This is a genomic window from Alcanivorax sp. (assembly GCF_002726155.1).
In the GTDB taxonomy this organism is placed as follows: Bacteria; Pseudomonadota; Gammaproteobacteria; order Pseudomonadales; family Alcanivoracaceae; genus Alcanivorax.
The window spans coordinates 1-57,671 of record NZ_PBSH01000018.1 but is presented as its reverse complement, the minus strand read 5'-3'; the positions used below and the strand labels follow the sequence as shown (position 1 = coordinate 57,671).

The window sequence follows — 57,671 nt, the reverse complement described above, 5'->3', positions numbered from 1 at the left end:
AGCGTCCCGTCACTGTTGAAAGTCAGGTTGGCAGTGCCACCAAACCGTTCCAGATTAGCGCCACCGCCATCATCAAGCTCAATGATACCGCCTGAGAAATAAAGCAGGTACGTGGAACCACTCACGATATCGGCCAGATCCGTCACCTCACCGTTTGCGGCTTCAAGATCAACAATACGCTGATGATTATCGTTGATGGCAGTGATTAAGGCCTGGAAGTTGGCATCCACCCCAGCCGCTGTTGCGGCCTGACCGGATTGTGGTGCGGTATAACCCGCCACTTCAGAAGCCATCGCGTTGGCGCTCAGCACAACAGCGGTGAGGCCTGTCAGGATTACTTTTTTCATGTCTCTTACCCTCTAAGGTTATGTCCTTTAACCAATGGCCTCACTGCCAGTTGGCTTGATCCCAGTTAAATTGATTCCAGACGGCGGCGGTGGGGCCGGATCCGTCTTCTACAAAACTCACACTCACAGCACAGTCTTCAGTGATTTCACCGGTGGTGTAGGTATTACCCACAAGCGTGCCGCCACAACCGGAGATCGTATTCACTTCAAAACCTTCATCCGGCGTCACGGTCAGCTCACGAGTCTCGCCATGAATAATGTTTTCCAGGTTCTGCCCGACGATCATGCCGTTTTCGCCCTGCACCGTAGCCGTAACGGTGTACGTCTTCTGGGCAAAGCTGGCAGTCACTGAACAAGCTGCGGTGATCGTTGCGGTTGTGAACGTGTTGCCGTCCAGGGTTCCGCCACAACCATCTACACCGGTGAGCTCATAGCCATCATCCGCGGACACGGTAAAGACCTGGGTCTGCCCGTGATCAACCATGGGATTGGCTGGGGAGAAGGAACCATTGGGAGCAATCGTAGTGATCGGGTACTGAATGGGTTCGAATGCCACTGCAACCGTACAGGCACCAGTGATAGCGGCCGTGGTGAAAGTGGCGCCATCCTGGGTGCCGCCACAGCCACTGGCCACGCTAACCTGATGCCCTTCATCCGGGCTCAGCGAAAACGCGGTTGTGCCGCCATGTTCGACCACCACCGTGCCCGGGGACACCGTACCGTTACCGGTCACCGCCGTATTCACGGTATAGCTCAACAGACTGAAGCTGGCATCCACCTGACAGGCCGACGTGACCGGCCCTACCGTGTATTCACCAGGCAACGCAGACGCAGCCACCTCACAGGCATCCCCTGTCACCGAATCCACCTGGAACCCGAAAGCCGGCGTGACCGTGAGAGTGCCATTCTGGCCATGCGTCACCGTCAGGCTTTGCGGATCGAAACTGCCGGTGCCGGCCGCCACATTGGTGGTTACCGCATATTCCCGGAGCGCAAACGCCGGCGTGATGGTGCACGCGCCGACAATCGCTCCCGTGGTGTAGGTCGTGCCTGCCAGTGAACCGTCACAGCCTTCCACACTGACAACGTCATAACCCTCATCCACCGCGATTTCGAACTGGGTGGTATCACCGTGATCCACTACCGCCGCATCCGGCATCACCTGGCCACCGGTTACGCTGGCGGTGCTGACGGTGTACTCATTGATGGAAAAGGTAACCGACAGATCGCACGCACTTTCAAGCGCACTGGTGGTAAACGACAGGCCATCCAGCGAGCCGGCACAACCGGTTACTTCATCGATGCTGTAACCGGTATCCGGTGTCACCGTGAAGTTCGCACTGGCCCCGCCCAGCAACGATACTGACGTGGGCGACACGCTACCGTTGGCACCCGCGCTGGCGGTTACCTCGAAGCTGGTTACGCCAAGTTCTTCGTTATCCTCGGCGTAGTCATTAATCGCGTCAGCCAGGTCCGCACTGCTGGTGGGCGGCAGGGTGCCGGCATTGTCACCGATGGTGATCGCACCACCGTTTTTCTTGCCGTCAACGACGCCATCCGACGCATCGTCGATCAGGGCAATCACCGTTTCAAACGGGTCCGTTGTGCCGCTCAGATTGTTGGCCTGGGTGGACAAGCCCCCCAGCACGGCAGCGTACTGTTTTGCCGCCGCATCATCGCCACTGGTAGCCGGCACGGTGGTCAGCGGATCAAAGGACACGCCCAGCACATCATCCAGCACATCGCGACCAGCGTTTACGCCGTCTTCCAGCGATGCGCCAGCATTGGCAGCAAGATGCTCACGGGCGGAGCGCACCAACAGTTCGCTCAATGGCGTAACCGCAGCGGTTTGTGCGCCCTCAGGCAGGAAAGAATTAAGATTACCGGCCGTGACGTCAGTACCGGTTGCTTCATCCGTGTAGGTGCCGCCGCTGGATTCGATCAGCAGCGGTCGCGGCACAGAATCCGGCACCTGAACGGACCAGGAGCCATCCGCTTCGGTAACGATTGGGCCCGCTACCGCGTCGCCGGTTTTGTTACCGGCCGCGTCCATGGCGTAAAGGTAAAGCGTTGCGCCTCCGACAGGGCCCTTGGTTACCGCACCGGCTACGGTGGATTTGGGTGCCGCTGGCGCCGATCCTCCTCCGCCACTGCTACCACCACCTCCGCCGCAACCGGCAATGGCCACCGCCACTGCCAGACCGGCCATTCTGAATGTTCCCTTCATGTGTGATATCTCCGATCACCCCAGTTTTTTGGTAGAACACCAAACTAAACCGAAGCCACAAGAGCGCACATCACCCATATAGGGTATGAAAATAAAAAATAATGCCGAACCGAAATAACGAAACTATTCACAACACAACCACCGTCCCGCTCCTCACTCGCCAAGCCTGAGCGGTACATAAATATGCGGTGGCGATCTCAGCAACGCCCGCTTAGCCGCAAGCCATCAATACCTTCGCAAGCGTATGGGCAAAAATACCTGGCTGCTCCATTTGCGGAAAATGCCAGGTGCCCGGCTGTAACCACTCGGTCACATGGGGCGCGCAACGCGCGCGTGCGGCATCCCCCACAAGGTCACCGTTGATTGCATGAATCGGGCATTGGATATCCGAAAAAGCTGCCTCCGGGGACCAGCGCAACAGGTCAGACCACAGTGGCAATATGGCCTCCTGCCGCGCCGCAGCCATATCACTCTCCAGACTCTGCCTGGCCTGCCCACTCAAATCTGGCCCCGCATTGTTGGCAACCAGGTTGGCAATGCCGGACGCAAAGTCTTCTTGAAAAGGGGTTTCAATCTGGCGTGCAGTGTCCTCGTCAAGATCCCCGTAGGGAATAACAAACGTATCCACCAACACCACGGCTTTTACCGGCTTTAGCCGGGCCGCTTCCAGCACGACAGCACCGCCCATGGAATGCCCCACCAATACCGGATTGTCGATGCCGTCCAACGCCGCCACCAACGCCCGTGCCTGCGCCGTCACCGTCCAGGCCGGCAGGGTAACGTCGCGCGCGTCACCATGGCCGGGCAGGTCCACGGCAATCAATCGCGTTCCATCCGGTGCCGAATCCAGCAGTGGCTGCCAGTGCTTGCGGTTGCAGGTCCAGCCATGCACCAGCACCACAGGCTGCGTGCCGTTACCGGCTTCGGTGACCGGCAAAGCCTGTCCATTGTCGATTGTCAGGGTGGATTCCACCGGTTTCTCCTGTTCACGAAATTGTGATCGAGTTTGTTTACATTCAATTTTAAGCCGAAATCGGATAAGTTAGAGGTTCATAAGGGGAACAACAACTCATGACTCAGCCAATCTTGGATGGATTGCTGGGCAACGAGCGCGGGGACTTGCTCGACACCCTGTATGAGGCGCCACAGGCTCCTGATGCTTGGCCGCGTTTTCTTGCGCAAGCCGTCAGCGCGACCCGGTCACGCTCTGCCCGTATGCTGGTGCTTGATCGCCGGGCACAGACTGTGCTGTCCAGCATCAAGCACAACATTGATGACAGTGATCACCAGGCCTATGTGGATCACTACGTGAACGCCTGCCCGTGGCGCCCGGAATTGAAGGACAAACTTCCCGGCCAGCTGTACTCCACCTTTCTCGATTTTTCCTGTCGGCAAAAGGCCTTCTACGACACCGAATTCTACAACGACTGGGCCCGCACCCAGGACATCCACCACGGCGTGTGCGGCACCGTCTGGCAGGATGAAGACCATACCGTGCAACTGTTGATTCAACGCACCCGGGAGCAGGGCCACTACACCCGGGAAGAAACCGAGCAGATCAATGACCTGGTCATGCATGTGCGCCGTGCCGTGCGACTGCAGACCCAATTCAGCGCGCTCAAGCACCAGCAGCAGGCCCTGGAGCAGGCGCTGGACATTCAGGCACAGCCCTTTGCCCTGCTCGATGCGCAAGGCACGCTGGTGTATATCAGCCAGGAGGCGGAGCAACTGGTGACCTCGCACCCTCACATGGCGCTGGAAAAGCACAAACTGACCTTCCTGGATTCCCGACGACAGTGCGCGCTTTTGCAACAACTGACCCAGGTCACTCACCCCAATCCGGCCCTGCGTGGCAGCGGCGAGGTCATTGCCATTCCACTCAATAGCCACCTGACAACCCGCTGCCTGGTGTCCCCCATGCATCCCCATGCAGCCCCCAGCGGCTTCAATACGCATCCCACCCCCCTGGCCATTGTCTATTTCCAGGACCCTTTGGGCGATATCGATATCGACCTGGACAGCCTGATGCAGCTGTTTGATCTGTCAGAAGCCGAAGCCCGGGTCGCCGCAGGCATTGCCCAGGGCCAGTCGCCACAACAGATTGCCGACAGCCATTTCCTGTCGGTGCATACCGTGCGTACCCAGCTCAAAAGCACCTTCCAGAAAACCGGCACCATGCGTCAGTCCGAGCTTGCCAAGTTAATGCTTACTTCTCCTGCCGCCCGGCGCTGGCGCCGCCCCCCTGTGAACCTGAGCTGCTCCGCATAGCCTGGCGGGCCACCTTCAAAAACAGATCAAACTGATACGCAAAGCGCCAGTCGGCCCGGTGTAAATCCGCCAACGAGTACCAGCCGATATCACTGACCTCCATCCGGGCAGCCGCCGGTAACGACAGGGGCACCTCCTCCAGCAAAGGCCCGGCGGGCATGCAACGATAGAGATGGAAACCGTTCTTCATCACCTGCAAACGCTCCCCCACCACAACCTGCAGCCCCGTTTCTTCCAGAGTCTCCCGGTGCGCCGTGCATTGGGCCAGCTCTCCCGGCTCCAGGGTTCCACCGGGCAGCCCCAGCTTGCCGCCCCAGCGATGAGTAATCAGTAATACTTGTTGATCGCGGACGATCAGGCAGCCGGCATTGGCCCGCCGGTCATCTTCTTGCCCGGGCACACGAGGGCAATCCGCCAGCACCTGCAGGGGCAGCCAGATCAGGAAAAAGATTATCAGGGCGCGGGAATTCATCATGGATACAGCCTGCCCCGTCACGATGACGGTGTCATGGCATTTTGGCGCAGAAGAGAAGAACGAGCAGCACCACAATCCTCCTTCTTCCTTCCTTTCGCCTTCCTTCTGCAGACTTCAGCTGATCAGCGGCAGGCGATGTTCCCGGGTGGCCGCCACAACCTCATCCGGGATGACGATTTCCGTGGCCAGGGGCAGGTGATCCGACAGCAGGCAGTCGGTAAGCACACGGGTGTGCCGACTTTCCAGATCCGGCGACAGCAGGATGTGATCGATATGCCGGTCCGGCGCCCAACTTGGATAGGTGTTGAGGTTATCCGCCTGCACGGTCTGCAAACCCAGGGCCGCCAGCGGCGAATTATCCAGATGTGCCAGGCGGCAATTGAAATCACCCATCATCACCACGTACTTGTAGTCCGCCAACAAGCGGGCCAGGTAGGACAACTGGGTATTGCGCACCTTCTCACCCAGCGCCAGATGCGCCACGACCACAACCAATGGCTGGATCGGGTGGCCGTACTTGATCACGATGGCACCGCGACCGGGCAACCCGGGCAAGCGGTGGTCGGTGATTTCAAACGGTTGGTGTCGGCTGAGAAAGCCATTACTGAACTGGCCAAGGCGGCCAAGATTGCGATTCAACTGCTGATGCCAGAAGGGAAAATCGGCCATGGAGGCCAGGTGGACCAGCTGGTTCATGTTACGCGAACGCAGACTGCCGCCATCTACTTCCTGCAGACCCACCACATCAAAGTGGCTCAGCACCTCGGCGATCTGCTCGATGGTTTCCACACTGCGCGGATGCGCCACCAGATGTTTCCAGCTACCGGTGATGTAATCCCCGAATTTCTGGCTGCCGATGCCCGCCTGGATATTGAAGCTCATCAGCTTCACGGTATCCGGAGGCAGCAATACTTCCCGGGTCTGGCGGGTCTTTCTTACCCCTTGCCTGGCGAAGGAAAAGCCCGCAGGGCGGGCTTTCCAGTCACGATAGGCAAGTCTTGCGCGATCAAGCAGCATTCATCAGCCGCCTTTCTTTTCCTTGTTCGCCAAGTACTCGATCACGGCGAACAGCTCTTTATCGCTCTTTAGGTTCTGGCGCAGCACCAGGTATTTGCCGTTCACCACGAAGTTCGGCACCCCGGGGATCTGGTACGCCTTGGTCAGTGCGTCGGCCTGACGAATCTTGGTGGACACACCGAAGGAACCGTACAGCTTGTTGAACTTCTCAGGCGCCACATCGTATTTGCGGAAGAAATTGGCCAGTGCTGGCTCATTGAACAGCGGCTCACGGTGCTTGTGGATCGCATCGAACAGCGGACCGTGGATTTCATCGACCAGGCCCAGGGCTTCTTCTACATAATAGGCGCGGGCCAGCGGCTCAGCATTACGCAAAAACAGCACCGGCGTGCGCACGTAGTCGATGTAATCCGGTTTGGTTTTCAGCCACTCGTCAACGGAGGGCTCCAGGGAATAGCAATGCGGGCAGGCATAGGAAAAGAATTCCCGCACTTCCACCTTGCTGGGGTCATCCACAGAACCCGGCACGTCCAGAATCTTGTAGTGGGTATCAACCGCAAAACGGGTGTGGTCTTCAGCGGCAGCAACTCCGGTCGCCAGCCCCAGGCTCAGCAGCAAAGCCGTCACAATGCGAAACATGCATCCTCTCCTTTCTTGTTGGTTTGCGCCCACTGTGACAACCGGGGCGGCATTTTTCTCCCTGGTGAGTGCAATCGGCACTCAATCAGAGCCATATCTTTTCATGTTGGCCATAAAAAAGGCAGCCCGCAGGCTGCCTTTTCTACAAACCGTAACCGAACCGCCTTATTTGGACAGCCCGGAAATGAAGCTTGCTACGGCCTTGATCTGGGTATCGGTCATTTTCGCCGCCACCGTCTGCATCATGCCCGGCGCATCATTATCCGAGTCATTGGTGCGCTTGATGATGCCGTCGCCCAGATCGTTACGGCCTGCCGCACGGAAAGCCTTCAGCTGATCTTCCAGGTATTGGGCGTTCTGGCCGGCCAGATGCGGATACTTGGCCGCGTCAATGCCCTGGCCTGCGGGGCCATGGCAACCGGAACAGGCCGGAATGCCGTTGGCCATGTCGCCACCACGGTAGAGCTTTTCACCCTGCTCCACCCAGTCAGCGCTGGCCTGCCCGGCTTCCGGTGTCAGGCTGGCGTAGAAGGCCGCCACGTCCTGCATATCCTGCTCACTCATGCCGGCCACCTGGCCTTGCATGACGGCGTTTTCACGGGTGCCGGACTTGAAATTTTCCAGCTGCTTAACCAGGTACTCTTCCCCCTGGCCAGCCAGTTTCGGGTACGTCCCGGTAAGGGTCTTGTTACCATCCTGACCGTGACACGCGGCGCAGGGGGCGGCTTTTGCTTTGCCTGCCTCAGCATCACCGGCCGCCATGGCCTGGGTGGCTGCCACGGCAGCAGCCATCAGCACGAACAGTTTGAAAAACTTCATGGCCTATCCTTCAGTACAGCGTCTTATTTGCTTTTGGACATGTACTCAATCAGAGCACGGTATTCTTCGTCGCTACAGTCGTTGCACATGCCTTTTGGCGGCATGGCGTTGAACCCTTCCTTGACGTGTTTCACCAGCGTATCCATACCTTTATCCAGGTGTGGCTTCCAGGCGGCTTCATCATGGGAAATCGGCGCTCCAGCTGCACCGGAGGCATGACAGAATGTACAGCTGCTGTTGTAACGTTCCTCTACAGTCGCTGCACTGGCAGCCCCCGTAACCAGAACCATTGCAAGACCTGCTACAAAACCCTTCATACGCTACCTCTGCTATGCTGGCGTCGCCGCTGGCGAAGTCCGTTTGCCGCTACCGGCAAACCGTTGTAGAACGTCGGCCGCCCTCAACATACCGCTAAATACGCCGTTAAGGGGCAAGCGGCCGGGATTATATACCAGTCCGGTGGGCGCCGTCATATTCCATGTGAAGGGTAGGGGTATAGTCCGGTCAAGTCACGCCCACACCAGCAAAACACGGCAATAAAAGGCGAAAGTGCCCATACTCTGCGCACTCATTTGCTCCACCGCACAGCTATGCATTGCCAGCCGCATGCCAGGCAGCAAGAATAGCCCCCTGACGTGACCCAAAGGCACTTTGCTATGCCCCTGCACCCCATGGAAAAAATGCTCCACCAGGCTCTGTTCCTGCAGAGCGCCCAGCGCCTGGACCAATGCCCACCCGATGAAGGGCTGGAAGTGGCGTTTGCCGGGCGTTCCAACGCCGGCAAATCCAGCGCCATCAACCGCCTCACCAGCCAGCGCACCCTGGCGCGGACCTCCAAGACCCCGGGGCGCACCCAACTATTGAACTTCTTCCAGTTGGACGAGGAACGCCGCCTGGTGGATCTGCCCGGCTATGGCTACGCCAAAGTCGCCAAGAGCACGCGCAATGAGTGGCAACAGCACCTGGACCATTACCTGTCTGAACGTCAGGCGCTGGTGGGGCTGGTGCTGATGATGGACATCCGCCACCCGCTCAAGGACTTCGACCTGCTGATGCTGGAATGGTCGGCCCAGGCCAACATGCCCATTCATATCCTCATGACCAAGGCAGACAAACTGAAATTCGGCGCCGCCAAGTCCACCCTGCTGCAAGTGAAAAAACAGCTCAAGGACCACCCGGCACCGCTATCCCTGCAGCTGTTCTCGGCCACCAATGGCACCGGCTGTGACGAAGCCTGGGACAAACTGGGGGAATGGCTGGAAGTATAGAGAGACGCTGCACGCGGCACGCTTCATGCAACAGGCAGAACAACGCCGCGCGTGTTGCGTGGGGCGTGCTGGCATGTTGCGGAGGATAAAAAAATCCCTGGCAGCAATCTTGGGGGAAGGGAACGACTGTGCTGCCAGGGAGGCTTGCCACCCTGGCCTCTTTGGGGGAAAAGACCAGGGTTATACAGCGACGGATCGGTGAGGGTACTGGGGGATCGGGGGTTCCAATCCGTCGCTATGTAGTGAGAGTGCGCTTTTTCCGAAAAAGTTCCAGCCCCTGAAAGTATTTTTCTTCCCAGCTGTCGATCTGCGTCACAAAACTGGCGCATTACGGCATATGCCGCTCGGGCCCCAGGCAGGCAAGGCCATACCCCTACGCGAATAAAACACCTATCTCGCTGATCACTAACAGGTAATTGGCCGGGGATATAAAACTGGCACAGCGTTTGCTTACTCTTTAACCAGCAGGCCCAATAACCTGCAGCCGGCAGAAATGTCAGGCAAAAAAAAATCCCTGGCAGCAATCTTGGGGGAAGGGAACGACTGTGCTGCCAGGGAGGCTTGCCGCCCTGATTTCGGGGGAGAAACCAGGGACTCCAAAAAACTACGGATCAGCGAGGGTACTGGGGGATCGGGGGTGCCAATCCGTAGCTATCAATAGGACCGCCGCTTTTTTCGGAAAGTTCCAGGCGGTTTTATCTTTTACAAATTTTACCTTCCAGCCCAACAGCCCTCCTACTGCTTCCACGGCTCTCCCCGTGTGCCTTTCATCCGCTTCAGCTGCCTGTGCATGGCCGCCTTGGCCAGCATGTGTGCCGACACTGGGGCGGTGATGAACAGGAACAGTGTAATCAGCACTTCATGCAGCTGCAGCCCACGCTCCTGCCAGGAAAAAAACAGTAGCGACGCCACAATGGTGCCGCCCACGCCCAGGGTGGTGGCCTTGGTCGGGCCGTGCAGCCGGGTATAGAAATCTGGCAGCCGGGCCAATCCAATGGATCCCACCAACGCAAACACCCCGCCAATAATCACACTGGCTGACACCAGCCACTCAATCAGAGAATCCATTAACACCTCGCTTGCAGGCCACACGCATCACGCAACAACGCGGCCGCCTCAACCAATCCATCACGCATTTTCCCCGCGCGGAAACGTCCAACCATTCCGCGTGAAACACCAAAACATCCAGACCTGACACCCCTTCCCGCGTTGTTGCGTGAAGCGTGCAGCCTGTTGCGTCTACTCAATAATATCCCCGCGGGTGACGTATTTCGCCACCGCCACGGTGCTGACGAAACCGATCAGGGCGATCAGCATGGCGGCTTCAAAATAAAGTTTGCTGTCCACCTGGATACCGTACACCACGATCAGCGCGATGCTGTTGATGTACATGGTATCCAGTGCCAGCACCCGGTCAGGCAGCGACGGGCCGATAATCAGCCGGTACAGGTTCAGTACCCAGGCCAGGGTAATCAGCGCCAGGGCAATGGAAAGGGCCGTCTCTAGCATTCGAAAATCTCCTTCAACGGCCGCTCGTAGCGCTGCTTGATCTCCGCCACCAACGCCGCCGCATCATCCACATCCAAGCCGTGCACCAGCAAGGTTCGACGATCCGGGCTCACGTCCGCCGACACGGTACCCGGGGTCAGCGAAATGGTGCTGGCCAGCAGGGCAATGGCAAAATCGTCTTCCAGCTCCAGCGGCAGCTCCACGAAACCCGGCCGAATGGAACGCAGCGGCCCCAGCACCTTGATTGCCACGGACACGTTGGCTACCACGATGTCGTACAGCACCACCATCACGAAACCGAGCAACCGCGGCAGATTACGAATGCGCGGCACATTCGGCCAGAACGGCCGCGTTCCCAGCGGCAACAACACCGCCAGAATCGCGCCCAGCACGGCATGGCCCGCGGTGAAACCGCTGAGCAACATCCAGGCAAACCACAGAATCAGGCTCAGGCTGGGATACGGCAGCACCCGATACATCAGCTTCATGCGTCACCTCCCAGCACCGCAAACAAATACAGGTCCGGATCACGCAACTGGTCGGCCACCGCCGTCGTCAACTGCAACAACGGCTCCGCATACACCGTCATCAACGGACTCAACACCAGCAACCACAGCACCGCTACCAGATGCCGGCGCGCCGGACGCAGGCCGCTGCCTTCCCCGGTGGTACGCCAGAACAACGTGGAACCCGCCCGGCTCAGGGCGATCAGACCACACAGACCGGCCACCAGCAGCAACACCCAATAGGCCGGGTCTGGCACACTGCGCAACAATGCCACTTTGCCCACGAAGCCAGACAACGGTGGCAACCCCACCACGGCAATAGCCGCTGCGAAGAACAGTACCGACAACCGCCCGCCATTAAGAATCGCCGGACCAATTTGCAAATCATCGGCCACCTCGCCACGCCCCCGAGCGATCAGGTCCGTCAGCAGGAACAAGCCGCCGCAAATCAGGGTGGAATGCAGCAGGTAATACAGGGCCGGCCCCAATGCCTCCAGCTGACCGAAAGCCAGCGCCGCTACCAACGTGCCCACGGACATCACCACCAGATAAGACACCAACGTACCCAGCCGTTTCGCACCCAGCACGCCGATACAGGCCAGCGCCAGGGTCACCAGCGCCAGCCACCACAGCGCCGATTGCCCCAGCCCCGCAAAGGGGCCATCGGCAAACGCCAGCGCATACACCCGCACCATGGCGTAGAACCCCACCTTGGTCATGATCGCGAACAGGGCTGCAACGGCGGCCGTCGCCCCGGCATAGGCCGCCGGCAACCAGAAATACAGCGGGAACAGGGCCGCCTTGAGACCGAACACCACCCACAACATCAACACCGCGATGCGCAACAGCGTGGCGTCCGTTCCCGTCAGCGCCTGCGCTTTCACCGCGAAATCGGCCATGTTCAGCGTGCCGGTGGTGCCGTAGATCAAACCCAGGGCGATCAGGAACAGCGCCGAGCCCACCAGGTTGAGCACCACATAATGCAGCCCCGCTTTCACCCGCTCCGGTCCACGACCGTGCAGTGCCAGCCCATAGGAGGCAATCAGCAAGACCTCGAAGAACACAAACAGGTTGAACAGGTCGCCAGTCAGAAAGGCACCGTTGACCCCCATCAGCTGGAATTGAAACAGGGCATGGAAATTGGCGCCCCTGCGGTCATCGCCGCAGCAGGCATAGAGCAGGGCCGGGAAGGCCAGCACCGCCGTCAGCAGCAGCATCAGCGCGCTGAATTTATCCAGCACCAACACGATACCGAACGGCGCCTGCCAGTTCCCCAGCGCATAGACGGTAATCTCCCCACCCCAGGCCTGATCGCCCAGAAAAAGGGCTGTCGCCAGCATCGCCGCACAGGACAACAAGCCGGTGATGCGCCGCAACCGATGGCGCTCACGCACCTCCAGCAGCAACAGCATTCCCGCCAGGGCAGGAATCAGAACCGGCGCAATAATCCAGTGATTCATGAACGGCCTCCGTCATCCGGTTTACCGTCCACATGGTCGTTATGCAGCTCACCCTGGCTACGCAACGCCAGCACCACCAGAAACGCCGTCATGGCAAAGCCGATCACGATGGCCGTGAGCACCAGCGCCTGGGGCAGAGGATCCGTGGGGTCCGGGCTCATGCCCACCACCGCCACCTGATTCATCTTCAACCCACCCATGGCGAACAGAAACACATTCACGCCGTAACTCAGCAGCGTCAGGCCCATGACCACCGGGAAGGTCCGCGCACGCAGGCACAGGTACACACCCGACGCCACCAGCACACCAATGATGATTGCTACCAGCAGTTCCATCAGGCTTCCTCCCTCTTGTCATCCAGCAACGACAGCTTGCCCAGATTGGCCAGCATCAGCAGCGTTGAACCCACCACGGTGAGGAACACCCCGGTGTCGAACAGCATGGCCGTGGCCAGCTCGAACTTGCCGATCACCGGCAGCGACACATAGGTAAACGAACTGGTCAGGAACGGGTAGCCAAAGACCCAGCTACCCACGCCGGTGAGCCCGGCCAGCAATACCCCCAGCGCCACCACCGGGTGATAATCCCCGGGCATGCGGCTATGCACCCAGCCCACCCCGGACGCCACGTACTGCAGCACCAGCGCCACCGAGGTAATCAGCCCGGCCACAAAACCGCCACCGGGCAGGTTGTGGCCGCGCAGGAAGATATACACCGCAATCAGCAGTGCCAGCGGCAGCAGCGGCCGGGAGATCGTTACCAGCACCAGCGGGTGGGCGTCTTTTGCCCAGGGCCGCCCCAGCGAATCGTACTTGGCCGACGCCAGATTCAGATCCTTGAGCAGGGCATAAATGCCCATGGCAGCAATCCCCAGCACGGTGATTTCCCCGAAGGTATCGAAGCCGCGGAAGTCCACCAGAATCACGTTGACCACATTGGTGCCGCCGCCGCCGGACTTGCTGTTATCCATAAAGAACTGGCTGATGGTAGTGGTATCACCGGTCATCACCAGGAACGCCATCACCGCCACACCGGCGCCAACCACAAGCGCCAGCAGCACATCGCGCACCACCCGCACCGATGACGACTCCACCTTGGTGCGCACCGGCAGGAAGTACATGGCCAGCATCAGCAGCAGCATGGTCACCACTTCAACCGACAGCTGGGTCAGCGCCAGGTCCGGCGCCGAGAAACGCACAAACAACAGCGACACCATCAGCCCCACCACACTCAGCGACATGATCGAGGTCATCCGGTGGCGATGCAGGATGGTGGTCAGGAAAGCGGCCGCCACCAGCATGGCAGTACACAGAACCGCCACCCCGTCCATGGGTAACATGCCCACATCCAGGCTCAATGCCGGCAAGTGCCACATCTGGGTGAGCAGAATCACCGCCACCAGCGTCACCCCCCAGGCCACATAACTCTGCAACGAGCCATTCTGCAGCCGCCCGGTAATGGCACTGGCCAGCCGCCCCAGTTGCTGGATACGCCCTTCAAACACCAGCTTGGCATCCAGCTCCGGCAACCGCGCCCACAGGTCGAACAAACGGCGGCGTTGAGAGTAAACAAAGATGCCACCGAACAGGGCAATAAAGCTCATCACTAGCGGCAGGTTAAAGCCGTGCCAGATCGCCAGGTGATACTCCGGCAGCTCGCCCCCCAGGGTAGCGGTAGCCGCCACCGCCAGCAGCCCGGCCACAGTGATCGCCGGGAACACACCTACCGCCACACACAGCGCCACCAAAATTTCCACCGGCACTTTCATATAACGCGGCGGCTCATGGGGCGGGTATTTGGGCAGATTGATAGGCTCGCCATTGAAGAACACGTCGTGAATAAAACGCGCGGAATAAGCCACCGAGAACACCCCACCCAGGGTCGCCCCCAGCGGCAACAACCAGCTCATCGCGCCCAACTGCTCGGACTGCAGGGTCTCGGTAAAGAACATCTCCTTGGACAGGAACCCGTTCAGCAACGGCACCCCGGCCATGGCCGCCGAGGCCACCATGGCTAGCACCGCCGTATACGGCATGTACTTCCACAGGCCGTTGATACGGCGCATGTCGCGGGTGCCGGTTTCGTGATCAATGATCCCCGCCGCCATAAACAGGCTGGCCTTGAAGGTGGCGTGGTTGATGATATGGAACACCGCCGCCACCGCGGCCAGCTGGCTATTCAGGCCGAACAACAAGGTAATCAGGCCCAGATGGCTGATGGTGGAATAGGCCAGCAGGCCTTTCAGGTCGTGCTGGAACAGCGCCACCGCCGCGCCCCACAGCAGCGTCGCCATGCCTGCCAGGGTGACAATCTCGAACCACAGGTCGGTGCCCGCCAGCGCCGGGTACAAACGCGCCAACAGAAACACCCCGGCTTTCACCATGGTGGCCGAGTGCAGATAGGCGCTCACTGGGGTGGGCGCCGCCATGGCATGGGGCAGCCAGAAATGGAACGGGAACTGGGCACTCTTGGTAAACGCCCCCAGCAACACCAGACACAGAATCAGCGGGTACAACTCGCTGCCACGAATCAGGTCGCCGCTGGCCAGCACCTCGGTGAGCGAGAACGAACCCACCACATCGCCAATCAACAGCACCCCGGCCAACAGCGCCAGGCCGCCCATGCCGGTCACCGTCATGGCCATGCGCGCACCCTTGCGCGCCCCGGTCTGGTGGCCCCAGAAACCGATCAGCAGGAAGGAGCTCAGGCTGGTCAGCTCCCAAAACACCACCAGCAACAGCAGGTTATCGCTGGTCACCACCCCCAGCATGGCGCCCATAAAGAGCAACAGGTACGCATAAAAGCGCCCGGCCTTTTCCTTGGCGGACAGATAATAGCGGGCGTAGAGAATCACCAGCAGGCCGATCCCCAGCACCAGCAAGGCAAACAGCAGCGCCAGTCCGTCCAGGCGGAACGCCAGCGACAGGTCCAGCGACGGGATCCAGGTCAGGGTGCTGTGCAGGGTCTCTCCGGCAAACACCTTTCTGGCCGGGTCGAAAAGCAGCGCCAGTGCCAGCGCCGGCAGTGCCGCCGCCCCACAGGCCAGCAAGGTGCGGTTCCCCGTTACGCGCTCCACCAACGGCGGCAGGAACGCGCCCAGAAAGGGCAACATCACCACAAAGGCAAGATTCATAGTCAATCCGTTGTCATTGTCACAAGGGCGGCAACCCGCCCGTTAGCTTGAACAGGGTGAACTAGAAAGACAATAACAGCGGCGGATCAGGAAAATACGGACGGCGCCCCCGGCGTGGGCACTGGGACAGAATGATGCGGCAAGGCTGTACCAGAAAAGGCGTCATGGCATCCGTATCGAAAGAAAGGAGGTCGGCAGTATGCCATGGAGAAGCGGTGACAAACCAGACGCGAGTAACGAGTTTCGAGTTGCGAAAACATGAGCAACAAGCACCTGTAGGAGCACCTCTTGAGGTGCGAACCAAGCGCCCGCGGGACGACACTCTTGTCGTCCACTCGCACAGGCAATACACCACCGTCGGCCAGCATCACCCTTCCCCACCGGTTTACGTTGCTCCTCGCCGGGTTCGCACCTCAAGAGGTGCTCCTACAGCTAACTCCACGACCTGTCGTGATCCTCCATTTCCGCTACACTCTCCCTACCATTCAGTCAGCAGAAGCCGAGCCCCATGTCCGCAGCCGAAAAACCCATCATCCTCGTCGATGGTTCTTCCTACTTGTATCGCGCCTTTCACGCCCTGCCGCCGCTCACCACCTCCAGCGGCCAGCCCACCGGGGCGGTGCGCGGCGTAGCGGCCATGCTGCGCAAGCTGATCAAGGACTACGACCCGCAATACATGGCGGTGATCTTCGACGCCAAGGGCAAAACCTTCCGCGACGAGCTGTTCGAGCAATACAAATCCAACCGCCCGCCCATGCCCGACGATCTGCGCGAACAGGTACAGCCCCTGCACGACCTGATCCGCGCCATGGGCCTGCCGCTGATTATCGAAGACGGCGTGGAAGCGGACGACGTGATCGGCACCTACGCACGTATCTTCGGCGGCCAGGGAAAGCCCGTGCTGATCTCCACCGGCGACAAGGACATGGCCCAGCTGGTCACTGAACAAGTCACCCTGATCAACACCATGAACGACGCCCTCTACGACATCGACGGCGTAAAGAAAAAGTTCGGCGTGGGCCCGGAGCTGATCATCGACTTCCTCGCCCTCATGGGTGACAAGGTGGACAACATCCCCGGCGTCCCCGGCGTGGGTGAAAAAACCGCCCTGGGCCTGCTGCAGGGCCTCGGCTCCCTGGAAGATATCTACGCCAATCTGGACAAGGTCGCCGAGCTCAGCTTCCGGGGCGCCAAGACAATGGGCAAGAAGCTGGAAGACAATAAAGAGATGGCATTCCTCTCTTACCAGCTGGCCACCATCAAGCTGGACTGCGAGGTCAGCGAGGATCTGGATGACCTGAAGCTGCAGGCCCCGGACGCGGAAAAACTGGCCGAGTATTACCGCAGCCTGGAATTCAAGGGCTGGCTCAAGGAACTGCTGGGCGGCAAGGACCCGGTGGCCGAGGATGCCGGCGAAAACGTGGAGCTGGCCGAGGACGCCAGCCCCGCCGCTCCCGAATTCGCACGCGACGCCTACGACATCGTCTACAGCGAAGCCATGCTCGACAAATGGATCACCAAGCTGAAAGACGCCGGTGAGTTTTCCTTCGACACAGAGACCACCAGCCTCAACTACATGAACGCCGAACTGGTGGGCTTCTGCGTGGCAGTGGATGACAAGGCCGCCTACATCCCCTTCGGCCACAACTACCCCGGCGCCCCGGACCAGCTCGACAAGCAACTGGTCATGGACGCCTTCCGGCCGCTGCTGGAAAGCGACAACATCAAGAAGATCGGCCAGAACCTGAAGTACGACATGAGCGTGCTGGCCGAAGACGTGGGCATCACCCTGCGCGGCGTGGCCTACGACACCATGCTGGAATCCTACGTACTGGATTCCGTGGCCACCCGCCACGACATGGATTCCCTGTCCCTGAAATACCTGGGCCGCAAGACCATCAGCTTCGAAGAGATTGCCGGCAAGGGCGCCAAGCAGCTCACCTTCAACCAGGTGGGCCTGCACGAAGCCAGCCGCTACGCCGCCGAAGACGCGGACGTGACCCTGCGCCTGCACCAGACCCTGTGGCCCAAACTGGAAAAGGAAGGCCGCCTGCCGGAGGTGTTCCGCGATATCGAGCTGCCACTGGTGACGGTGCTCAGCCGCATCGAGCGCAACGGCACCTACGTGGATGCCACCCTGCTCAAGCACCAGAGCCAGTTCCTGGCCAAGCGCATGGCGGAACTGCAGGAACAGGCCTTCGAGATCGCCGGGCAGGAATTCAATCTCGCCAGCCCCAAGCAGCTGGGTGAAATCCTCTACGAAAAACTGGAAATTCCGGTCATCAAGAAGACCCCCAAAGGCGCGCCCTCCACCGCCGAACCGGTGCTGCAGGAACTGGCCCTGGAATACCCCCTGCCCCAAGTGATCATGGATTACCGTGGCGTGGCCAAGCTCAAGAACACCTACACCGACAAACTGCCGGAGCTGATCAACCAGCGCACCGGCCGCGTGCACACCTCCTACCACCAGGCGGTAGCCGCCACCGGGCGCCTGTCCTCCAGCGATCCCAACCTGCAGAACATTCCGGTGCGCAGTGAAGAAGGCCGCAAGATTCGTCAGGCATTTCTTGCGCCCAAAGGGAAAAAGATCGTCGCCTGCGATTACTCCCAGATCGAACTGCGCATCATGGCGCACCTGAGTGGCGATAAAGGCCTCACCGACGCCTTCGAAAAAGGCCTGGATATTCACCGCGCCACCGCCGCCGAAGTGTGGGGCAAGACCCTGGACGACGTGAGCGACAACGACCGCCGCAACGCCAAGGCCATCAACTTCGGCCTGATCTACGGCATGAGCGCCTTCGGCCTGGCCAAGCAACTGGGCCTGCCCCGCAAGGAAGCCCAGGATTACATCGACCTCTACTTCGAACGCTACCCGGGCGTAAAACGCTACATGGAAGAAACCCGCGCCCAGGCCTCGGAACAAGGCTACGTGGAAACCCTGTTCGGCCGCCGCCTCTACCTGCCGGAAATCCGCAGCAGCAACGGCCAACGCCGCCAGGCCGCCGAACGCACCGCCGTCAACGCCCCCATGCAAGGCACCGCAGCAGACATCATCAAGATGGCCATGATCAAGGTCCACGACTGGCTGGAAACCACCGACTTCGACGCCAAGATGATCATGCAGGTGCACGATGAACTGGTGTTTGAAGTGGCGGAGGATCAGGTGGAGGATCTGGTGAAAGAGGTGAAGACGCGTATGGAGTCAGCGGCGGAATTGAAGGTGCCGTTGATTGTGGATGCGGGGATTGGGGAGAATTGGGATGAGGCGCATTGAGCGCCCGAAAGGAAAAACTTGGACTTATTTTTTGTGGCCGCACACATTGCGCAAAGCCGGTCCGCCTGAACAGGCAGGCGCCAGCATGCCGCAACAACTCCCGCACTTACCATTAATCAATCATCTATAATAAATTATGCGATACTTAGTCTTTATAATTTTAGGTTCAACATTGCTTGGCTGCTCATCAGTCCCTCTCGACCAAGTCAACGGGAAACATGAAATCTCTTCTGACACCGGAATTGTTTATGATGATATCGAGGTACTTAATCGCTGTAACTTTTTTCCATTCAAATATGGAATCCAAAATCAAGCACACATGAAAAGCTGTGTATTTGCTTTAACCGGCGACTCCATCTACATCATTGGTCACATTAAAAAAACTGATGAATACACCATCGAGCACAGCAAAAAAATACGAGACATTGATTGTGTTTTTTATGAGCCAGACGGCCCAGGAAAAGGGATGATAAGCATTCTCACCAAAGACATTCTTTTCCGGTTGGCACTTTTTAAAATAAACAAAAACTCTATTGATCAAAAAGCCGCAGGGGAAACCATTTCTTCCTTAAAACGCCAAGAGATCCCCATATTGACAAGAGAAACCCACGTCCTAAGCCCACTAGCCTACTACACTGTAGATATAAGCAACCCGTGCCAAGCAATGAAAGAAGCCCGGAATGGCTAACCATGGAACGCGGAACGGGGTCAGGCCTGAATGGCAAATGGCTTCAATGGAAAGAGGGTGCACGCACATATTAAAGCTGTAAAAACATGGCTTTCTCTTTACCCTCAGACCACGTCAGTTAAGGCAAATCAAACCGCCGCTCCAGCCCTGACAACGTGGCATTGGAAAAATACTGCAGTCCTTCTGCATTAAAGCCCGCAGGAAAACCGGCCACTGCCGCGCGGCAGGAAATGCGTCGCGTCAATACCAGAGCCGGCTCTTCGGCAGAGAAGAAGAAGGGGACATGCGCACACTCAGCCCAGTTGCGACGGCGCAAACGAATACGACGCGCTATACGGTGAGCAAAAACAGGCCCCCTGCCCGGCCGAATCTCGGACTTCACACTATCTTGCCGCGCCCCTCACCACGCTGGTGTCTTTTGCGATGGAAGGGCCGCCCCATGACTGGAATGACCGCACTACTGATTTATATCGTCTGGACGCTGATTCTGGCGCTCAGTTACGCCACCTACCGGCTGCCGCTGGTACTCACCGGCAAGAAAGCCGCCAGCCACTGGGAGCGAGGTGAACCGGTGGATGATCCGGCGATTCTGGTGCGCGCCAAAGCCGCCCACCTGAACTGCCTGGAGAACCTGCCGCTGTTCGCGGCGCTGGTGCTGGTCGCCGCCGCTACGGGTCAGAGCGAGACCGTTAACGCGGTGGCAGGCTTTGTCGTTGCTGCCCGTATCGGGCAAAGCCTGGTGCATCTTGTCGGCACCAGTTTCCCGCTGGTATTCATCCGCGCCAGCCTGTTCCTGGCTCAGGTGGCCCTGATGCTGTATCTGGCTTTTGCGCTGCTGTAGCGCCGTAATGGTGACATGAGAAAAAGAAAACCGGGAGCAGATCTGTCCCGGTTTTCTTTTTAGCGCTCCAAATACCGCTCCAGTTAACCCTCCAGCAACCCCGCAAGCAGCATATCAATTTCCGCCTTCAGTTCTTTATCCTCGATCTTGTTGGCGCTGATTTTTGCGTCCTCAAGACTCTGGATGGCCGCTGGCTTTTGCCCCAGCTCCAATTTCGCCATGGACAAGCCAATGCAGGCGAGGTGGTCTTTGGCGTTAATGGCCAGCGCCTTGCCCCGCGCTGCTTCGTACACCACCAGCGCGGCATTCAGATCTTCGGTGAAGTCGGCCAGGGTTTCCCATTGCTCGGGGTGGTCTTTGTCGGTGTTGTCGGTGTTGTCGGTGTTGTCGTTTTCGGTGCAGATGGTCTTGAGCTGGCCATAGAGGGAATCGAATTCCGCCTGGTTATTCTTCCTGGCCGCCTCCATCAGTTTTTCCGCCAGACTGTAAACGGCCTTGTATATCTTGGTGTTAATCATTGTCTCTCCAACCCATCAGGCACGCAGTGCGTCCAAGAACGGGCTCTCACGCTGCATCCACGGCAACTTTAAGGCCTCCCGGCAACGGGCTCTCAACTCTCTGGAGGACAATCAGGAAAGAGGGAGCCGCGCCTAATTCCCCTCCCGCCACTCCCCCGGCGACACGCCCACCCACTGCTTGAACGCCCGATTAAACGAACTCTGCTCCGCAAAGCCGAGCAGCATGGTGATCTCGAACAGGGACAGGGACGGGTCGCGCAGGTAACTTTGTGCCAGCTCCTCGCGGGTGCGATCGAGCAGACCCTGGAAAGTCTGACCGCTGGCGGTGAGCCGGCGCTGCAGGGTGCGAACAGACAAGGCCATTTCGCTGGCTACGGCTTTCAAGGAGACCCGCGCATCCGGCAGCAACCTCAGGAACACCTGTTGTACCTGGAAGGCAAACGGGTCGCTGCCCGGCAGCGCATTGGCCAGGGCCACGGACTGGCGGTCGAGGATCTGCCGCAATGCCGGATTCGCGGTGGACAAGGGAATGCTGAGGTACTCCGCCGGGAAGCGGACCGACACATAGGGCGCCGAGAAACGCACCGGGCAACCAAAAAAGGCCTCGTACACCTCCGGCTTCTCGGGGGCCGGTGCCGAGAACGTCACTTCCGCCGGGTTGGGCGCATCGGGCACGATCTTGCGCAGACAGCTGATCAGCGCCGAAATGGCCGTTTCATCCATCAGCAGGCCCAAACTGAGTCCGCCAAACCTGGGCCAACCGATCTCTGCCTGATCCCCCCGTATGACTACTTCTGCCATGCGTATCCCATAGAACAGGGATTCGAAGCGCTGGTAGGCATACAGCGCCTGGCCCAGGTTATCGCTGGCCTGCACCAGATAACCCAGCACCCCCACATGCCCAATAGTGATACAGGCGCCGATCTCCAGACCGCGCCCATCCCCTGGCTTGACGGCATGAGCCCGGCGCAGCAAGTCAAGCCATTGAATTAACGGCACCTGCTCACCGGGAGCTAGCCGCGATACCGCCGCCCGCAGGGTCGGAGCGGACAACTGTTGCTGGTCAAGCCAGTCCAGCAGCACCCGCACGTAGGAGCCGTTGACGCGGATGGCGGAGGGATCGGGGTAGATTGCGCTCATGGCACGATTAGATAACAAGCCGGCATGATTCGTCAATTAATGGCCCGCGCCATTGCCTAGCATGCCCCTGTGACCTTTGCTCTTCACCCAAGGGAGATGCTTCATGAGCCCCATCGATTTCGCCATCACCACCTACCAGAACGCCGACATCAAGGAACTGCTACTGGTAGCCATGATGCCCCTGTTCGGCCTGACCATTGTGGTCGAGGCCTGGCGTTTTCGCGGCACCGGCCTTTACAACCTCAAGGATTCCGCGGCGAGCATGACGCTGGGGGCCAGTTATGTGCTGCTGGAAGTGGTGGTGAATGCCCTGTTCGTGTTCGCCATTCTGGACTGGGTGTACAGCTACCGACTGATGGATATTGCCATCACTCCACTGAGCTTTGCGCTGCTGTTTTTGCTGGTGGATTTTCTGTTCTATGTGTACCACGTGACCGCCCACAAGGTGCGCTGGTTCTGGGCCACCCACGTGGTGCACCATGCCTCGGAGCACATGAATTTCACCACCGCCGGACGGCAAAGCACCCTGTATGCGTTCAGCGGCCTGTTCATCTTTTTCCTGCCAGCCATCCTGCTGGGCTTTGAGCCAGCCTGGGGTCTGTTTGCCCTGGCAGCCAACCTGTCTTACCAGTGGTTTATACACACTCAGTGGATCAAGAAGCTGCCACGGCCGATTGAATTTATCTTCAACACGCCGTCACACCATCGTGTGCATCACGGCCGTAACCCGGAATACATCGACCGCAATTTCGGCGGCACCTTCATTATCTGGGATCGACTGTTCGGCACCTTCGTGGAAGAGCGGGAAGATCTGCCCCCGGAATACGGCATCACGCGCCAGATCCACAGCTACAACCCGATCACGCTGACCCTGCACGAGTTCATCGCCCTGTTCCGAGACATGACGAAGCCAGGACCGCTGTGGCTGAGACTAAAACACCTTTGGGCAGCACCGGAGTGGCAACGCCCGGAAGCGCAGAACCAACAAGCCAAGGAAAACGCACCAGCAATAGCAACGCGCCCGGAAGGATAAGGCTGGCTCAACAGGCGGAGGTTCCTTAGGGAGTTTCCGCCCTGCGGCTCATTTACGCCAATCAGAAAGCATTCATCCTTCAGGAAGCCACCCCCAAACCACACGCCCTCACCGCCGTTCCAAAAACTCCACCATCATTCGGTAACTCAACCCCCAAATGCAGTAGCCCTGATAACGGCTGCACGGCAGGGTAACCCGCCCCACGGGCGTGCGGAGGGTAAGCGTACTGTGGTTATCAGGGTTGCTCAGATAGTCCAGCGGAATCCATACGCCGTGGCGAGCTTCGTGGTTCAGGCGCAGCGCGTCGTCGCCTTGCCAGGCAAATACATGGGGCGTGACCACCATGGGCCGCCAGCGGCTGTGGTGGCGAGTCAGCCGGTCGGTCAGGCGCTCCTGGTAGTGCCCACTCTGGTACAGGTCCAGCCCGGTTTCTTCCGCCGTTTCACGCATGGCGGTGTCCCGGCTGGAGGTATCCCCGGTTTGCAGGCGCCCACCGGGAAACGCCATATCACCAGACCAGGGGTCCCCGGGCCGATGCGCCCTCTGGATAAAGAATAACTCCCCCTCCGTTATTCCCCCGCGATAAATCAGCGCCACGGCGGCGCGGGTGACACGGCGTCGGAAGGGCAATTTCTGTGGACGGGCTCTGTTGAGCCAGGTCAATGGAGGCACGACGGATTCTCTTTGGCTAGATACCGCCAGCATAGCACTCCACCAGCTCTCGCCACGCCCCGCCATGGGCGGGCCACACCCCCAATCAGCGCTGGTAGCCCTTACCGGACGTCAATCAGATACGATTTAGCTGTACACGGAGGGATAATACGGTTATGTTCTGGCCCAGCTAAAAGATCGCGCTTGAATCACGTACTCCATTTCGTTGTTTACATTGTATAACTCGTCCTGCAGTTCTGAAGTCCAAGTCTCCGTTTTTCAGCTACACCCGCCGTAAAAGGCAAAACTTCATTTTTCAGGATTAGAGATATGTCTACAGTTAAAGGCACCGTTAAGTGGTTCAACGAAGCAAAAGGTTTTGGTTTCCTGGAGCAGGAAAACGGCCCAGACGTTTTCGCTCACTTCAGCGCCATCACCGGTTCCGGTTTCAAAACCCTGGCTGAAGGCCAAGCGGTTGAGTTCACCGTGACCCAGGGCCCGAAAGGCCCGCAGGCTGAGAACATCGTCGCTCTGTAAGCGATCGTTCCAGTGAAAAAGGCGCCCTCGTGGCGCCTTTTTTGTATCTGGCCATCTCTCGCCGATAACAATTATACCTACCCGCCCGGCCGCTTCCCTTACGCAGCAAGCGCCCCATGAATCTCTTGCCAATCAGCACCTTTTGACACAACCCGCATACACATTACCCCCATTTGAGGTATGTCCTGGCTTGGTGGCAAGCGCCATAATTGCCTCTGCATTGCCTGAACACTTATCTAATAGGGGAAATCGTGATGAAAAAACTCACCTACGCCGCCTTGGCGCTGGCTATTTTTGCCGGTGCCGCCATTGTGTCTGAAGTACCCCTGGTCGAAGAAGCACGTGCTGAATGCAGCAGCATCTGGGCCAGCTGTTCCGAGTCAGAAACATCTGAACTGCAATCCGAGCTGGACAAGGCCGGTTGATCTCTACGGGCTGCCCGCTTGGGCAGCCCGCCTAATCAAGATGAAACAGTTCTTATCCAGCAGCCAATATGCGGAAGTACGCCTTTTCCTTTTGCTGGTGGCGGCTTCGCTGGCGATTCTTTTCAACCACTTCTACCACGTCACCTATAACGATCTGTCGCAATGGAAAGGCGGCGGAATGGGTATGTTCGCCACCCAGGATGCCCCCGGCACCCGGGTAGTGTCGATCATGCTTGAAACACCAGAGCAATCATTTATTGCCAACAACCAGGCCCTGGGTCGGCCACTGGCTCATTTCAACGCCATGCCAACAGCAGAGAACCTGCTGTTCCTTTGTCGCTATGCCGCCAATAAAGTGTGGCTCCCCAGCGGCACGGTGCGAACCGTGACCCTGAATGATCAGACCTTGCGCAGCTACGCTGTTGCCGGCCTTTCCGGAGACAAAACCAGTAGCCATCAGCCCCTGACCGTAACTGACATACAGCTGGCAGCATGGAAAACCTTGCTCGACGTGCCCACCGGCACCCTTACCCGCGTCCCTCTGGGCAGCGCCCATTGGAATAGCGCGGAGGGCTGCCGTGTTAAATCCTGACACTATTTATCAGCGACTGAGCACCACTCTCAAGTCACCGCTACTGGAAAAGTTGTGTGGCCGGGAGCAGCAGGATTTTCTTGCTGTCGTCGGGGCGTTAACCCTGGGTATCCTCATCTTTCATGGATTCCCCCATGTCTATTTCGCCATTCCCTTCCAGCTGCTGGTCATCAGTTACCTGGTCTGGCCAGCCCTGCTGCGGCAAGGCCCGTTCTGGTTTGTGGTCTTCCTGTTCAGTACCGCAGCCCTGTGGCTGAATTGGACCCACGCGGACAACCACAAATACCTGCTCTGCTACTGGGTGTTCAGCCTGTTCCTGGCATTCGACAACGGGCTTGATCGCCCGGCTTTTCTGAGGCGCTGCGCTCGCTATCTACTTTTCTTTACCATGGTCATGGCCGTGGTACAGAAAACCCTCTCTCCGGATTACCTGAGTGGCGATTTCTTTGAGTTTATTCTCATGACAGATAGCCGCTTCAGTGCCCTTGGATCATTGGTAACCGGCATGGAAGCTGAGCTTTTTTCTGAAAACCGCCAGCTCTATGTGCGAGCCCTCGATCCCTTACTGGCCGATCAAGCCACCGCCACACTGCACAGTTCCGAGGCGCTTCATCGTCTGGCTTTAATCATTACCTGGGTCAACTACATAGACCAGATTGCCATTGCCATCATGTTGTTGTTGCCGCTCTCTCGTCGCGGTGAAATTTTCAAACACCTGCTCCTGATGGCGTTTATCATTCCTGTTTACGCTGTAGCACCGGTTATTGGTTTTGGCTGGCTGATCATCATCTGGGGGTACTGCCTGGTGCCCAACGAGGTGGCCGGCTTAAGGCTGGGCTACCTGGGATTATTCCTGTTACTTTGTGTCTATGAATTTCCGTGGCTGAGCCTCTTGGTCTATTCCCCATGATCCCTGATCCACACGACACCTATCTGATTTACGATGGCGAATGTCCTGCCTGCCGAAACTATGTGCGCTTTGTTCGCTTTCGCGACACCGTGGGCACCCTGCACCTCATTGATGCACGTAAAGCACCGAGCTGGGTGCTGCAGATGCAGCAGCGGAACATGCCCCTCGATGACGGCATGGTTCTGATATTTAACGGCCGCTACTTTCATGGTGCCGATGCCATCCATCATATGGCGCTACTGAGCAGCGGTAGCGGCCTTTTCAATCGGATCAATGCACAACTGTTCCGGTCTCGCTCATTGTCTCGCTTTCTTTATCCTATCCTCAAAGCCTGCCGTAACGCCTTGCTCTTTTTGCTGGGCAAAAAACCACTGAAATATTCCTGACAGAAATCCCTCTCTATGTTGCCCCTGGCAGCCTGAACAACATTTTGAATTGCCTGTTTTTTGTTATCGCTTTTTACCCGTTCAAGCACTGTTTTGCCCGAAAATAGCCTACCCGACCCTGTTTTGTAACCTTGCGTAAGCCACGCCATTTTTGCCGTCATGGTTTGTTCATACCCACCCGTCAGCATCGGCGCGTTTTTAATGGGGGAGATCCTGATCATGTGGCGTAACGTTATTCTCAGCTTACTGGCCGCTCTACTGGTTGCCTGTGGCGGCGGTGGCAGCAGTAGCAATACCGGCCCGGCACCCAACACGCCGGAAAATCAGGCTCCGACAGGCAGCCTGACCGGCGACAGTACCATGACGGGAGGCAGCAGCAGGACCTTCCAGCTGCAAGTCAGTGATGAGGATGGCGAAGTCATCAATATCCAGTGGGCCGTGGAAGGACCATTGTCTATTGAAGCCACAACCGACGCCTTCATTCAGATCCGTGCCGATGCCGTCGGCACGGATACTGCCGCCGCCGTGGTCGTTCGGCTGCATGACGACGACGGAGCCAGCACTACCCTTCGCCATCCTTTAACCGTGACGCCAGTCAGCACCACGGCGCCCACGGTGGATGCAGGCATGGATCAGACGGTGGAAGAAACCGCCCTCTTCACCTTGCAGGGCAGCGCCACTGCCGCCGGCAGCACCACCGTTCGACGCCTGCAGTGGCGCCAGCTTGAAGGGCCTACCGCCACTCTCGACGGCGCCAGCGACCAGAACCTGCTGACGGCCACAGCTCCCCAGGTGAGCAGCAACACCAACCTGATATTCGAACTGGAAGCCGAAGACAGTGCCGGCAACTCAGGCAGGGATCAGGTAACGGTGACGATCACCAACACTCTGAACAATCCGCTACCGGTGGTCGATGCCGGGGCCGACCAGACTGCCTCCAGTGGTGATCAAATCATGCTGTCTGGCAACGCCAACGATGACGGCTCCATCGCTTCGGTACGCTGGCAGGTGACCGCTGGCCCCGCCGTGACCTTCCAGCCCGGGAATGACCTGAACACCCATTTCACCGCCCCCCAGGTCAGCGAGGAAACCAGCCTGATAGTGACCCTCACTGCCACAGATGATCTGGGCGCTGAAGCCAGCGACTCCCTCACCATCACGCTTTCCCCGCTACCGGGTAATAATGCCCCCACCGTAGACGACGCCTATGCTGATCCCGGCGTGGCCACCAGCGGCGAATCCATTCAGCTCATTGGTGAGGCCAGCGACCGGGAAGGTGATGCGCTCATCTATGTCTGGACTCAACTGGACAATGGCGCTCCGACTCTGGCCATCACTGATTCCAGCCAGGCAACCGCCTCGGTAACGCTACCCGAGCTGGATATCGCCACCACCTTCGCCTTCCGCTTCACCGCCAATGACGGTGCACTAGAAGCATATAGCGACATCACCCTGCAAGGCACACCCACCACGCAACCCTCACCCGGCGTACTGGAATGCCTGTTCCGCCCCCTGCAAAGCGGCTGCCCGCTGGCCGTCCTTGGCAATCTTCTTAACCCAGACAGTGTCAGCGCCTGTTTCAGCAACCCAAACTCGCCCGCCTGCCCCTTCTCCGGTCTGGCCAGCCTGGACGAAGACCTGGCCCACTGCTTCGAACAGCCCACCGACGATGGTTGCACCAGCCTGCTGGGGAAAATCACCGACCCTCTATACGTGCTGGAAACCCTGCCCCCGCAGGCACCAACCAACACTTGCACCCCGGCCTACGACAGCCGCACGTTTGAACAATACATCGGGGTATTACACGCACACACCGGTTACTCCGACGGCGCCCTCAACTCCCGCCCTTCAGATGTGTTCGAACGCGTAAAAACGCAGGGTCTAGATTTCACCGGGGTTACCGACCATTCCGACAATGTGCGGCTTCCCCTGACGGTAACCGGCGATTGCCTGTCTGAAGATTTTTTCCAGTGCCTGATCGCTGATGACGACGTCCCGTTCGATTCTTTCCGCAAGTGGGACGCCACAGCAGAACAGGCCGACGCTGCCAGCGATGAAAACTTCACCGCCTTCCGCGGTTTCGAATGGACCTCCGACCGCTTTGGTCACATCAACCTATTCTTTGGAGACAATGTGATCAACGCCAAAACGGGTCCTGGTTATGCCGTTTCCATGGGCCTGTTCTGGCAGTGGTTCAGCTACCCGGCACAGTTCGGTGGTGGTGACGACGCCCTGCTGGTGTTCAACCACCCCGGTCGCGAAGACGCCATTGAAGGCATCGTGGAACCCCTGGGTGGCGATCCCGCCTACACCTTCAATGATTTCCGCTACGTGCCGGCAGCAGATCGTCGTGTAGTCGGGCTGGAAGTCTTTGGCAAAGGCTCAGAGTACGATTCCGGCGGCCCCGGTGGCAGCTGGCTGTCCTACGCGCTGGACAAAGGCTGGCACGTGGGTGCGGCAGGCTCCGAAGATCACCACGATACCGAATGGGGTGACCCGGACCTGCCCAAAACCGTGCTGGTGGCCCGTTCGCGCAGCCGCGATGATTTACGCGAAGCCATGCAAGCCCGCCGCTTCTATGCCGTGGCCCAGTTCTATAACGACCTGCGCATGGCCTTCACCGTGGATGGCGCACCAATGGGTAGCCGTTTGCGTCGCCCGGCAGGCAGCCAACTGCCGCTGTCGGTCAACCTGACTCGGGACGGCGGTGACTTTATTGGCATCGTGGAAGTGGTGACCCGCAACAACACGGTAGTCGCGACTTTAACGGGCAACCACGTGGAAACCCTGGTGCCGGTCACTAATGAGGAAAGTTACTACTTCCTGCGCGTCCGTGATCCACAAACCGGTCGCCCGGTGGCATTCAGCAGCCCGATCTGGGTAATGCCCGGAGCCAGCGCTCTGCCAGTGTGCGAGGCCACGCTCTAGATCACCATTGTGCACGGATTAAAAAAGGCGCCGGATATGGCGCCTTTTTTGATTCTTCAATAAACAGGTTACGGCACCGCTACCCTCTCTTTAAAAAGTAGGTCGGATTAGCCTGAAAGGCGTAATCCGACACTCAACGGACAGCGCAGCAGAAACGGCCCAGTGTCGGCTTACGGCTGCGGCTAAGCCGACCTACGGTAGCCGTCGATTCAGGCTTATTGCTCAAACAAATCTTTGATCGGCATCAGATCCGGATATTCCGCCTGCTGTTTTTGCGCCTTGGCCTGGAAAGTCAGCATCATGTCGTTGGGGCGGAACATACCCGCCTGCCAGGTCGCCATGTACTTGAGGCTGTCCTCCACGCTGTGGTCGCGGCTGAAGTTGAGCATTTCCTTACACCCGATCACCGCCAGCGGGGAATTCGCGGCAATCTCAGCGGCAATCGCCATCACGGCCGCAAGCATGCTGTCCGCATCATCGTAAACGCTGTTCACCAGCCCTTGCTCTGCCGCCTCCTGGGCACTGAATTTGCGCCCGGTGTAGGCCAGTTCACGGACCAACCCCTGGGGCATCAATTTGGGCAAACGCTGCAAGGTGCCCACGTCCGCGGTCATTCCTAACGGGGTTTCCTTAATGGTGAAGAACGCATCGCGAGTGCAATAGCGGCTGTCTGCTGCGCATACCAGATCCAGCGCGCCACCGATACAGCCACCCTGAATGGCCGCCAGCACCGGGATACGCACCTGCTCCAGTACGCTCAGGCAATCCTGTAACTGCAACACCACCCGGCGTAGATTTTCTGCCATACGCCCCGGATCGCCCCCCATGGGCACACCATTAGGGTCAGAAAACACCGCCAGATCCATGCCTGCAGAAAAATGTTTGCCAGTGGAAGAAATCACCACCACGCGTGCATCGGTGCCCGTCTCGATATCACGCAGGCAACGCGGAAGCTCCAGCCAGAAATCCTTGTTCATGCTATTCAGCGCTTCCGGGCGGCTGAACTGCAGGTGGGCAATATGGTTTTCCACGGTAACATTGAACGAGCGGTATTCAGGCAATGCGGACATGGTGTTCTCTCCCGTTGTTATAAGCACAATATGTATAAGCACCCTTGCCGGGACTTTCGGCATTTGCCTGACAGCCTTACTCAATCAGCCCGTATTGAACAGCCCCGATCACGTAATAAACCATGCGCAAGACGACATGCGCTGGGGCGCTGTGCTGTTTCCAGAAATGCAATGACTGAAGGCCCGATCGTCCGCCTGAGCCAACAGGCTGGCCACACATAAAAAACGGCGCGCTGATGGCAGCGCGCCGTTTTCTTTACTCTGGCATGGAAAGAAAGAACTACTTCAGATCAAAGCGTTCCAGCTCCATCACCTTGGTCCAGGCTGCCACGAAATCGTGGGCGAACTTTTCCTTGGCATCGGCACTGGCATAAAGCTCCGCCAGCGCACGCAGCACCGAGTTGGAGCCGAACACCAGATCCACACGGCTACCGGTCCACTTCAATTCGCCACTGGCACGATCACGTCCTTCAAATTCTTCTTCATCACTGGATACCGGCTTCCACTCGGTATTCATATCCAGCAGATTCACGAAGAAATCGTTGCTCAAGGTGCCGGGCTTGTCGGTAAACACACCCAGCTCACTGCCACCATGATTGGCGCCCAGCACCCGCAGCCCACCGACCAACACCGTCATTTCCGGCGCGGTGAGTGTCAGCAGTTGCGCGCGATCAATCATCAGGTGCTCACCGCCCATGGAGAAACGGGCTTGCTGATAATTACGGAACGCGTCGGCTTTGGGTTCCAGCGGTTCGAACGACGCCACATCGGTTTGTTCCGGGCTGGCATCGGTACGCCCCGGTGAGAACGGCACAGTGACATCCGTACCCGCCGCTTTGGCCGCTTTCTCAATCGCGGCACTGCCGCCCAGGACAATCAGATCCGCCAGCGATACCTTTTTGCTGCCACTATTGAAGTCCGCCTGAATGCTTTCCAGGGCGCTGAGCACCCGCGCCAGTTGCTCCGGCTGGTTCACCTCCCAGTCTTTCTGCGGGGCCAGACGGATACGGGCACCGTTGGCGCCGCCACGCTTGTCACCGCCACGGAAGGTGGCAGCAGACGACCAGGCGGTGTACACCAGCTCGGACACGCTGAGGCCGGAATCCAGGATCTTGCTCTTCAGTGCCGCAATGTCCTTGTCATCCACCAACTCATGGTCCACCTCGGGCACCGGGTCTTGCCAGATCAGCTCCTCGTCGGGAATCTCCGGGCCCAGGTAACGGGCACGCGGCCCCAGGTCACGGTGGGTCAACTTGAACCAGGCCCGCGCAAAGGCGTCGGCAAACTGGTCCGGATTTTCATGGAAACGCCGGGAAATTTTTTCGTAGGCCGGATCAAAGCGCAGCGACAAGTCCGTGGTCAGCATCATCGGCTTATGCTTCTTGCTCTTGTCCTGGGCGTAGGGCATCTGCGGTTCAGCGCCTTTCGCCACCCACTGCTTGGCACCAGCAGGGCTTTCGGTAAGCTCCCACTCAAAGCCGAACAGGTTGTCGAAAAAGTAGTTGCTCCATTGCGTCGGCGTCTGCGACCAGGTCACTTCCGGGCCACCGCCCATGGTGTCATCACCCTTGCCGGTACCCACGCTGCTGCGCCAACCGAAACCTTGCTCCGCCAGCCCGGCACCTTCCGGGTCAGGGCCCACTTTTTCCGGATCACCGGCACCGTGGGCCTTGCCGAAGGTATGACCACCGGCAATCAGGGCAACGGTTTCTTCATCGTCCATGGCCATGCGCGCAAACGTCTCGCGAATGTCGTGGGCGGCAGCCTTCGGGTCCGGATCGCCGTTAGGGCCTTCCGGATTCACATAGATCAGCCCCATCATGGTGGCCGCGAGAGGGTTTTCCAGGTCACGCTTGTCCGAGAACCGGGAGTCATTGGTGAGCCAGCCTTTTTCACGCCCCCAGTACACATCCTGATCCGGCTCCCAGGTATCTTCACGGCCACCGGCAAAACCAAAGGTTTTGAAGCCCATGGATTCCAACGCCACGTTACCGGTGAGGATAATCAGATCTGCCCAGGAAATTTTACTGCCGTATTTCTGCTTCACCGGCCAGATCAAACGACGCGCCTTGTCCAGGTTCACGTTATCCGGCCAGCCATTGAGTGGGGCAAAACGCTGCTGACCGCGGCCGCCGCCGCCACGCCCGTCACCAATGCGATAGGTGCCGGCACTGTGCCAGGCCATACGGATAAACAGCCCACCGTAATGGCCGAAATCCGCTGGCCACCAGTCCTGTGAGTCTGTCATTACGGCATGCAGATCTTTCTTTACCGCCTCCAGATCCAGGCTGTTGAATGCCTTGACATAGTCGAAATCCACGTTCATGGGATTCGACAGTGAGGAATGCTGGTTGAGTAGATCCAGACGCAACTGGTTGGGCCACCAGTCCTTGTTGGTCGTTCCGCCACCTGCGGCATGCATCGGGCATTGACTTGCATCAGCCATGACTCTCTCCCTGTTGAGTATGTATTCGCTGTTGATTCAGTTATATCCCTTAATCCTTGCCCCCGGCCAGTTGGCTTTGGCAAACACGCCGATAGTTTTTATCAAACGCCATAGGCATAGCAATAGTTCAAACAGCCAATACTCAGCTGTTGATGATGACCTCGGCTGCCCCGCTGACACCTCCTGAATATCCTATTCACAACGCCATTCTCTTACCACCGTATGGTGGTATGGTGACAATGCACACAACAACAAAGGGAACCGGTTGCCACGCGCAGCGGCCTGACACGGAGGTTTCACCCCCATGCGTTTAACTCGTTTTGGTTTGCCCATTCTGTTTCTCGCTTTAGCTGCCTGTGAAGAACCGCCCTCCACCGAAGCACCGCCACCGGAAGTGTTTGTGGTCACCGCCAGTGAACGGCCCTACCAACCCGAACGCACCTTCACCGCCAGGATTGATTCGCGCAGCGACGTCAACATCACCGCCCAGGTGTCCGGCAAACTCACTGCCGTGCATTTCCGTGAAGGGGACACCGTGGAAGCCGGCTCACCCCTGTTTGATATCGACCCGGCACCTTATGAGGCCGCCCTGTCGCGTGCCAAGGCTGAGCATGGACGCGCCAAGGCCACTCTGGCGGAAGCCAAAAGCAACTTTTCCCGCGCCAACAAGCTGGTGGACAAGGGCTATATCTCCGATTCCGAATACGACACCCTCAAGGCCCGCCAGCAGGAAGCCGAAGCCGCTGAGCAATCTGCCCGCGCCGCACGGGAAAGTGCCCAGGTGGATCTGTCTTATACCCATATCGAGGCCCCCCAGGCCGGTCGCGTAGGGCGCTCCATCGCCTCGGTGGGCGATGTGGTCAGCCCCGGTTTCGGCACCCTGACCACGCTGGTCGGCGGCAACGACATGCAGGCGGTTTTCCAGATCCCCGAGCGACTACTCACCGAAGCGGCCATGAGCGACAACCAGCCCAAACCTTCAGAGATTGAAGTCGGGCTGGAGCTGCCCAACGGCAGCGAGTATCCCTACACCGGCAACATCGTTTACGTCTCCAACCGGGTGGACAGTAATACCGGCACCGTGGAAGTCCGCGCAGCCATGCCCAACCCCCGCGACCTGCTTCGCCCCGGTATGTTTGTGCAGGCCAATGTACGCCTCAAACAAAGTCTGAGCGGTCTGATGATTCCTCAGGCAGCCCTGCAGGTGGATCAGCAAGGCACCTATGTCTTTACCGTCAACACCAACAATCGGGTGTTGCGCAACAACCTGATGACCGGCGACCGTTTTGGCGAAAATGTGCTGGTCACCGAAGGTCTGCTCGCCGGGGAAAAAGTCATCCTGCGCGGCATCCAGAAAGTGCGGCCCGGCAGCGAAGTCCAGGTCTCCGACTACAAGCCCGCCACCGAACCCCATACCGGTAGCCAGCCCGAAAAAGACCAGAACGAAGACACCGAACAGGCGAACGCGCCAGCGGCCGCGGATAACAACGGGAGTACTGCCCCGTGATCAGTGGCGTCTTTATCCAGCGACCCAAGCTGGCCATGGTGGTCGGCCTGGTGATTACCTTCACCGGCCTGCTGGCCATGAAGCTGCTGCCCATTTCCGAATATCCGGAGGTGGCGCCACCACAGATTTCCGTGAGCGCCAGCTGGCCCGGTGCGTCGGCCGCGATCATGGAAGAATCCGTGGGGCAGGTCATTGAGGATGTGGTCAACGGGGTGGAAGGCATGGAATACATGTCGTCCAGCTCATCCAATAACGGCAGCTACAGCCTCGCGATTACCTTCGAGGTAGGCGAAGACCCGGACATGGCGCTGGTGCGGGTACAGAACCGGGTCAAGCTGGCCGAGCCCTCGCTACCGGCAGAAGTCCGCGCCCAGGGCCTGACCATCGACAAGCGCTCCCCGGACATTCTCTTCACCATCAACCTGTATTCCCCGGACGGCTCACTGGATGAACTGTTCATCGCCAACTACAGCCTGCTCAATGTGCAGAACCCGCTCAAGCGGGTGGAAGGCGTATCCGATGTGAGCGTGTTCAGTTCTGCGGATTACTCCATGCGCCTGTGGATGGACCCACCACAGATGACCGCACTCGGTATTACCCCGGACGACATTTCCAATGCCCTGCGCGAACAGAATGTACAGGCCCCCGCCGGCAAGATCGGCGCACCGCCTTTCGATGGAGAGCTGAGCACGGAGTATGCCCTGCAGCTGGAAGGGCGACTCAAGGATGTGAAGGAATTCGAGAACATCATCCTGCGTGCCGACGAGAACGGCGCCATGGTGCGGCTGGGGGATGTGGCGCGGATCGAATTGGGTCAGCTTTCCTACAGCATTGCCGCCAACTACCAGAACCACCCCACCACGGTGATGGCCGCCTACCTGGCGCCGGGCGCCAACGCCCTGGCCACCGGCGATGCCCTCAAGCAGGCCCTGGAAGAACAGAGCAAAACCTTCCCTGACGGGCTCGAATACGCCATCGGCTATGACACCACCCGCTATGTGGAAGTGGCGATTCAGCAGGTCACCACCTCGCTGCTGATGGCGGTGGGCCTGGTCATCCTGATCACCTTTATCTTCCTCGGCGACTGGCGCCCAACCCTGGTCCCCACGGTGGTCATTCCCGTGTCACTGATCGGGACGCTGGCGATCATGCTGGTGGCGGACATGTCCATCAATACCATTACCCTGTTTGGCCTGATCCTGGCCATCGGCATCGTGGTGGATGATGCCATCCTGGTGGTGGAAAACACCGACCGGCACCTGCTTGAAGACCCGGACATTTCCACCCGCGAGGCGGTGACCCGCACCATGGAAGAAGTCACCGGGCCGATCATCGCCACCACCCTGGTGTTGCTGGCCGTGTTTGTGCCGGTGGCGTTGATGCCCGGCATCACCGGCATCATGTACAACCAGTTCGCAGTGACCATCTGCGTGGCCGTGGTGATTTCCTCCATCTGTGCATTAAGCCTGAGTCCGGCCGTAGCCAGCCTGGTGCTGCGCCGCAAGCAGAAAACACCGCGCTGGTACCAATATTTCAATAACGGCTTCGACCGTATCACCGGAGGGTATTCACGCATTGTCGGCGGTTTGCTAGGACGGCGCAGCCTGACCCTGGTGATTTATGCGGTAATAATGGTCGGGCTGTTTGTCGGGGCCCGCAGCATTCCTTCCGGCTTTGTGCCCATGGAAGACAAAGGCTTGCTGCTGGTGAACGTGCAGCTGCCGGATGCGGCGTCCATCAACCGGACCGAAGCCGTGATCGAGCAGGTGCAGCGCATGCTCGACAATGATCCCGCGGTGGAGTCGGCCACCATGATTGCCGGCTTCTCCATGCTCACCGGCGGGGTGCAGAGCAACGGTGGTACCGGCTTCGTGGTACTCAAGCACTGGGATGAAAGGCCAGACTTCCAGGACATCTCCCTGGCCGTCTCGGCGCGGGTGACCCAACAGGCTTACCAGACCATTCCCGAAGCCCAAATCCAGTCCTTCCCGCCGCCCTCCGTACCAGGCATGGGCGCCGTGGGTGGCCTGGAGCTGGTGCTGGAAGACACCCTCGGGCGCAGCCATGCGGACCTGGCCGGGGCCATGCAGATCCTCACCGCGGCGGCTAACCAGTCGCCATTGATCGGCAACGCCTCCACCAGCTTTCGAGCCAACGTGCCCATGTACCGCATCGATATTGACCGCAACAAGGCCAAGACCCTGCAGGTACCGCTGACCAACATCTTCTCCGCCCTGCAGAGCCAGCTGGGTTCCAGCTATATCAATGACTTCTCCCTGTTCGGGCGCACCTTCCGGGTGATGATGCAGGCCGACCCGGCCTACCGCTCCGACCTGAAGGATATCGAACGACTTTACGCCCGCAGCAGCAACGGCAACATGGTGCCGCTATCCACCCTGCTCACCACCGAGCCGGTGCTTGGCGCAGACATCACCAACCGCTTCAATCTGTACCGCTCCGCCATTCTCCGCGCCCAGCCCGGCGAGGGCGTCTCCAGCGGTGATGCCATGGCCGAACTGGAACGCGTGGCTGCCAAGGTATTGCCGGATGGCTATCAGGTGGAATGGACTGGACAGAGCTATCAGGAGCGCAAGGCCGGTAACCAGATCGGTATCGCCTTCGCGCTGGCCATGGTCTTCATCTATCTGTTCCTGGTAGCGCAATACGAAAGCTGGTCGGTGCCGGCGGCCATTATCCTGGTAGTACCCATCGCCGTGGCCGGGGCCATCGGCGGGCTGCTGATGGTGGGACAGATCGGTATTCCGCAATTGGGGGCGCTGGATCTGTTTGCCCAGGTGGGGCTGGTATTGCTTATCGGCCTGGCCGCCAAGAACGCCATTTTGATCGTGGAGTTCGCCCGCGAACGGCGCGAACAAGGAGGGCTCTCGATAATTGAAGCAGCAGCGGAAGCCGGGCGCCTGCGTTTCCGCGCCGTGTGCATGACCGCCCTCTCCTTTGTCCTCGGCATTCTGCCGCTGGCCTTTGCCAGCGGCGCCGGCATGTTCAGCCAGCTTTCGCTGGGGCATACAGTGATGTGGGGCATGCTTGCCGCGCTTCTGATCGGCACGCCGATGATTCCCGCCTTCTATGCCATGGTGCAGAGCACCCGGGAGTACCTGAAGCAGAAATTGCTGAAATAAATCCGTGGCGAATTGCGAGATAACGACAAGGCCACTGAGCGCCGCCCGGTCGATTCCGTGCTGCGCACGGTTCGCCCCCTGGAAGGGAGCTCCTACAGCGGCACGCGCGTGAAGCGTGAAGCCTGAAGCGTTATTTGATCAGCTTCTTCATCAGGTTCACCTTGTCCTTGTAAGGCGCGTAACGGAACTTGATGTCGAACAGGGTCGTCGCCTTCAAAATGCTGCGTTTATGCGAAAACGCATCAAAGGAATTCTGCCCATGGTAAGCGCCCATACCGCTTTCCCCCACGCCGCCGAACGGCAGGTTCGGGTTGGCCACGTGCATCACCGTGTTGTTGATGCAACCACCACCAAACTGCACATTATCCAGCACCTGACGCTCCACCTGATCACTGGCCGTGAACAGGTACAATGCCAGAGGATGCTCCGGTAGCTGCTTCAGATTCCCCACTAGCTCCTCAACCGTGGTATAGGTCAGCATCGGCAACACTGGGCCAAAAATTTCTTCCTGCATCACGGCATCATCCATGGTCACATCCTTGAGCAGAGTCGGCGCAATATACCTCGCATCCTTGTCCGTCTCGCCACCTGCCAGCAACTTGTCGCGATTGATCAAGCCGGCCACCCGGTCAAAGTGCCGATCGTTAATCATCCGGCCCAGGTCCGGGCTCTGGCTCGGATCCTCGCCGTAGAACTCCTTCAGCGTAGAAACCATTTCCGCCTCGAAGGCACTCTTGATATCCGCATGCACATGGATGTGATCCGGCGCCACGCAAGTCTGCCCCACGTTCATCATCTTGCCGGCGAGAATACGACGGGCGGCTACTTTCAGGTTGGCGTCCTTATGCACGATGGTGGGGCTCTTACCGCCCAGCTCCAGGGTCACCTTGGTAAGGTGCTTGGCAGCAGCAGCCATGACAATGCGCCCCACCCGAGGACTGCCAGTGAAGAAGATATGATCGAAACGCTCTTCGAGCAGTTCGTTGGTCACGTCCGTACTGCCCTTGAACACCGCTACATATTCATCGCCATAGCACTGCTTGATGATCTTCTCGACCACATCTGCCACCGTGGGATTCAAAGATGACGGCTTCAGCACAGCCGTGTTGCCGGCGGCGATGGAGCCAATCAACGGCTGCACCAGTAACAGGAACGGATAGTTGTACGGACCGAGCAAGAAGGTGACACCCTGGGGGGTGGATTCAATACGGCTGCGGCCCGGCTGCGCCCACATACTGGTGCCCACACGCTTGGGTTTCATCCAGTTTTTCAGGTGTTTGATAGTGTGTTTCAGGTCTTCAATGGCTGTGCTGATTTCGATGTACGCTTCAAACGGCGGACGGCCAATATCCGCGTGCAGCGCGTCCTGAATGTCGCCCTGGTACTGCACAATGGCTTCTTTCAGCTTGTTCAGCTGACGCAGCCGAAAGGCATAGCTGCGGGTCGCCCCGGATTCAAAATAGTTACGTTGACGGGCAACGGCACTGGCCGCCCACCCCTGTGCTTCATTCAAATTACTGTTATCCAGAACCGCACCCATGGCTAATCTCCGTGTGAATACCTTATTCAGGGGCACGAGTGTTCCACGGGGCCACCGCACCCACCATGAGAAAAGCGCGCGAAACCTGACATAAAAAACCAACCGGCGTCATTTACCTCCACAAAGTAAACACACCCTTACTTATTGTTTTCCTTACAGAAAATGGAGCATCCACAGATTCACGCCGAGCGTCTACCTGGAGTCGGTCGATGGACGCACCAGCCTCAGGTAGAAACAGGGACTGTTGGCTCTGTCACACCCACTCGCAATACGTGGCTGCGCAGGTGGTAGGCCTCTGCATTTTCTCCTAGTATCGAACAAGACCGATCCAGTGAATCCGGTACCGATAAAAAAATCAGGGGAGTTCATCATGAATAGGGATATTCTCGGCAAGCTGTCAGCCGCCGTTGTTTCACCGCGTTTCCGTCAATCTCTTGTCGCCCTTCCTGTGGCCGTTCTGATCACCGGTTGCGCCACCACTGCGACCCATACCCGCACAGCCAATGAGCGCACGCTGGAATCCCTCAAACAGCCCAACGAACAGCAAGCCTGCTACGACCGGGAAAAAGAACCCTATACCCCATTGGTAGATGCCCACTTCCACCCCCGCCCATTCGGGGGCGCAGCCATACCACCGGAAAAGCTGCACACCATGCTGGAAGACCAGGGCGTTCGCTTCGTGAACTATTTCGGTATTGGCCAGATCCTGGAGCTGGATTCAGGCTGTAACTATTACCTGGATTGCCCTGGCGTCACCGCCGAACCGAGCATCAAGAACGACTTCGTCAATGGCATGGAAACCGTGGCGTACCCCAGCGACAATCTCCATATCACCCTGTCCATGACCTTCATGGATCTGGCGCACCCGGAAAACGTGGTGGACCTGATCGAACTGTATGACCGGGAGTACCCGGGCATGTTCAGTTGGAGCGGCGAGCTGAACGTGGTGAAACAGGCGCTACTGCAAAACAACCACGAACCGGCCACCATGCAGAGCATCGATAACTGGGCGCCGTTCATGGCGGTGCTGCAGGAACGTGGCATTCCCGTTACCTTCCATTCCGATCTCGGCAACGACGCCAACCCCACCGAACACTTGCCGTTGATGAAACATATCCTCGCCACCTACCCGGATAACAAGATCGTGTGGGCGCACATGGGGCTCTCCAAGGAACTGGGCAAGATGAACCCGGTGCAGCACGTCACCATCCTCAAGGGCCTGCTCGACAAGTACCCCAACCTGATGCTGGATATCTCCTGGGACGTGCTCTACAACGAGTATCACCAGTGGGGTGATATCTACATTCCGTTCTTTAACGAATACTCCACCCGCATCCTGCCGGGCACTGACTTCGTGGCCGCCGCTTACAAACCCGATGATCAGTATGGCAAGGAACTGGACGTGACTAGCCGCGCCCTGAGAGCACTGGGCGACGAGGCATTCCATAACATTGCCCTGGGCGCCAACTACTTCCGCCTGATGGAGCTGGATTACAACGCTCCCGACGTTTGCCCTGCGGATGACAACAGCAACAGCTGATAATAAAGGACTCGGGAATGAGAAAAATCACCTCCTCTTCGGCAGCGCTCTGCGCTGCCCTGCTTGCCAACCCGGTACTGGCTGAAACCTCCGACCCGGAAGTGGAAAAACAACTCCAGGAGCTGCGCTCCATGCGCCAGAATCTGGAGCAGCAAAGTCAGGATTTCGACCAGCGAATCCAGCAACTGGAAACCGAACTGTACGGGCAAAGCACACCGTCCCCCCAGCGCCCCGCCGACAACCCCGGCGGCAGCCTGGGCTATCGTCCGGGCAAGGGCTTCAACCTGTTCAATTCGGATCTGGGCGAAGTGAATTTCAGTGTGTTCAGCTATACCCGTTACCTGAACCAGAAGGATTTCGATCGCGGCTACACCGACAGCTTTGGTCGCTCAAGCGATATTGATATTCGCAACGACATCCAGTTCCAGAAAGTGAACATGAGCTTCAAGGGCTGGATCTTCGATCCCAAGCTGAACTACCTGTTCTACACCTGGACGTCCAACACCAGCCAGGGCGATCCGGCACAAGTGGTCGTCGGTGGTAACCTCAGTTACCACTTCAACGAAGCCTTCAAATTGTACGGTGGCGTTGGTGCCCTTCCCTCCACCCGGTCTACCAACAGCACTTTCCCCAACTGGCTCAAGAATGATCATCGCACCATCGCCGATGAATTCTTCCGCGGGTCTTACACCATGGGCATCTGGGCGGAAGGCGAAATTGCCAAGGGCCTGCAATATCGGGCCATGCTGGGCAACAACCTGAGCCAGCTGGGCGTGGATGGCGTGCAACTGGACGATGGACTCAACACCGTTTCCGGCGCTCTGTGGTGGATGCCCACCACCGGTGAGTACGGCCCCGGTGAGGAGCTGGGGGATTATGCTTTCCACGAAGAGGTGGCAACCCGCTTTGGGGTGCACTTCACCCACAGCCGCGAAGACCGACAGGCGCAGCCCGGCACCGAGACCGTGGAAAACACCCAGATCCGTTTGTCCGACGGCACCCTGCTGTTCAACTGCTACCCGGATGGTGGCGGAGTCTGTCAGGGCCCCTTTGGCAATGGCACAACCATTGAGCAGGCCACCTACCAGATGGCAGCGGTCAACGCCGGGGTCAAATATCGCGGCTGGTTTCTGGAGGCAGAGTTCTACCACCGCTGGGTAGATAATTTCGATGCCACTGGGCCACTGCCCGAGGACAGACTGGACGACAAGGGCTACCAGATACAGGCTTCAATGATGGCCATTCCCAGAGTACTGCAGCCTTATGTGGGCTTCTCCGAAATTCAGGGGGAATATGGCACGCCGCACGACCTGAGTGTGGGCTTTAACTGGTATCCAATGAAAAGAAAGGAACTCCGCCTTAACGTGCAGGGCCTTTACCTGAAAGATTCCCCGGTGGGCTACAGCAGCGTGCCATTCCAGGTAGGTGGCAACGGCTGGGCTCTCACCACGGATGTGGTGCTGGCATTCTAGCCTTCTCCGGCAGGTCACCGGTGCGTGGCCTGCCCCTCTCCTGGCTTATATCTGTTCACACACCTAGTCAGCGCCAGTAGCGCTGGCCGCTTTGGCTGCGCAAACCGGCGCGGACAGCTTGTCCGCATGGCGCGGCGTGACGCCCGCAAAATGCCGATAGATCTGCTGAAGATCCGCCTCCATGTCATCACCCGGATAGATCACTACCGGAAACGAAAAGGTCTTTTCTTGATAATCCGCCAACGCCAGAATAATCGGCACCTTGGCCTGGCGGGCAATGTGATAGAAGCCCAGCTTCCATTGGTCCGCATTGCTGCGAGTGCCCTCAGGGGTCACCGCGATCAGCAGTTTCTCACGCTCGGCAAACGCCGCCACGGTTTGCTCAACCATGCCGCCAGCCTTGCCCCGTTCAATCGGCATGGCCCCCAGTTTGCGCAACAGCACGCCCAGCGGCCCCTTGAACAGGCTGCTCTTGATCATCACGTTGACGTCTTTCTGCAACGCGGAGCGGCTCACCAGCGCCAGCACACCATCCCAGTTGGAGGTATGTGGGCCGCCGGCAATCACCGCCCTGTCGATATCCGGGAAGGGACCGGCTGTCCAGCCGGTGAGCCGCAGCAGAGCCTGGCCGATTCGCTGCCCCAATGGCACACGGGATGGCCCGCCTGTGGACTGGTTCTGCATACCCTACCCTCAAATGGTTGTTATCTTTCGTCCTGCGAACCGGGCCGCAGCGTAACAGAGCACCGCAGTATATCGGATAGCCCACCGCACCCGCATTGACGACAACCACCCCGACTTGCCCTGTCACCGCTTTGCCTCTGTATAATTGCCCCAAGACACGCTCATTACTGCCGACAGGACCCCTTATGCCGTCTTTCGATATTGTTTCCGAGATTGATGAAGTCGCCCTTCGCCACGCGGTGGATAACGCCAACCGCGAGCTTTCTACCCGGTTCGATTTCCGCGGCGTCGAGGCCAGCATCGAGCAGAACGGCCTGGCCGTTACCCTGAAAACCGAATCCGATTTTCAGGTACGTCAGCTGGAGGAGCTGTTCGGCAAAGCCTGCCTGAAACAAAACATCAGCGCCGCCGGCGCCGACAAACCGGAAGAGCCCGAGCATAGTGGCAAAACCTTCTCGCTGACCCTGACCTTCCGCCAGGGCATCGATCAGCCCGTGGCCAAACAAATCGTCAAGGAAATCAAGGAAAGCAAAATCAAGGTGCAGGCCTCGATTCAGGGCGATCAGGTACGGGTGAACGGCAAGAAACGTGACGACCTGCAGGCGGTGATGGCGCTGTTGCGGGAATCCAAAATCGAAACGCCGCTGCAATTTAATAATTTTAGAGACTAGCTTGCACGCAACACGCGTCACGCAACAACGCCGTACCAGCGCTGTAGTCACACAAACGCAAGAGGCCGCGTTCCAAATTGGGGCGCGGCTTTTTTCGTTGCAGAAGGACTAACCCGTGTCGCGTGAAGCGTGCTGCCGTCGCCTTTAGCGCGCCAACGTCTTCACCGGCGTAAAGGTGGTATCCGCTTTTAGCCGCTGCACTCGCTTCGGGAACTGATCCCTGCGGGCTTTGGCTCCCAGCCATACCAGCACCCGGTTAGCACCGGGCACGCTTTTGCGCACCAGTTCAGCCCCCACACGCAGGGGAATCTGTGCGGGCCACACATACTTCGCTGCCGTGCGTGGCAGGCCCAATTTATCGCCAGCTTCATCGCCCAGAATATAACGGGTGTAACCGGCTCGCAGGGTGCACTCCAGCCGCGCCATACGTTTCGCCGCCCAACCGTCACCACCATCCTGCAAGGAGGCGCCAGCCAATGCCTGGCCCAGCTTGCGGGTGTCGTCATCACTTTCACAGATAGTCGCAATTACCTGGTAAAACGCGCGCATGGCATCCGCTTCACAGGTGGGCAGGATGCGCTCTTCCACTCCCATCAAGTAACCCACATAGCGCCACAGGTGCACCACGGCTTCGCGCTCTTTCTTGCTGAAAATAAAGCCCAATGAACGCAACCCGGTGAGAAAGATCACTGAAAATTCCAGAATGGTAGCCATGGAATCCCACTGATTCAGCGGGTGCCCCCAGGCCATTGTCCACTTGTCGGATTGCAACAACATGGCGCGCACCTGGGAATGCATCAGCCGCACTCGCACCGCACTTTTGAATCCTTCCTGATCACGCTCCAGGCCACCCGGCGTGGTCACGTCCATCCAGAATTTTCCGGTTTCTACCAGACGCCGGTTCGCCATGCGATCCAGCTCCCCGGTGAACACCAGTGGCTTGGCAGCGGCGGCGCCCAGGTAGCCCCCCATCAACGACAGGTTGCGCAATACCAGCTCCCCGGATAGCCCAACCCGATGAGAGACATCACAGGCCAGGCGCAGTTTTTCCCGGTCCAGCCAGATGGGCTCATGGTCAATCTGATTGAACAAGGCCTGCAACGCTTCCGGCGGATTATCGAGCGCCTCGATACCCTGCTCCAACGCCTGATCCACCAGTTTTCTCCCCTGCCCCGCCGGCAAAGTCTTGTACATCTCCACCACGGCGTCCGCGAGGCGATCGCCCATCAGCATGTGCTCACGAATCACCCGCATCTGTCCTTCACTGGGCTGCGGATCGGAACCGATCATCAACGAAAACAGTTTGCGCACCCGACGCATCTGCGGACGCCCGGGGTCACCCACCCGGTTCAACTGGGCATGCTCCAGTGGCCTGGCTGCGAGCATTGCGGTCATTCTTTTGCTCCTTGCCCTCGCGTTTCGGGGCGTTAGAACCGACAAGTTCTTATCGAGCTTAACAATGTCCACTGATCAACGGCATGGCAAGAATTGCCAGAAAGAATGGCGTTGAATGACAGAAACAAATCGCGCTTTTTTATCCACCCTGGCTTTGCTATTTTGCCTGTTTATCTAACACCGTTTGCAGCCCGCAACGGATTACAGGGAAGTCTCTATGTCCACCTCCAGCTCGGCCACCCAACGGCTTAATATGTTCTGGTTTCTGGTGCTCTCCGCCCCCATGCTGATCGGAATCGCCATCGCCGGACTGGTCTGGTTTGGTAACTACACCGCCTCCGCTGAGCTGCTGCCGCAGGAGACTCTGCGCATGGGCGCCATGGGGGCCATGGGTTTGATGCTGGTGGTGGCCCGACCGCTGCGTAATCTGCTGCTATCCCCCTCAGCCATCGCCGGCCGCCAGGCCCAGACCGTTACCCCCGCCGACTCTTCCGACGATCAGGCGGTTGCCAAGGTGCAGGCCAGCATGTTCATGCTGCTGGGCATCCTGGATGCGCTTTCCATGGGGGTAATCGCCCTCAGCTTGATGCAGGCGGATGTTCTGCTCGCATTACTCAATGGTGTCTACACTCTGGTGCTGGCCGTCATCGCCCGTCCGGACTTCGCTGCATTAATCGATACCACACGTAAACAACTGATCCATAACGGGTAATACCCAAATTCGCGTTCTATTGAACACCTTGCGACATGTCTTGTTAATGAACACTGTTTAACAAAGCGGACCCCAGCGCGTACAACGTAGCCCATGACCGATAACAAGGAGAATCCTCATGGGTTTCAGGAATCGATTCCAACGTCTTCTCGCCACGGTGGCGCTGACATTCAGCGCCCTGACCGCCACTCAACACAGTCTTGCTGCCGGGCTGATGACCCCCGTCGACAGCAACCTGCCACCGCTACAAATCCGCGAACAGCATGTCACGGTGGACGTGGAAGACGGCTATGCCATCACCGAAGTCGAGCAGGTGTTCCACAACCCCAATGATCAGGATCTGGAGGCCTACTACCGCTTTCCGGTTCCCGAAAAAGGCACGGTGGCCGAATTCACCGTCTGGATCGACGACAAACCGGTGATCGGTGAAGTGCTGGAAAAAGAGCAGGCCCGCCAGGTATACGAGCAGGAAAAAGCCGCCGGCCGTGAAGCCGGCCTCACCGAGAAAGACAGCTACAAGGCCTTTGATGTGAAAGTGCAGCCGGTGCGCGCCGGCCAGGATACCCGGGTGCGGCTGGTCTACATGCAGCCTGCCTCCGTGGATACCGGCATCGGCCGTTATGTCTACCCGCTGGAGGAAGGCGGCGTAGACGAGAAAAAGCTGGCCTTCTGGACTGCCAACGACAGCGTTGAAGAGCACTTCAGTTTCACCCTTAACCTGCGCAGCGGCTACCCGGTGGATGCGCTGCGGCTACCCAAACACCCCCAGGCACAGATCCAGCAGCTGGGCCCACAGCAATGGCAGGTAACACTGGACAACCGCACGGCAACCGGCAGCAGTGAAGAAGAAACAAACAGCGAGAACCCCAACTTCACACCACCGGCTGCCAACGGCCAACCGGCCAATGCCTTCACTCTCGACCAGGACATCGTGGTCTACTGGCGTCACCAGCAGGATCTGCCCGGCAGCGTGGACCTGGTGGCCTACAAGGCGCCGGGCAAGGACCGTGGTACCTTCATGCTCAGCATCACCCCCGGTGATGATTTACCCCCGATCACCACCGGTAGCGACTGGGTGTTCGTACTGGATATCTCCGGCTCCATGAGCGCCAAACTGGCCACCCTGTGCGACGGCGTCAGCCAGGCGCTGGGCAAACTGCGCGGCGGCGATCGCTTCCGTATCGTGCTGTTCGATGACCGCGCCGAAGAACTCACCAGTGGTTTTGTGGACGCAACGCCGAACAATATTCGCCAGTACACGAAGAAGGTCATGCAGCTCCAGTCGCGGGGCGGCACCAACCTGTTCGGCGGCCTGAGTCTGGCCCTGAACCCGTTGGATGCAGATCGCCCCACCGGCATCGTGCTGGTCACCGACGGTGTAGCCAACGTGGGCAAAACCCAACAAAAAGATTTCATCGATTTGCTGGAAAACCACGACGTTCGTCTGTTCACCTTTGTCATGGGTAACAGCGCCAACCGCCCCATGCTCACGGCCATGACCGGTGCCAGCAACGGCTTTGCCATCAGCGTTTCCAACAGTGACGACATCGCCGGGCAGATTCTCAACGCCACTGCCAAGCTCACCCACCAGGCCATGAATGACGTTGAAATCGATATCGACGGGGTACGTACCGCTGATCTCCAGCCCCAGCGCATTGGCAGCATTTACCATGGCCGTCAAATCGTGCTGCTCGGCCATTACTGGGGCGACGGTCCGGCAAACGTCACGCTGCGTGCCAACGTGGCGGGCCAGGACAAGCACTACAAAACCCGCTTCAATTTCCCCGCCCAGGGCGGTGACAACCCGGAGCTGGAACGCCTGTGGGCCTACGCCACCATCCAGGACATGCAGCAGGAAATTAATTATTTCGGGGAGGAAAAAGACCTGCAACAGGGCATCGTGGATCTGGGCCTGGAATACGGCCTGGTCACCAATTACACCTCCATGGTGGTGCTGCGCGACGAAGTGTTCGCTGAATACGGTATCGACCGCCGCAACGCCAAACGCCGGGAAATCGAAAAACTGGCCAAGGCCCAGCGTCAGGCTAACGCCCCCACCAGCAACCGTGCGGACACCGCCCAGCCCATGTACACCAGCAACCGGCCGTCCTATAGCAGCGGCGGTGGTGGAGGCGGTGGCGCCTTCGGTATCGGAGCGCTGCTGCCCTTCCTGATATTGTTGATCGGCGGCGGCCTGCGACGCCGCCGCTGACTCACCCTGTTCTGGCACACCCTTCCGGGCAGACAGCGTCTGCCCGTTTTTATTCCTGACGCCCTTCGATGGCAGACATCAACACCCCGGCAGCAATCCCCAGACGCTTGTCCAGCCGGCCTTCACGATCGGCACTGAAATCCACATCCAGTTTCAGAATGAAGGGATTGAAGCGCTGACGATACTCGGCCACGGGGCTATCCCCCACGGTAGCGTGGTAGTGCTGCGGAAAGAAAAATGCCAACGTTTCGATATAGCGGCGCACCAGCGCCTTGATCATGGAGTCTTCCTGCAGGGTACCGATTTCCTGGCCACCACTATCCAGAAAGGTCCAGTGATCGCGCAGGAAAGACGACGTGAAGCCCGACCGCCGCAGCGTCCCCACATGCTCATCGCTTTGCGAATCATGTACGTCATAGGCGCCAGCGAAATCGAAAATGCTGCGAGTGGAAATTCGCAGCAACTCCTGGTCCTGACTTTCGTCCGCATAGAGCCGGATGTCTTCGCGGATGCGGAAGCGCTTCATGTTGGAGTAAAGCGCCAGTTCTCCATCATCCGTATAAAGATGGAAGGCATCACCGAAGAACCGAAAGAACTTGCGGCGAATGGTGTAGCGTGGATGTTGAAAGCGCACAGCGTGCGTCATGACTTGTTCTCCATCAGCATTCGGTGAAACCCTCTTCTGTATTCAGAGAAGGCAATCCCATTACCAGGGCAGCACGCTGCCATCGGAATGCCAAAAGGTCCCGCTGTTTTCCAGGGTCAGGGCGTCCATACGCGCAATCAGATCGCTGGCCGCTTCTTCCGCCGTCAGATTACCGCTCTGCCGGGTCATGTCAGTCTGCACCCAGCCCGGATGCAGAATCGCCACCGCAATGCTGCGCGCCGCCAAATCCACCGCCAGGGATTTGCCCACCGCATTCAGGGCGGCCTTGCTGGCCCGGTAGCCGTATTTGGCCCCGGAGGTATTATCCGCCATGGACCCCATTCGCGAAGTCATCAGGCCCACCTTGCTGCCTGCATGCATGTTAGCCAACAGGGCCAGGGTGACCCGCAGCGGCCCCAGCGTATTAACCTCAAACTGGTCGCGCATAGCGTCAAAGTCCATGGCGTCCACCGTTTCACTGCACATGATGCCGGCGTTGTTATAGAGCATATCTACCGGGGTCTCGCCCAGCGCATTCTGCAAGTTCATCACCCCGTCCGCCGTGCTCACATCCACGCCATCGATCACTTTAGCACCGCTTTCCAACAGCGCTGCAGAGGGCTGGCGGCAAGTGGCAATCACGGTATCGCCTCTGGCACACCACGCCTGCGCCATGGCAAGACCGATCCCGCGGTTCGCTCCGGTAATAACGATTGTCTGCCCCACGATTTTCTCCTTTTTCCTGATTCAACAGATAGTTACCCTGAACCTGTTTCGCATTCAACGCCAGCAGACAAGCCACATTCGCAGGGCCCTGTGGCGGTGACTTGTCTCTCTGCCCGTAAACACCCTTTTTTATGCTTCATCGCGGAATGAGTGATCACCCGGGTTCAGAGGTTCCCTTGTCTCCTTATCCCAACTTGGCAGCCGCTGGACGCCGGATGCCCGACGAAGGATGCTTGCCTTCAAAACCTGAAAATCTTGGCCACCATACTCTCTATGCAAAATGCATTACCCGATTATTACCATCAATGATGGCCTGACAGTTCCTCAAAATACCTCTCTGGAGAGATGCCGGAATAACGACAGCCTCTCAGGCGATGGAGAGTTACGTCAGGCATCCGGCGTCGAGCGTTTGGCAAAGTGCCCGATATTCGGGACAAGCCAGGCAGATGGCGAGAAACGTGTTATTTACGCTAATCCCTGAAGACCCTTTTTTATCCGTGTCTCTTTGCTACAGTGAGTGTCCATTCTCAAGCCAAGGACGCGAATCATGAGCATTGCAGTTGGCGATACCCTCCCCTCTATCACCCTGAAAACCAACGGCCCAGACGGCCCGGAAGACCTCAACACCGGGGAATTTTTCAAAGGCCGCAAAGTGGTGCTGTTTGCCGTTCCCGGTGCCTTTACCCCCGGCTGCTCCAACACCCACATGCCCGGCTTTGTGGTGAATGCCGACGCCCTGCTGGACAAGGTAGATGCCATTGCCTGCATGGCCGTTAACGACGCTTTCGTGCTGGATGCCTGGCAGAAAGACCAGAACGCCGAGCGCCTGACCATGCTGGCCGACGGCAATGCCGAGTTTGCCAAGGCGCTGGGGCTGGAACTGGACGCCACCGGCGGCGGCATGGGGATTCGCAGCAAGCGTTTCGCCCTGATCGCCAACGATGGCGTGGTGGAATACATCGGTGTGGACGCCAAAGGCGTAGACAAAAGCAGCGCCGACACGGTGCTGGGTCAGCTTTAATTTGGGTTAAACGCGGATTAGAGGGAATGTTCTGAACGGAGAATCGTTCCCTCTAGATTTTGCCCAGACAGCCCCATGCCTGACGCCTCATGCCTGACGAAAACCTGGCGACGCGGGTTATCTGCATGGTGCATGGCCGGCAATTCATGGCGGTGCCACCCGGAAACCTCTGACAAACGCTCGAGGCACTGTGGGAAACACTTCCCACAGACAACCAGCGCTGTTGGGCGTTTTTCAGCGATTCCCTGTTCGTCGGTTTAACGTCCGGCCTCAGGCGTGTGGCATCCGGCAACGCCAGAAATGCTGAGCCGTGCCGACGCTTGCTCAATACCGCTTATATCTCCAGGGCAAGCCCCAGGGTAGCGGTAAAATCGTCTTTTTCCGGAGTAATGCCGTCGCTGTCCGGTTGCGGGCTTTCAATTCGTTTCCAGGTACCCGCCAGCCTCAGGTCCAAACGGCTGGTCAGATCCACGTCCAGTGCCATATAGAAGTCATGCTTGGCACGGCCCGCGTCCTCTTCCGTCAAGGTCACCTGATAATCAATCTGGAAGTCGATATTGTCGGTAATATCCTGATCGTAATAAGTACCCAACAGCAATGCGGGCGTAGACACGGTACGGTCTTCACCCGGCGCCACGTCCACGTACTCGGTACGCTGATAACCGGGACCGGCCGAGACCGTCCAATCCAGCTTCGATGTATCAAAAATCTGGTACCCCGCACCAAAACCTACCGTCCATTCTGCTTCACGGTTCTGGAACGGATCACGGTAATATTCCGCCTGAATCGGCCTGAAAAACCATTTATGGCTAATCCGATAATCATGACTCAGACTCGCCGTGTGGTTATTGGCCAGCTGCTCGGATTCCGATTCCGAATAGTTACCGGTATAACTCATCTTGGTATTATTTTTTACCGTGCGGCGTTTCAGTGAAACCTTGGTATTCAGGTCTTTCTGTTCCACGTTACCACTGCGGAAATTCAGGCCCACCGAAATATCCGCAGACCACAAATCAAACTCTCTGGGTGAGGCCGAGGCAATACCCACCACCTGCGGAAACTCAACCGGTTCACCGCCCACCAGCAGCTTGCCGCGCTCCGTGGTCAAACGCCCCAGGATCACTTCACCGCCATCCAGCAGCACCGACATGACTCGCCCCGTGCGGATATAGGCCACGTCTTCCCAGTCAATCGAAATCAAATCGAAATGATCGCTGTCGATCTCGACCGACTCTTCATGCAAGACCTTTATGCGGCCCTTCACCCACTCGCCAGTATCCAGCTGAATCCAGTCCCATTGCTGCACATCAAAGCTGGGCGGCTGCCAGATCTGTGGCGGGGTACTGGCCGTGTCGAAGGTTTGGTCCGCTGCAAAGGCGACAGCAGGAAAGGTGCCGACAACCAAACAGGCAGCCCAGAAGGCTGCCTGTTTGGTTGTCTGGCAATAAGCACTGTCAGACGAGAAAGGTCGGCCGGCCATTACCGGCCAGCCATTAACAACGACTTTTTTCATCACTTACCATAAGGTGCGGCTTCGTACGGGTTGCCCCCCAGCGCCGCGGAGATATCGGCAATGGCTTTCTGGGCACGTACGCTGTTACCGGCCTCATCCAGCGGCGGAGAAATAGCCGCGATGCCGAACTTGCCCGGAGAAACGGCAATGATACCACCGCCCACACCGCTCTTGGCAGGCAGGCCGGTCTTGTACAACCACTTACCCGCATCGTCATACAGCCCCGCCGTCGCCATCACCGCCAGAATTTCCGGCATGTCTTCCGGTTTAACCAAAGCCTTGCCGGTTACCGGGTTGGTCCCGGCGTTGGCCAGCGTCGCCGCCATGGTGCCCAGGTCCTTGGCATTGACACCCACAGAGCATTGACGGGTATAAATGTCGGTGGCCTGCAGCGGGTCACCTTCGATATGACCATAGGCATACATCAGGTGTGCGATCGCCTGGTTGCGCTGGTTAGTTGCCGCTTCGGACTTGTAGATATCCTCCAGCACAGTCAGTTCCCGGCCCGCAAACTCGCTGTAGTAACCGAGGATCTTGTTCCAGATTTCGTTGTAGCTCTTGCCTTGCACCATGCTGGTGGTGGTAATCGCACCGGCGTTCACCAGCGGGTTCATTTCATGGCCCTGGTTCTGCTCGATGGCATAGATGGAATTGAACACTTGGCCGGTAGCGTCTACCCCCACATTCTTGGGCAGTGCATCGATGCCTTTCTCCTCTGTCACCTTGGCCATGGTGAAGACCTTGGAGATAGACTGGATCGACACCTCGGATTTGATATCGCCCACGCTGTAGACCTTGCCGTCCACCGTCACCAGCACAATACCAAAGATATTGGAGTCCACCTTGTCCAGCGCGGGGATGTAATTGGCGTTAGCGCCTTCCTTCAATCCCTTGTACTTGTCATAGGCTTTTTTCAACGCATCATTGATGTTTTTTTCGGTGAGCTTGCTGTCCACCGGAGACGCCGCCGGTGCCTCCGATTCTGCGGAACAGCTGGCACTCGCCATGGCCAGCATGCCGGCAAAGAACAGGCTGAAGAACTTACGTGAATATTGCATTTCTCGTGCTCCCTCTGAGAGATTCCGGCTTCCGCTTAAAGCAGATTGCCACTGGAAAAGCTGTATTTAACGCTGAACTGAACGCGGCGGTCGTAGCCCTTGTCACCATCGTTCGCGGTACGTTTACCAAACAGGTACTCCACCCCCATCATGACCTTGTCATTAGGGGTATAGAGCAGGTTGGTGGAGGCATACTCGCCTTTCTTGAAAGCATCCGGGCCCTGGAAATCCGTGTTGTCGATTTCGGTAGAGCTATAACCAATGGCGGAACTGTAACGGTCATTCCAGGCATGTTCGTAATAGCTGATCAGGCCGGTCAGTGGCACCACCTGGTAATCCGGATCGATGACATTGCCATCCGGTGCCATATCGACCCCACCGTCGTTCATGTAATTGGAAATACCATCACCATGAACCACACCCAGAATCAGACGGTCTTTTTCCAGCAGGTTGATCGTGGTGGTCAAATTGACGCCCCAACCCAACTCGCTGTCGTCCGGGCTACCATCAGGCCCACCGGGAGTGTCATAGCCCACCTGGCGCAGGATACCCGCTACCTGGAAGTGGCCCCAGTCGCCGACCTGGCGGAAGTGCGCGGTCAGGTCGGGGTATTCGTTGTCGCCCGCAGTGGTATTCGGATCCAGCCCGTTATCCACCCCACTACCCGGAGTCTCAATGGCCACGGCCACGGTCTGATCGCCCTGCACCGGCGTCCAGCGAATCTGCGGATTGCGCAGGAACACCATGCCCGACGGCCCCCAGTAGTCGATCACGTTAGGGAACACATCCCCGTCCATGAACACACTATTGGTTTGCCCGGCCAAAATGGATTTCCACTCACCGTAGGCATGACGCAAACGAATCGTCGTCTGCCCCTCATCCGGGCCGACGCCGTACATATCAAATTCGAATTTGGTGGTCAGCTCACTGTCACCGGCCATGGTGCTGGCATTCACACCCAGACGGCTCTGGCGAACACTTAACTCCGCCTGACCATCACTGCCAACCGAAGCAGCGTTGGTGGGAATTCGGCTAGGGCGCAACGCCCCTACCCAATCCGGATTGGGCCGATCAAACGCCTGCACATAATCCACCATCCCGAAACCGTAGACTTCGAAAGAGGAATCCGCCAAGCAAGTGAGAGGAGCAAGAAGCAGCGCAGTACCGAGGGTGCGCCTGGAAGCGAGAGTACCCATGATCATCATCCCTGTGCATTGTTTTGTTAATCGCTGCCATTCCCGGGCAGAACTGTTGAGCACCCCGAGCTGCAACGTTAAACCAGTGATCCGCCTCCGATAGAAGCACAAATTTTACAGAGTGTCACGATAGTCCCATCCAAAGCTTTTCAAAATGGTGACACGCTTTACAGAGCCTTAAAAAACACACGCGGTTGTCTATACTGGTGGTTAAGCTGAACGGCATGGCGACACGCCAATGTGACCAGGCTATAAGCCACCACTCACAACCTACGGGCAACCTCATAATGAGCATTCTGCAACTGCCCCACGCCCGCCCCGATGTCATTCTGATTGACTGGCACGCCACCCTGGTGGATACCCATGACGCCATGTACCACGCCGTGGATGACATCCTTCCCCAACTAGAAAATCTCGACCTGTGGGACCGGCTGCTGGACCCGGATGAATCCAAGACTATTGAAGACGCCAAGCTGCTGATTTATGTGAAAGATCATCACCGCTTGCACCCCAAAATCGTCTCTCAGCGGAAGATTTCCCGCACCGATATCTTCGAAGTATTGTTCGGCAGTGATCAAGACGCCAAAGGGCGCGCTCACCAGGCCTTCGACCAGGCCTACCGAAAGTACGTGGCCGAAGTACATCCGCTGGAACCAGACATTCGCCCACAACTGGAGCACCTGCGCGAGCTGGGCGTAAAAGTCGGATTGATCTCCAACCGCAAACGGGAATTTCTGGAACACGAACTGGCCCTGGTGGATGGCACCGGCTGGGAAGACCTGTTTGATGTGGTCGTGTGTGGCAGTGATGTGGAGGAACGCAAACCGTCACCACAGATGCTGTTGAAGGCCATGGAGATTCTCAACAGGCCTCCCGCCGAAAGTTGCTGGTATGTGGGTGACAGCACCACCGACGTGATTGCCGCCAAGGAAGCCGGTGTTACCTCCATTTTCTATAATGGCGCGGACTGGGATCAGGCCTGGCTGGACAAGATTTTCCCGCATACGGTCAAACACCCACACCGTCCGGACGCCGTGGTCGGCAGCATTGCCGAACTCACCGGTCTGGCCCGCCACTTGCTGGCCCAGCACAAACGCGTGGAACGGGCGCGGCCCTGAAACGCGCCTGCCCTGTCAGCCGATTGGCCCGATCAGCCCCCGCCCGCCCCGCGCCAAACTGGTACATTCGTGCAAAATAACAACCGGCCCGCGAGACACCATGACACAGCACACGCTTCACGCCTTTACCGATGACGCCCTGGGCACCGATGACGCCACTGCTCTGGCAGCGCGCCTGCAGCGCGGCGAGATCAGCACCACCGACGCCACCGAGGCTGCCATCGCCCGCTTGCAGCGGGTCAATCCCACCCTCAACGGGCTGGTACTGGATACCTATGCGGAAGCGCGGGAACGAGCCGGCAACAAGCATTTTGAGGGCTTTTTTGCCGGCGTTCCCAGCTTGATCAAAGACAATATCGATCTGCGCGGCCTGCCCACCGGCCATGGCAGTGCCGCCGTGGGCGGCAAACCCATGAAGAAAACCAGCGTACTGGCAAAGCAGTATCTGGCTCAGGGTTTTAACCTGCTGGGCAAGACCACCCTGCCCGCCTTCGGCTTTACCGCCTCCACCGAGATGGCTCACGCCCCGGCCACCCGCAACCCCTGGCACCTGAACCACTCCGCCGGCGGCTCTTCCGGCGGCAGCGCCGCACTGGTGGCCGCCGGCGCCGTGCCCATTGCCCACGGCAACGACGGCGGCGGCTCCATCCGCATCCCCGCAGCGGTCTGCGGCCTGGTGGGCCTGAAAAGCACCCGCGGGCGCCTGGTCACCCAGGAAGCGGCCAAAGCCCTGCCGATCAATATCATCAGCGATGGCGTGCTCACGCGCACCGTGCGCGACACCGCCAACTTCTTCGCCGAAGCCGAAAAGTACTACCGCAACAACAAGCTACCTGCTGTCGGGCACGTCACCGGCCCCGGCAAACAGCGGCTACGCATCGGCCTGATGGTGGACTCCATCGCCGGCGACCCCACCTGCCCGCAAACCCGTGCCGCCGTGGAAGCCACCGCCAAACAGCTGTCCGCCCTGGGCCACCATGTGGACGTCGCCCACATCGACCTGCCCCAGCGGTTCGTGGACGACTTCCTGCTTTACTGGGCCATGCTCGCGTTCTTTGTCAGCAAATTCGGCCGCGCCCTTTTCCCCCAGGGATTCGATAGTCAGCAGCTGGACCCGCTTTCACAGGGCCTGGCCCGCTATTACCGTCAACGCTTCCTGAAAACCCCCGGCATGCTGCGCCAGCTTCGCCAGAGCCAGGCCCGCTACGCAGAGGTATTCAACCAGTACGACGTGGTGCTCACCCCGGTGCTGGCCCACACCACGCCGGAGCTGGGCTATCTGGGCGCCGATGTGGACTTCGACACCCAGCTGGAACGCCTGTTGAGCTACACCACCTTCACTCCTGCCAACAATGCCTCTGGTAGCCCGGGCCTGTCCCTTCCCCTTGGACAGGCCGAGAATGGGACACCCATTGGAGTGCAACTCAATGGGCGCCACGGCGAGGAGCGCACCTTGCTGGAGCTGGCCTTTGAACTGGAAGAGGCACACCCCTTCAGGAGACTTACGTCATAGAGGCCACCCACCGCCTTTTGCTATTGTCAGTGCCTTGATCTCACAGGGAACCCGGATCATGGCAAATCAGTAGCGTAGGTCGTGTTAGCCTGAAAGGCGTAACCCGACAATTGGCGTCCTTCCTCTTTTCACAAGGGCAACTGATCAAGGATGATTACCATGAAACAGCCCACCCCGAGTGGCGGCGTGGTCCACCCACTGCCCGACGACCTTCGCCAGACTCTACTGGCGGACAACGCCATGCTGGCGCAATGGGAAGACATCACCCCGTTGGCCCGTAACGAATGGATTTGCTGGATAGAAGACGCCAAGAAAGCTGACACTCGAACCGGACGCATCACCCGTGCCCAGGAAAATCTCACCGCCGGCAAACGCCGCCCCTGTTGCTGGCCGGGCTGCCCCCACCGCGAGCGCACCGGCAAGGCATGAAAACGTCCGCCCGCGCGCCAACAACCCGAACACCTTACGGCGAGCCAACCGGATGCACGAGAACCGCAAGCTGCCTGATAGTGACGGCTTACCAACATAAAGCCGCAAAGCGCGGTTTGCTTGTTTTCAACGGAAACGGCCCCGCTTACGCACCCCGCCAGCTACAATTTTCTTCTATATCAAGCACCTTGCTGTCATCCAATGGATGACAATTCTCCAGGAGTTATATAGAACGTTCCTCATAACTCCGTGCAGGAGATTGGCTATAGCATCCCAACCTTTTGTTATGGCAGGCTTTTCCTTGTGGTCAGGGAAGCACGGTTCCAGAGTTATAAGGAACCGGGTTATGCGGAACGTTCTAATTAATACGCTGTTAGGTGAATATGAAAACAGTCACGCTTATTCTGCTCTGTCTGTTGCCGCTTAAGGTTCTGGCGCAATGTCCAGTCTGGAAGCCAGATATTAGGTTTG

The 57,671-nt window shown here is 58.4% G+C and carries 50 protein-coding genes (1 of these 50 running past the window's edge); 23 read left to right on the top strand and 27 right to left on the bottom strand.

Features of this window, described 5'->3' with window-relative positions; all coding sequences use genetic code 11:
- The 3 genes from CL546_RS05585 to CL546_RS05575 form a co-directional block, all read right to left on the bottom strand.
- Nucleotides 1-347, bottom strand: the 5' portion of a protein-coding gene (locus CL546_RS05585) for a hypothetical protein (RefSeq protein WP_290493549.1). The gene continues 295 nt to the left of window position 1, outside the view; only the first 347 of its 642 coding nucleotides appear in the window; its start codon is at nt 345-347; the stop codon falls past the left edge of the window.
- A gap of 40 nt (nt 348-387) precedes the next feature.
- A complete protein-coding gene (locus tag CL546_RS05580; protein WP_290493548.1) occupies nt 388-2,574 on the bottom strand; it encodes an InlB B-repeat-containing protein in 2,187 nt (728 codons plus the stop codon).
- Between the two features lie 211 nt (nt 2,575-2,785).
- On the bottom strand, nt 2,786-3,547 hold the full coding sequence (locus tag CL546_RS05575) for an alpha/beta fold hydrolase (protein WP_290493546.1): 762 nt from the start codon (nt 3,545-3,547) through the stop codon (nt 2,786-2,788).
- Nucleotides 3,548-3,645: 98 nt separating this feature from the next.
- Between CL546_RS05575 and CL546_RS05570 the strand changes: the two genes are divergently transcribed.
- Nucleotides 3,646-4,842, top strand: coding sequence for a helix-turn-helix transcriptional regulator (locus tag CL546_RS05570; protein WP_290493545.1), 1,197 nt, complete (start codon nt 3,646-3,648; stop codon nt 4,840-4,842).
- Here CL546_RS05570 and CL546_RS05565 read toward each other — a convergent pair.
- The 5 genes from CL546_RS05565 to CL546_RS05545 all read right to left on the bottom strand — a co-directional run bounded on the left by CL546_RS05565 (nt 4,781) and on the right by CL546_RS05545 (nt 8,109).
- Nucleotides 4,781-5,317, bottom strand: coding sequence for an NUDIX hydrolase (locus CL546_RS05565; protein ID WP_290493544.1), 537 nt, complete (start codon nt 5,315-5,317; stop codon nt 4,781-4,783). The two genes, CL546_RS05570 and CL546_RS05565, sit on opposite strands and share 62 nt — an antisense overlap.
- Before the next feature lie 114 nt (nt 5,318-5,431).
- A complete protein-coding gene (locus CL546_RS05560; RefSeq protein ID WP_290493543.1) occupies nt 5,432-6,334 on the bottom strand; it encodes an endonuclease/exonuclease/phosphatase family protein in 903 nt (300 codons plus the stop codon).
- 3 nt (nt 6,335-6,337) lie between these two features.
- A complete protein-coding gene (locus CL546_RS05555; protein ID WP_290493541.1) occupies nt 6,338-6,973 on the bottom strand; it encodes a thiol:disulfide interchange protein DsbA/DsbL in 636 nt (211 codons plus the stop codon).
- Nucleotides 6,974-7,138: 165 nt separating this feature from the next.
- Entirely contained in the window at nt 7,139-7,792 is a 654-nt protein-coding gene (locus tag CL546_RS05550; protein WP_155131565.1) for a c-type cytochrome, read from the bottom strand.
- A gap of 23 nt (nt 7,793-7,815) precedes the next feature.
- The gene (locus CL546_RS05545) at nt 7,816-8,109 is read right to left on the bottom strand and encodes a c-type cytochrome (protein WP_039926665.1); all 294 of its coding nucleotides are present in this window, start codon (nt 8,107-8,109) and stop codon (nt 7,816-7,818) included.
- A 339-nt stretch (nt 8,110-8,448) separates the two neighbouring features.
- Between CL546_RS05545 and yihA the strand changes: the two genes are divergently transcribed.
- Nucleotides 8,449-9,060 carry a ribosome biogenesis GTP-binding protein YihA/YsxC gene (yihA, locus tag CL546_RS05540; protein ID WP_007149431.1) on the top strand — a complete coding sequence of 204 codons (612 nt, stop codon included), beginning with the start codon at nt 8,449-8,451 and terminating at the stop codon, nt 9,058-9,060.
- Between the two features lie 735 nt (nt 9,061-9,795).
- Here the strand turns inward: yihA and CL546_RS05535 are convergent.
- From CL546_RS05535 to CL546_RS05510, 6 genes are all read right to left on the bottom strand, one after another.
- On the bottom strand, nt 9,796-10,128 hold the full coding sequence (locus CL546_RS05535) for a Na+/H+ antiporter subunit G (protein ID WP_039927428.1): 333 nt from the start codon (nt 10,126-10,128) through the stop codon (nt 9,796-9,798).
- 171 nt (nt 10,129-10,299) lie between these two features.
- The gene (locus CL546_RS05530; RefSeq protein WP_290493536.1) at nt 10,300-10,569 is read right to left on the bottom strand and encodes a K+/H+ antiporter subunit F; all 270 of its coding nucleotides are present in this window, start codon (nt 10,567-10,569) and stop codon (nt 10,300-10,302) included.
- Nucleotides 10,563-11,057: a Na+/H+ antiporter subunit E gene (locus CL546_RS05525; protein WP_290493534.1), complete on the bottom strand. Its 495-nt coding sequence runs from the start codon at nt 11,055-11,057 to the stop codon at nt 10,563-10,565. Before CL546_RS05525 ends, CL546_RS05530 begins: the two co-directional genes overlap by 7 nt.
- A complete protein-coding gene (locus CL546_RS05520; RefSeq protein ID WP_290493533.1) occupies nt 11,054-12,535 on the bottom strand; it encodes a monovalent cation/H+ antiporter subunit D in 1,482 nt (493 codons plus the stop codon). Before CL546_RS05520 ends, CL546_RS05525 begins: the two co-directional genes overlap by 4 nt.
- Complete coding sequence (locus tag CL546_RS05515) at nt 12,532-12,870, bottom strand: Na+/H+ antiporter subunit C (RefSeq protein WP_007151081.1); 339 nt, start codon at nt 12,868-12,870, stop codon at nt 12,532-12,534. Before CL546_RS05515 ends, CL546_RS05520 begins: the two co-directional genes overlap by 4 nt.
- Nucleotides 12,870-15,668 (bottom strand): monovalent cation/H+ antiporter subunit A, encoded by a 2,799-nt coding sequence (locus CL546_RS05510; protein ID WP_290493530.1) that lies wholly within the window; start codon nt 15,666-15,668, stop codon nt 12,870-12,872. The genes CL546_RS05515 and CL546_RS05510 overlap by 1 nt, the downstream gene beginning before the upstream one ends.
- 508 nt (nt 15,669-16,176) lie before the next feature.
- Between CL546_RS05510 and polA the strand changes: the two genes are divergently transcribed.
- The 3 genes from polA (at nt 16,177) to CL546_RS05495 (ending at nt 20,471) form a co-directional block, all read left to right on the top strand.
- Entirely contained in the window at nt 16,177-18,942 is a 2,766-nt protein-coding gene (gene polA / locus CL546_RS05505; protein WP_290493528.1) for a DNA polymerase I, read from the top strand.
- 136 nt (nt 18,943-19,078) lie between these two features.
- Nucleotides 19,079-19,630 carry a hypothetical protein gene (locus tag CL546_RS05500; RefSeq protein ID WP_290493526.1) on the top strand — a complete coding sequence of 184 codons (552 nt, stop codon included), beginning with the start codon at nt 19,079-19,081 and terminating at the stop codon, nt 19,628-19,630.
- Between the two features lie 439 nt (nt 19,631-20,069).
- Complete coding sequence (locus CL546_RS05495; protein ID WP_290493525.1) at nt 20,070-20,471, top strand: MAPEG family protein; 402 nt, start codon at nt 20,070-20,072, stop codon at nt 20,469-20,471.
- 83 nt (nt 20,472-20,554) lie between these two features.
- Here the strand turns inward: CL546_RS05495 and CL546_RS05490 are convergent, their stop codons facing one another.
- Together CL546_RS05490 and CL546_RS05485 are read right to left on the bottom strand one after the other, a co-directional pair.
- A complete protein-coding gene (locus CL546_RS05490; RefSeq protein ID WP_290493523.1) occupies nt 20,555-20,989 on the bottom strand; it encodes a tetratricopeptide repeat protein in 435 nt (144 codons plus the stop codon).
- Nucleotides 20,990-21,121: 132 nt separating this feature from the next.
- Nucleotides 21,122-22,129, bottom strand: a complete 1,008-nt coding sequence (locus tag CL546_RS05485) for an AraC family transcriptional regulator (protein ID WP_290493521.1) — start codon at nt 22,127-22,129, stop codon at nt 21,122-21,124.
- Nucleotides 22,130-22,232: 103 nt separating this feature from the next.
- Here CL546_RS05485 and CL546_RS05480 point away from each other — a divergent pair, with 103 nt between their 5' ends.
- Nucleotides 22,233-23,162 carry a sterol desaturase family protein gene (locus CL546_RS05480; RefSeq protein ID WP_290493519.1) on the top strand — a complete coding sequence of 310 codons (930 nt, stop codon included), beginning with the start codon at nt 22,233-22,235 and terminating at the stop codon, nt 23,160-23,162.
- A gap of 108 nt (nt 23,163-23,270) precedes the next feature.
- On the opposite strand, the gene CL546_RS05475 is transcribed toward CL546_RS05480, so the two are convergent.
- Complete coding sequence (locus CL546_RS05475) at nt 23,271-23,834, bottom strand: NUDIX hydrolase (RefSeq protein WP_290493517.1); 564 nt, start codon at nt 23,832-23,834, stop codon at nt 23,271-23,273.
- Nucleotides 23,835-24,143: 309 nt separating this feature from the next.
- Between CL546_RS05475 and CL546_RS05470 the strand changes: the two genes are divergently transcribed.
- The 6 genes from CL546_RS05470 to CL546_RS05445 all read left to right on the top strand — a co-directional run bounded on the left by CL546_RS05470 (nt 24,144) and on the right by CL546_RS05445 (nt 29,591).
- Entirely contained in the window at nt 24,144-24,350 is a 207-nt protein-coding gene (locus CL546_RS05470) for a cold-shock protein (protein ID WP_007149147.1), read from the top strand.
- 254 nt (nt 24,351-24,604) lie between these two features.
- The gene (locus CL546_RS05465) at nt 24,605-24,775 is read left to right on the top strand and encodes a hypothetical protein (protein WP_290493513.1); all 171 of its coding nucleotides are present in this window, start codon (nt 24,605-24,607) and stop codon (nt 24,773-24,775) included.
- A 40-nt stretch (nt 24,776-24,815) separates the two neighbouring features.
- On the top strand, nt 24,816-25,367 hold the full coding sequence (locus CL546_RS05460; protein WP_290493512.1) for a hypothetical protein: 552 nt from the start codon (nt 24,816-24,818) through the stop codon (nt 25,365-25,367).
- Nucleotides 25,354-26,277 carry a hypothetical protein gene (locus CL546_RS05455; RefSeq protein WP_290493510.1) on the top strand — a complete coding sequence of 308 codons (924 nt, stop codon included), beginning with the start codon at nt 25,354-25,356 and terminating at the stop codon, nt 26,275-26,277. The genes CL546_RS05460 and CL546_RS05455 overlap by 14 nt, the downstream gene beginning before the upstream one ends.
- Nucleotides 26,274-26,663 carry a thiol-disulfide oxidoreductase DCC family protein gene (locus tag CL546_RS05450; protein WP_290493509.1) on the top strand — a complete coding sequence of 130 codons (390 nt, stop codon included), beginning with the start codon at nt 26,274-26,276 and terminating at the stop codon, nt 26,661-26,663. Before CL546_RS05455 ends, CL546_RS05450 begins: the two co-directional genes overlap by 4 nt.
- Nucleotides 26,664-26,882: 219 nt before the next feature.
- Nucleotides 26,883-29,591 carry a PKD domain-containing protein gene (locus CL546_RS05445; RefSeq protein WP_290493507.1) on the top strand — a complete coding sequence of 903 codons (2,709 nt, stop codon included), beginning with the start codon at nt 26,883-26,885 and terminating at the stop codon, nt 29,589-29,591.
- 215 nt (nt 29,592-29,806) lie between these two features.
- On the opposite strand, the gene CL546_RS05440 is transcribed toward CL546_RS05445, so the two are convergent.
- Nucleotides 29,807-30,661, bottom strand: coding sequence for a crotonase/enoyl-CoA hydratase family protein (locus tag CL546_RS05440; RefSeq protein ID WP_290493506.1), 855 nt, complete (start codon nt 30,659-30,661; stop codon nt 29,807-29,809).
- Nucleotides 30,662-30,941: 280 nt separating this feature from the next.
- Complete coding sequence (katG, locus tag CL546_RS05435) at nt 30,942-33,107, bottom strand: catalase/peroxidase HPI (protein WP_290493505.1); 2,166 nt, start codon at nt 33,105-33,107, stop codon at nt 30,942-30,944.
- A 304-nt stretch (nt 33,108-33,411) separates the two neighbouring features.
- Between katG and CL546_RS05430 the strand changes: the two genes are divergently transcribed.
- Nucleotides 33,412-34,614, top strand: coding sequence for an efflux RND transporter periplasmic adaptor subunit (locus tag CL546_RS05430; RefSeq protein WP_290493503.1), 1,203 nt, complete (start codon nt 33,412-33,414; stop codon nt 34,612-34,614).
- Entirely contained in the window at nt 34,611-37,754 is a 3,144-nt protein-coding gene (locus CL546_RS05425; protein WP_290493501.1) for an efflux RND transporter permease subunit, read from the top strand. Before CL546_RS05430 ends, CL546_RS05425 begins: the two co-directional genes overlap by 4 nt.
- Before the next feature lie 130 nt (nt 37,755-37,884).
- On the opposite strand, the gene CL546_RS05420 is transcribed toward CL546_RS05425, so the two are convergent.
- Nucleotides 37,885-39,294: an aldehyde dehydrogenase gene (locus CL546_RS05420; protein WP_290493500.1), complete on the bottom strand. Its 1,410-nt coding sequence runs from the start codon at nt 39,292-39,294 to the stop codon at nt 37,885-37,887.
- 370 nt (nt 39,295-39,664) lie between these two features.
- Here CL546_RS05420 and CL546_RS05415 point away from each other — a divergent pair, with 370 nt between their 5' ends.
- Together CL546_RS05415 and CL546_RS05410 are read left to right on the top strand one after the other, a co-directional pair.
- Complete coding sequence (locus CL546_RS05415) at nt 39,665-40,834, top strand: amidohydrolase family protein (RefSeq protein WP_290493499.1); 1,170 nt, start codon at nt 39,665-39,667, stop codon at nt 40,832-40,834.
- Nucleotides 40,835-40,851: 17 nt separating this feature from the next.
- Nucleotides 40,852-42,306 carry a hypothetical protein gene (locus CL546_RS05410; protein WP_290493497.1) on the top strand — a complete coding sequence of 485 codons (1,455 nt, stop codon included), beginning with the start codon at nt 40,852-40,854 and terminating at the stop codon, nt 42,304-42,306.
- A 63-nt stretch (nt 42,307-42,369) separates the two neighbouring features.
- Here the strand turns inward: CL546_RS05410 and CL546_RS05405 are convergent, their stop codons facing one another.
- On the bottom strand, nt 42,370-42,990 hold the full coding sequence (locus CL546_RS05405; RefSeq protein ID WP_290493495.1) for a 1-acyl-sn-glycerol-3-phosphate acyltransferase: 621 nt from the start codon (nt 42,988-42,990) through the stop codon (nt 42,370-42,372).
- Between the two features lie 185 nt (nt 42,991-43,175).
- On the opposite strand from CL546_RS05405, the gene CL546_RS05400 reads away from it, so the two are divergent.
- Nucleotides 43,176-43,661, top strand: coding sequence for a YajQ family cyclic di-GMP-binding protein (locus CL546_RS05400; RefSeq protein ID WP_290493494.1), 486 nt, complete (start codon nt 43,176-43,178; stop codon nt 43,659-43,661).
- A 144-nt stretch (nt 43,662-43,805) separates the two neighbouring features.
- Here CL546_RS05400 and CL546_RS05395 read toward each other — a convergent pair whose 3' ends face one another.
- Nucleotides 43,806-45,056, bottom strand: coding sequence for an oxygenase MpaB family protein (locus tag CL546_RS05395; RefSeq protein WP_290493492.1), 1,251 nt, complete (start codon nt 45,054-45,056; stop codon nt 43,806-43,808).
- A 217-nt stretch (nt 45,057-45,273) separates the two neighbouring features.
- Here CL546_RS05395 and CL546_RS05390 point away from each other — a divergent pair, with 217 nt between their 5' ends.
- Together CL546_RS05390 and CL546_RS05385 are read left to right on the top strand one after the other, a co-directional pair.
- Nucleotides 45,274-45,768, top strand: a complete 495-nt coding sequence (locus CL546_RS05390) for a hypothetical protein (RefSeq protein ID WP_290493490.1) — start codon at nt 45,274-45,276, stop codon at nt 45,766-45,768.
- 118 nt (nt 45,769-45,886) lie between these two features.
- Nucleotides 45,887-47,980 carry a VIT and vWA domain-containing protein gene (locus CL546_RS05385; RefSeq protein ID WP_290493488.1) on the top strand — a complete coding sequence of 698 codons (2,094 nt, stop codon included), beginning with the start codon at nt 45,887-45,889 and terminating at the stop codon, nt 47,978-47,980.
- A 49-nt stretch (nt 47,981-48,029) separates the two neighbouring features.
- Here the strand turns inward: CL546_RS05385 and CL546_RS05380 are convergent, their stop codons facing one another.
- Entirely contained in the window at nt 48,030-48,626 is a 597-nt protein-coding gene (locus tag CL546_RS05380; RefSeq protein WP_290493486.1) for a hypothetical protein, read from the bottom strand.
- A gap of 60 nt (nt 48,627-48,686) precedes the next feature.
- Entirely contained in the window at nt 48,687-49,352 is a 666-nt protein-coding gene (locus CL546_RS05375; RefSeq protein ID WP_290493484.1) for an SDR family oxidoreductase, read from the bottom strand.
- Between the two features lie 547 nt (nt 49,353-49,899).
- On the opposite strand from CL546_RS05375, the gene CL546_RS05370 reads away from it, so the two are divergent.
- A complete protein-coding gene (locus CL546_RS05370) occupies nt 49,900-50,373 on the top strand; it encodes a peroxiredoxin (protein ID WP_155131514.1) in 474 nt (157 codons plus the stop codon).
- Between the two features lie 334 nt (nt 50,374-50,707).
- Here the strand turns inward: CL546_RS05370 and CL546_RS05365 are convergent, their stop codons facing one another.
- The 3 genes from CL546_RS05365 to CL546_RS05355 are packed head-to-tail and all read right to left on the bottom strand — an operon-like array spanning nt 50,708 to nt 54,140.
- Complete coding sequence (locus tag CL546_RS05365) at nt 50,708-51,886, bottom strand: DUF481 domain-containing protein (RefSeq protein WP_290493482.1); 1,179 nt, start codon at nt 51,884-51,886, stop codon at nt 50,708-50,710.
- Nucleotides 51,886-52,944 (bottom strand): glutaminase A, encoded by a 1,059-nt coding sequence (gene glsA / locus CL546_RS05360; RefSeq protein WP_290493480.1) that lies wholly within the window; start codon nt 52,942-52,944, stop codon nt 51,886-51,888. The genes CL546_RS05365 and glsA overlap by 1 nt, the downstream gene beginning before the upstream one ends.
- Nucleotides 52,945-52,979: 35 nt before the next feature.
- Nucleotides 52,980-54,140 carry a DcaP family trimeric outer membrane transporter gene (locus CL546_RS05355; RefSeq protein ID WP_290493479.1) on the bottom strand — a complete coding sequence of 387 codons (1,161 nt, stop codon included), beginning with the start codon at nt 54,138-54,140 and terminating at the stop codon, nt 52,980-52,982.
- Between the two features lie 287 nt (nt 54,141-54,427).
- On the opposite strand from CL546_RS05355, the gene CL546_RS05350 reads away from it, so the two are divergent.
- The 3 genes from CL546_RS05350 (at nt 54,428) to CL546_RS05340 (ending at nt 57,200) form a co-directional block, all read left to right on the top strand.
- Nucleotides 54,428-55,258 carry an HAD family hydrolase gene (locus tag CL546_RS05350; RefSeq protein ID WP_290493477.1) on the top strand — a complete coding sequence of 277 codons (831 nt, stop codon included), beginning with the start codon at nt 54,428-54,430 and terminating at the stop codon, nt 55,256-55,258.
- Between the two features lie 100 nt (nt 55,259-55,358).
- The gene (locus CL546_RS05345; RefSeq protein WP_290493475.1) at nt 55,359-56,771 is read left to right on the top strand and encodes an amidase; all 1,413 of its coding nucleotides are present in this window, start codon (nt 55,359-55,361) and stop codon (nt 56,769-56,771) included.
- Nucleotides 56,772-56,930: 159 nt separating this feature from the next.
- Nucleotides 56,931-57,200: a YdeI/OmpD-associated family protein gene (locus CL546_RS05340; RefSeq protein WP_290493474.1), complete on the top strand. Its 270-nt coding sequence runs from the start codon at nt 56,931-56,933 to the stop codon at nt 57,198-57,200.
- Nucleotides 57,201-57,671 lie beyond the last annotated feature (471 nt).

Coding starts and splice junctions, on each gene's coding strand:
- CL546_RS05580 (WP_290493548.1), bottom strand. CDS start 2,574: ATGAAGGGAACATTCAGAATGGCCGGTCTGGCAGTGGCGGTGGCCATT.
- CL546_RS05570 (WP_290493545.1), top strand. CDS start 3,646: ATGACTCAGCCAATCTTGGATGGATTGCTGGGCAACGAGCGCGGGGAC.
- CL546_RS05565 (WP_290493544.1), bottom strand. CDS start 5,317: ATGATGAATTCCCGCGCCCTGATAATCTTTTTCCTGATCTGGCTGCCC.
- CL546_RS05560 (WP_290493543.1), bottom strand. CDS start 6,334: ATGCTGCTTGATCGCGCAAGACTTGCCTATCGTGACTGGAAAGCCCGC.
- CL546_RS05555 (WP_290493541.1), bottom strand. CDS start 6,973: ATGTTTCGCATTGTGACGGCTTTGCTGCTGAGCCTGGGGCTGGCGACC.
- CL546_RS05550 (WP_155131565.1), bottom strand. CDS start 7,792: ATGAAGTTTTTCAAACTGTTCGTGCTGATGGCTGCTGCCGTGGCAGCC.
- CL546_RS05545 (WP_039926665.1), bottom strand. CDS start 8,109: ATGAAGGGTTTTGTAGCAGGTCTTGCAATGGTTCTGGTTACGGGGGCT.
- yihA (WP_007149431.1), top strand. CDS start 8,449: ATGCCCCTGCACCCCATGGAAAAAATGCTCCACCAGGCTCTGTTCCTG.
- CL546_RS05535 (WP_039927428.1), bottom strand. CDS start 10,128: ATGGATTCTCTGATTGAGTGGCTGGTGTCAGCCAGTGTGATTATTGGC.
- CL546_RS05530 (WP_290493536.1), bottom strand. CDS start 10,569: ATGCTAGAGACGGCCCTTTCCATTGCCCTGGCGCTGATTACCCTGGCC.
- CL546_RS05525 (WP_290493534.1), bottom strand. CDS start 11,057: ATGAAGCTGATGTATCGGGTGCTGCCGTATCCCAGCCTGAGCCTGATT.
- CL546_RS05520 (WP_290493533.1), bottom strand. CDS start 12,535: ATGAATCACTGGATTATTGCGCCGGTTCTGATTCCTGCCCTGGCGGGA.
- CL546_RS05515 (WP_007151081.1), bottom strand. CDS start 12,870: ATGGAACTGCTGGTAGCAATCATCATTGGTGTGCTGGTGGCGTCGGGT.
- CL546_RS05510 (WP_290493530.1), bottom strand. CDS start 15,668: ATGAATCTTGCCTTTGTGGTGATGTTGCCCTTTCTGGGCGCGTTCCTG.
- polA (WP_290493528.1), top strand. CDS start 16,177: ATGTCCGCAGCCGAAAAACCCATCATCCTCGTCGATGGTTCTTCCTAC.
- CL546_RS05500 (WP_290493526.1), top strand. CDS start 19,079: ATGCGATACTTAGTCTTTATAATTTTAGGTTCAACATTGCTTGGCTGC.
- CL546_RS05495 (WP_290493525.1), top strand. CDS start 20,070: ATGACTGGAATGACCGCACTACTGATTTATATCGTCTGGACGCTGATT.
- CL546_RS05490 (WP_290493523.1), bottom strand. CDS start 20,989: ATGATTAACACCAAGATATACAAGGCCGTTTACAGTCTGGCGGAAAAA.
- CL546_RS05485 (WP_290493521.1), bottom strand. CDS start 22,129: ATGAGCGCAATCTACCCCGATCCCTCCGCCATCCGCGTCAACGGCTCC.
- CL546_RS05480 (WP_290493519.1), top strand. CDS start 22,233: ATGAGCCCCATCGATTTCGCCATCACCACCTACCAGAACGCCGACATC.
- CL546_RS05470 (WP_007149147.1), top strand. CDS start 24,144: ATGTCTACAGTTAAAGGCACCGTTAAGTGGTTCAACGAAGCAAAAGGT.
- CL546_RS05465 (WP_290493513.1), top strand. CDS start 24,605: ATGAAAAAACTCACCTACGCCGCCTTGGCGCTGGCTATTTTTGCCGGT.
- CL546_RS05460 (WP_290493512.1), top strand. CDS start 24,816: ATGAAACAGTTCTTATCCAGCAGCCAATATGCGGAAGTACGCCTTTTC.
- CL546_RS05450 (WP_290493509.1), top strand. CDS start 26,274: ATGATCCCTGATCCACACGACACCTATCTGATTTACGATGGCGAATGT.
- CL546_RS05445 (WP_290493507.1), top strand. CDS start 26,883: ATGTGGCGTAACGTTATTCTCAGCTTACTGGCCGCTCTACTGGTTGCC.
- CL546_RS05440 (WP_290493506.1), bottom strand. CDS start 30,661: ATGTCCGCATTGCCTGAATACCGCTCGTTCAATGTTACCGTGGAAAAC.
- katG (WP_290493505.1), bottom strand. CDS start 33,107: ATGGCTGATGCAAGTCAATGCCCGATGCATGCCGCAGGTGGCGGAACG.
- CL546_RS05430 (WP_290493503.1), top strand. CDS start 33,412: ATGCGTTTAACTCGTTTTGGTTTGCCCATTCTGTTTCTCGCTTTAGCT.
- CL546_RS05420 (WP_290493500.1), bottom strand. CDS start 39,294: ATGGGTGCGGTTCTGGATAACAGTAATTTGAATGAAGCACAGGGGTGG.
- CL546_RS05415 (WP_290493499.1), top strand. CDS start 39,665: ATGAATAGGGATATTCTCGGCAAGCTGTCAGCCGCCGTTGTTTCACCG.
- CL546_RS05410 (WP_290493497.1), top strand. CDS start 40,852: ATGAGAAAAATCACCTCCTCTTCGGCAGCGCTCTGCGCTGCCCTGCTT.
- CL546_RS05405 (WP_290493495.1), bottom strand. CDS start 42,990: ATGCAGAACCAGTCCACAGGCGGGCCATCCCGTGTGCCATTGGGGCAG.
- CL546_RS05400 (WP_290493494.1), top strand. CDS start 43,176: ATGCCGTCTTTCGATATTGTTTCCGAGATTGATGAAGTCGCCCTTCGC.
- CL546_RS05395 (WP_290493492.1), bottom strand. CDS start 45,056: ATGACCGCAATGCTCGCAGCCAGGCCACTGGAGCATGCCCAGTTGAAC.
- CL546_RS05390 (WP_290493490.1), top strand. CDS start 45,274: ATGTCCACCTCCAGCTCGGCCACCCAACGGCTTAATATGTTCTGGTTT.
- CL546_RS05385 (WP_290493488.1), top strand. CDS start 45,887: ATGGGTTTCAGGAATCGATTCCAACGTCTTCTCGCCACGGTGGCGCTG.
- CL546_RS05380 (WP_290493486.1), bottom strand. CDS start 48,626: ATGACGCACGCTGTGCGCTTTCAACATCCACGCTACACCATTCGCCGC.
- CL546_RS05370 (WP_155131514.1), top strand. CDS start 49,900: ATGAGCATTGCAGTTGGCGATACCCTCCCCTCTATCACCCTGAAAACC.
- CL546_RS05365 (WP_290493482.1), bottom strand. CDS start 51,886: ATGAAAAAAGTCGTTGTTAATGGCTGGCCGGTAATGGCCGGCCGACCT.
- glsA (WP_290493480.1), bottom strand. CDS start 52,944: ATGCAATATTCACGTAAGTTCTTCAGCCTGTTCTTTGCCGGCATGCTG.
- CL546_RS05355 (WP_290493479.1), bottom strand. CDS start 54,140: ATGGGTACTCTCGCTTCCAGGCGCACCCTCGGTACTGCGCTGCTTCTT.
- CL546_RS05350 (WP_290493477.1), top strand. CDS start 54,428: ATGAGCATTCTGCAACTGCCCCACGCCCGCCCCGATGTCATTCTGATT.
- CL546_RS05345 (WP_290493475.1), top strand. CDS start 55,359: ATGACACAGCACACGCTTCACGCCTTTACCGATGACGCCCTGGGCACC.
- CL546_RS05340 (WP_290493474.1), top strand. CDS start 56,931: ATGAAACAGCCCACCCCGAGTGGCGGCGTGGTCCACCCACTGCCCGAC.